Origin of the sequence: Ereboglobus luteus, from assembly GCF_003096195.1 — a bacterium.
Classification (GTDB): domain Bacteria; phylum Verrucomicrobiota; class Verrucomicrobiia; order Opitutales; family Opitutaceae; genus Ereboglobus; species Ereboglobus luteus.
In genome coordinates, this window is record NZ_CP023004.1 from 3,486,380 (window position 1) to 3,544,050 (window position 57,671).

Below are 57,671 nucleotides of genomic sequence, written 5' to 3' on the forward strand. Positions count from 1 at the left end.
AGTTTGCTGACAAACTCCGCCCGGTTCAGGATGCGGGGATCGGGCGAATCCTTGCCGACGAGGCCGGCGTTTTTCATCACGCCTTCGATCTGCTTGTCCAGTTCGTCGCGGTCGGTGACGACGAGGATGCGGGCTTGCGGATCGTTTTCCAGCAGCCACTTGGCGAGCAAGACCATCAGGATGCTTTTGCCGCTGCCCTGCGTGTGCCAGATCACGCCGCCTTCGCGGTGGCGGATGCGTTCCTGCGCCGCCTTCACCGCCGCGAACTGATGCGGACGGGGCACTTTCTTCACGCCGCTGTCGAAGATGATGAAGTCGCGGATGAGGTCGAGCAGCCGGGATTTTTCGCACATTTCGGCGAGCGGACGGTCCAGCAGTGCTCCGCTTGTCAAGGGGGCGGTGTTGACCGACTTCCATTCCACGAAAAACTCCTCCCTGGTCGTCACCGTGCCATAGCGCAGTCCCTGGGAATCGTTGCCCGCGAAAACAAACTGCACGGTGGGGAAGAAACCTTTGTTGAAAATCTCCTCCTGATTGGTGATGAGCTGGCGCACGCCGTCGGCGATTTCCACCGAGCCGCGCTTGAGCTCGATCACGCCGATGGCGATGCCATTCAGATACAGCACGATGTCGGGACGCCGTTCGTGGCCGCCGCGCAAAGTCACTTCCTCGGCAAGGGCGAAGTCGTTGTTTTCCGGATTCTCCCAATCCACCAGATGCACCTGATCGCTCGGCTTTCCAACGGCAATCTGCACGGACGCGCCATAGCGCAGCAGTTGGTAGGTGCGCAGGTTTGCCTGATACAGCGTGATGCCGGTCGCGTCCGCGGCGGCCATCAATTTTTGCAAGGCGGCGGCAATGTGCGCCTCGGAATATCCGCGCTTCGTCAAATTGGCGCGGAGCAAGTCCGCCTCGATGCAACGGTTATTCTCGCGTTTGTGCCAGTCGCCGAGGTAGCGGTAGCCGAGGCAGTCGGGGCGGGCGGGGTCGGTGAAGAGGGCGATGACGCGGTTTTGCGTCTTACGTTCGGAGCGGGGTTGTTCAGGCATGAGTGTCCTCCGTAAGAATTTCGTTTTTCACATAGCGGCGGAAATCTTCGGCGCTGGTGAAACAGCGATAGCCTGACTGGCTGGCGATCCCTATCGTTTCAGGGCTTTCGCCCAACAGCACGGCCACCGGCTGGCTGAGTTCTTCCTGGATGCCATTGGGCCAGGCGATGTCAAAGACGGCTTTCTGTTCGCCTGTGGCGGCATCGGCAAAGTCGAATGCTACCGTCCCGAGCGGGAGGTCTTGCTGCTGCATCCAGTGATTGAGTTCGTTGATTTGCGCTTCTTCCTCGTTGTTGGCGATGCTACCGGGAGCCAAAGCGATGGGCGGCACCGTGGCGGTGGGGCCAGATAGCCACTTGGTGTCACCGTGCAGCAGTTCTTCCATGCGTTTGTTGAGTTCCGCCGCGAGCAGGATTTTTCGGGCTTCGAGGAATGCCGGGTAGTTTTCAATCTTCCATAGTGCAGGGTCGGCGGGAATCCACTGCGATGCCAAGGCTCCCGGATGCGCTTTTTCTATTTCGGGAAAATAGTTTTCGGGCAATCGGTCGCTGATATCGAGGTTGGTGTCTTTGGTGAGGAAGCAGAAGTTCGCCAGGGCATTCACGTCCGCACGCTTGAATTTGTGTTTATAGAGCTGCGCTTTGGGAAAGATGTGGTGCACTTCCAGCCGGCTCATCTTGCCGAGCAGGTTTGCCTTCAGCGGAAGTCCGGTGCCCCAGTCTTTCGACGCACCCATGCGGGTCAGCAAATAGAGCACAGGATAAAAACGGGCGCCGAGGCTCCAGCCGGTGAAATGTCCCGGTTCGGCGCGCAGCCCTCCATGCCAGAGGCGCAATTGCTCCAGTAATTTGTCCAGCCCGCCGTCCGCCCCTTCGAGTGCAGCCAGATCCTGATCGATGAATGATTCTGTTGAGCCTGAGAAGCGTCCCCACATGCCTGCCTGCACGAACCAAAAGAGCAGTTTGTCCCGGTCTTTCTCGTTCAGCGGTTTGGTCTGTTGATCGAGATAGCGCACCATGACCGGCACGCCAAAGCGTCCGAAGAAAACCTGATCATGATCCAAGCCCAGCCGCCCGCTGATCAGATTGAGGCTGGTGTCCACGTGCTTCGTTGCCCGCTTGAGGCCGTCCTGGATTTCCTCGGCATTCCGGTTGTGCAAAAACTGAAACTTCGCTTCTCCGGTCAGCGCGGTGTTGACCGAGCGGAGCAGCCAATCGAGGTTGAAATGGTAATCGGCTTTGGCCCATTCCTTGAGCTTCGACTTCATCGTGTCGCGGGCTTCCGGCCAATCGGCGCAAATCTTGGCAAGCGCCAGATCGCCTTTGGAGAGTTTTGTGCCGCCGCTGTTCACGCGGTTGAAAATATCCACCACAATATCCAGCGTCTTGTCATTGCCGGTGACTTCCTCGATATGGAGATCTATGTCCGCAATGCCGAGAATGCGCGAAATGCGTGCGGAATACTTGACCGCGCGTGTGCCGATGGAGGGATGCTCGGCGAGCGATTCCACCAGTGTCTCATGCCCGGCTTGCCCTTGTTGCATCAGCGCCGAGACATCAATCCAAAGGGGATCGTCCCGCATTTTGACAGGCTGGAAAAAAGAAAAGGTTTCTGTGTCGAGATGAAAGCGGAGTCCTGAAAAAGCAGCGGGATTTCCGTCGAAAAATTTCGGCGCCTTGCCGCGTGCGACACCGTAGAGCGAAGTCATGCGCTGCTGTCCGTCCAGTAGAAGCTTGACGACACCGGGAGCCAGCGGCCCCTCGCCGCGATGCGCGGCGGTTTTTGCTTCCGTTGCCCACACCAGCAACCCGCCAACCGGGTGCCGCCGGTAGAGCGAATCAAATAATCCTTTTACCTGGTCGCGATTCCAGACGTAACCGCGTTGGAATTCGGGCAATGCCATGTGTCCGTTGTCAATATGGTCGAGGATGGTGGAGATTTTCATAGTAAGCGGATTCTTCCGGTTAAAAGTTCCTGCATCATGGCTTGCTTGAGGGCGCGGGTCTTTTCCCGCCGTTGTTCCAACGCTGCCAGTTCCGCGTCCATGTCCGTCAGCACGGTGGCGATGGCGGTTTGTTCAGGGAGGGAGGAGGGAGCGAGAAATGAAAAACTCACGAAGTCTTTTTGGTAGAGATGGGAAATTGTTGAACCGGCTTGGAGCTTGGTGAGGAACTCTTCAAAGATGCGAGACGTGAGAACATAGTAGAAAAAACGCGGGTTGTAGGCCTCGTCTTTGGGGCGAATTACAAACACACCGCTGTTGAGCGTCGCGGGTTTGGAAAGTGACTCAACGAACGCAACTTTTCCGATTGTCCCATCCTTCGTGAGCAAAATGTCATTCGGGCGCAGTTGGATGTTTCGGTCCTGCGTATAACGTTCGGCAGTGACATGACAGCAGCTCGACCAAGCAATGTGCCCATCAGAAAAGTCAGTTCCCGTGACGAGGAAGTAGTCACCTGTTTTCAGATACTCCGCTGTTGTGAGTCCTTGCCAGCCGATGCGAGCCTTCAACGTCGAGTCGTCCGCCATGTTCAAACGATTCCACTCACCGTGGAAGCCGGGGAGGCGGGTTTGACCGGTGAGGAGTTGCTGCATAGCGGCCTGTTTGAAGTCGCGCTTCTTGGCGATGAGTTGGTTCAGCCCGTGCAGCAGTCCATCCACATCGCTCAGCGCCTCCGCAATGGCGCGTTGTTCGGGGAGAGCGGGAACGGGAATGAGAATCTTGGTCTTTAGATTATCATTGTATAGTCGCGCTACTGTGCCTCCGTGAGAAAATGACCACTTAGTAACTTGATAACGATGCCAAAGGTAAGCATTAGTTGCCTTCGACTCGTCGTTATCAATCCAAACAATGTTACTGTCCTGAAAGTAGGCGGGGGAGCCGTCATAGATCACAGTTCTTCCGATTGTTCCTGCAGCTGAAATCAATATGTCGCCTTTTTTCGGAAACGAATACTTCCGCTTAAACTCATCAAACAGGGATTGAGAGATGAAAGCATCTGCATCACCGCCGAAAGTGCCGATTTTGAAGAATGGAACGTCTCCGTATTCTCGGGTTTGGTGCTTAAGCACACGTTTACACATACGGACGCCACCGATCTCTCCAAGCGGCTTCACCTCCCAATCCTCCGGGATGACACCCACCTCGGTCTGTTTGTAGTCCGGTTTCACTTCCATATGGCCCCCATTTTTTTGAGGTGTTCGTCCACTTTGGCGGCGAGCGTTGCCACGTCGTCGGTGAGTTGCGGCAGCGGGGTGGCGTAGCGTTCGGCGAGCTGGCGGATGCGGAGGGTGAGGGTTTGCGAGACGCGGTCGATTTCGCCCTGCACGGCGGCGGCAATCGTCGCCAGCCATTTGTCGTCAACGACGAGGGTCTTGATCTCGTCCTCGGTGAGCACGGGATATTTGGCGTCGATTTTGTTTTCGAGGTTTTCCTGCGCGGCTTTGAGCCGGGTCTTGGCGGTAGCTTGCTGGTCGAGCAGCGCGGCGTAGTCTTCGAGGGCTTGGCGTTCTTCGGCGTCGTCCGGGTCATGCCCGATTTCCTTGAGGCGGGCTTTCACGGCCTTGGCGGTGATTTTCTGTTTCTCGCCTTCGCCTTCGATGACTTCCGCAAGCAGACCTTCCTCGCCGCTTTGTTCTTCGCGTTTTTCGTCGAGCTGCTGCTCGATGTTGGCGAGTTCGGCCTCGAGGGCGGCGGTAGCATCGCGCTCGGCGGTGAAGTAGCGGGCGATGAGGAGGGCGGCGGGGATGAGGTCGGACTTGAAGCGGCGTTTGCCTTTCTTGAAGTCCTCCTTCTCGGGCCAGACGAGTTTGCCCTCCTTGTTTTTGATCTGCTTGATTTCGCGGGGCAAGACGCCGTCCCGCCAGCCGACATCGGCAATAAGGTAGCAATCATCCTTCATAGTGGCGTCCCAGTAGTCCATGAGGTGCTGGTAAACGTCGTAGGCGTCGAGCAGCGGCGCGGTTTTGAAGGTGGCGAGCAGGTTTTCGACGATGGTTTCGATGAGCGGCTTGGGATGGCTGTCCCGGTCGAAGCCTTTGAGCAGCGGAAGGGTGTCCGTTTGCCATTGCGCGAGGATATTGCCGGCTTTGGCGGTAAAGGCGGTGAACTCGCCGTGGCCTAAAATGGCTGGCTTCACCTCGGCGACGGGGTGCTTGAGCGTGACGTAGCCGGGGCGATTGAATTGCGCAAAGAGGGCGGCGCGCAGGCCGGGCATGATTTTCCAATAATGGTCGAGCGCAACGATGTCGCGCTCCGGGATGCCGCCGCGTAGATGGCCGTCGATGTCCTGCAAGTCCTCCGGCTCGGTGCTGTCGATGTAGCGCGGGAGGTTGAGGTTGTAGTCGTTTTTAGGGTCGGCGATTTCGTCAACGGGCACCATGCGGGCGTAGCGCCGGTCGCTTTCGTCCTGCCGGGTGAAGGTGTCCACGATTTTGTGGATGTCCTGCTCGCGGAGGCGGTTTTTCGGGCCGTCTTTTCTGAAGCCCTTGGAGGCGTCGATCATGAAGACGCCCTTGCGTGCGGCGGCGTTTTCCTTGTCGAGCACGATGATGCAGGCGGGGATGCCCGTGCCGTAAAAGAGATTGGCGGGCAGGCCGATGATGGCCTTGAGGTAGCCGGAGCGGACAAGTTGCCGCCGAATGGCGGCTTCGGCATTGCCACGGAAGAGGACGCCGTGCGGGAGAATGCACGCGCCTTTGCCTGTGCTTTTCAGGGAGCGGATGATGTGGAGCAGGTAGGCGTAGTCGCCCTGTTTTTGGGGCGGCACACCCCAGGCGAAGCGCTGGAAGCAGTCGCCGCCGCCGCTCTCTCCCAGCGTGAGGCCGGTGGACCAAGCTTTGTCGGAGAAGGGTGGATTGGCGACCACGTAGTCGTAGGCGCGGAGCTGCTCGCCGTCCTTGAACTTGGGGTCGCAGAGGGTGTTGCCCGATAGAATGGTGGCGGTCGGGAAGTCATGCAGAATCATGTTCATGCGGGCGAGGCCCGCGGTGGTCACGTCCTTCTCCTGTCCTTCGAGGGTGATGCGCTTGCCCGCCTCGGCGGCGACTTTCAGCAGCAGCGAGCCGGAGCCGCAGGTGGGGTCGTAGGCTGTGGTGCCGGCCTTGGAGTTGGCGGGGGAGATGCCGATGAGTTTCGCCATAATGCGGCTGACTTCGGACGGGGTGTAGAATTGTCCCTTACTCTTGCCACTCTCGCTGGCGAAGTGCCGCATGAGGTATTCGTAGGCATCGCCGAGGATGTCGTCGTTTTCGGCGCGGTTTTTTGAGAAATCGAGCGCGGGGTTTTCAAAAATGGCAATGAGGTTGCCCAGCTTCTCGACCTTTTGCGCGCCGGCGCCGAGTTTGTTGGAGTCGTTGAAATCGGGGAAATCGCTGCGGGCGAGGCGCGAGTTGGCGTCGATGAGCGGCTGGATGACCTGCGTGTTGATAAGATTGCCGATGTCGGGGTTGCCCTTGAGCGCGACCATGTCCTCGAAGCCCGCACCCTTCGGAATGACGACCGGCGGTTCGAATCCGTCGTAGTCGCCGTATTTGTCGGAGACATATTTGATGAAGAGCATGAACAGGACGTAGTCCTTGTATTGGCTGGCATCCATCCCCCCGCGCAGTTCATCGCAGGAGGCCCAGAGAGAGGAATAGAGGTCGGATTTTTTGATAGCCATAAATCAGTTTAAAAGAAGGTTAAGAAAAACTACCAGCGGGTTGTTTGTCGAAATTGATGCAACGAATGGCCGCTTCTTAACCGACGGCTTTGTAAACGTCGCAGTCTAGGGAGTCTTCGCTTTTCGAGTCGCGGAAAGAGTTGTCGAGCTCGTCGAGGAATTGCTGTTCTTCGTTGGTGGTGTGTTTGCTCACAGGAAAAAATGATGCGGGGATTAAGCCTCGGGTATTTCGCCAAGGCAAAATGCTTTGCACCTTTTTAGCAAAAGATTTTTAGGCGAAAATAGGCTTCGCTCCTGCACTCACTCAACCCGCAAATCCGCCGGGTGTTGGTTTGGTCGCGCTGGCGTCAGCCGTCTTTGCGCAAGGCGCGCGGGGGCAGCCAGGCGCCGGCGTTTTCGCAGACGCGGGCGGCGAAGTCGCTGCCGCATTGGGCCGCCTCGCGGCTCGAGAGGCCGCGCAGGCAGCCGTCGATGAAACCCGCCGAGAAGGCGTCGCCCGCGCCGACGGTGTCGATGATTCTTTCGGCGGGCGAGGCGGGGACGCGGACCGGTTCGACTCCTTTGTCGAATACATCGGCGCCGGCGGGGCCTTTTGTGAGCAGCAGAGTGCGCACCGGGTGGCGCGCGAAGACGGCGTCGGCGAAGGCGCGCTCCTCCGTTGGCAGGCCGAGCCATGAGGCGAGCAGCGGCAGTTCCTCGTGGTTGAGTTTGAGGATGTCCGCGTGCGCAAGCGAGTCGCGCAGCACGTCCGCGCTCGGCCAGGGTTCGCGCAGGTTTGCATCGAAGAAACGCATGCAATTCGCGGGGATGGTTTGCAGGAGTTTTTTCAGCGTCGCGCGGGATTCCCCTGAGCGTTGCGCGAGCGAGCCGAAATAAAATGCAGCCGCGCACGACGCCGTTTTGGCGAGCTCCGATGTGAGCGCGATGTGGTCCCATGCGGTGTTTTCGCGAATCCGATACGCGGGGATGCCCGTGCCGGTGATTGTGACATCGACCGCGCCCGTGGGCGCGCCGGCGATCACTTGCACGTGCGTGGTCGGGAAATCGCGCTCGCACAGGAGCTCGAGCATATCGTGTCCGGGCTCGTCGTCGCCCACGGCGCTCGCGAGGAGACAGTGCGCGCCGATCGCGTGCGCGAGCACGGCGACGTTTGCGGGCGCGCCGCCGGGGCGGGCGCCCGCGGGCAGCATGTCCCACAGGATTTCGCCAAAGACGAGCAGCGGCGGTTTGCAGGGGATTTTGTCGTTTGTGTTCATTCGTGTTTGCTTTCCCGGGAGCTATTTCGAATTAAAATTTCCGGATTTTTTAACCGCAGATGGACACAAATAACCGCAGATGCGAAAAACAATGTGTGTCGCGGTTCGATGGTTTGGATATCTGTGTCCATCTGCGTTTATCTGCGGTTAAGGATGAAAACCCGGGCGTCGCAAGCGACGTCCCTAAGGGATTTATTTTTTCCGGACAGGCGTTTTTGAATTTCCTCAAGGGGCACGCCCTTGGTCTCGGGATACCAGCGCAGCACGACGGTGACTTGCAGCACCATCATGGCCGCGAAGAAATAAAACGGAATGCCCGCGCCGGGTTCGCCGGCGTTTTTGGCGAACACGGGGAACAGCCACGAGATCGCCGCCGCCATGATCCAGTGTGTCGAGCTGCCGAGCACCTGACCTTTTGAGCGCACCTGGTTCGGAAAAACCTCGCTGATGAACACCCAGATGACCGCGCCCTGTCCGAAGGCGTGGCAGGCGATGTATCCGACGAGCAGCCAGACAAGCGCGCCTTGGTATTGGTTGATTGTGAAAATCCACGCCACGCCGAGCAGGCACAATCCGGTGCCGATCGCGCCGCCGAGGAGCAGCGTCTTGCGGCCCACGCGGTCGATGATCGCCATGCCGAGCATGGTGAAGACGAGATTGGTCGCGCCGATGAACACGGATTGCAGGTCGCCGGAAACCTTGTCGAAACCGGCCATGCCGAAAATGGGGCTTAGGTAGTAGAGCAGGGCGTTGATGCCGTCGAGCTGGTTGAACATCGCGACCGAGACGGCGAGAAAAACGGGCAGCGCGTGGATGCGCCGGAAGAGCGGCTCGGAGATTTTTTTCGCGCCGGTTTCCTCATCGAGCGAGGCTTGAATGGTCGCGACTTGCGCGGCGGGATTTTCGACGCCGGTTTCGGCGAACACGTGCGAGGCCTCGTCGGCGCGTCCGCGCATGATGAGCCAGCGCGGGCTTTCGGGAATGTTGCGCAGGAGCAGCCAGAACAGGAGCGCGGGTAACGCCTCGACGCCGAGTTTCCAGCGCCACTCGGCCGCGCCGAAATCAACGAGCCCGAGCAGATAGTTCGACAGATACGCGACGAGGATGCCGAGCACGATGTTGAACTGGAAAAACGCGCCCAACCGCCCGCGCCAGCGCGCCGGCGAGATCTCCGCGAGATACAGAGGGCAGATCACCGTCGAGCCGCCGATGCCCAGGCCGCCGATGACGCGAAACACGATCAGCGACCAAAAATCCCATGCGAACGCGCAGCCGGCCGCCGACACAAAAAACAACACGCCGGCCCATTGCAGGCAACGCTTGCGACCCAGCGCGTCGCTCGGGCGCGCGGCGAGAAGCGCGCCGATCACGGTGCCGATGAGCGCGGAAGCGGTCATGAAGCCCTGCGTGAATCCGCTGAGTTGGAACAGTTCCTTGAGCTGGTTTTGCGCGCCGGAAATGACGACGGTGTCGAAACCGAACAGGAGCCCGCCGAGCGCGGCCACGAGCGAGCAGCGAAGCAGGAACGAATTGGGCGAGGCAGTTTTGTCTTGGGTTGATGAGGCGGTCATGGGTTTCGAGGGGATGTTAAAGCATTTTGGGAAAATAGTGCGGTGCCTTTGGTAGGGCGGTCTCGCCGAGGCCGCCGCGTTTGTCATCCGAAAATTCTCGGCGCGCTCGGCGAGCGTGCCCTACCCAATGCGGATGGAGTTCCATTGATTATTGAATCGGGTGCATGTCCCAGACTTGGAGTTTTTCGACGGTGACCGGCGACTCCTCGGCGATGAGCGCGATGTCCTTCGCGTCGGGCCGCGTCGGGTAAACGCGCTGCGTGAGACACTGGCGCTCGTTCACATAAACCTCGATGACGCTCTTGTCCACGAACACGCGCAGGTCGGCGGCCTCGCCGGGCGCGAGCGTGAACGGGGCGGTTTGCTCGGTGACGTGGTGCTGGTCGCGCGGGAGGTTTTTTAGGAACGCGGCGCGGCCCTTTGTCCAGCGCGCGGCGGGATTGAGCGTGGATTTGGAGATGTCGGCGGTGAGCGTGTTTTTGCCGGGGTCGATCCAGATTACGGTTTGCTCGGCGCGGTCGGGCGTGGCGCGGACGATGATGCCGAAGCGCCCGGATTTCCCGGGGGTGATTTTGGCGCGAATTTCGAGCGTGTCGCCGCTGAGTCCGCCGAGGTCGCGCTCGCCGGAGACGGTGAAGCTCGAAAGCGAGCGCTCGTTGTGGCGGAGAACTTCGAGCTCGGGCGCAGGCTGAATGCGGAGCGTGTTGTCGGGGAACAGCGAGAGGATGCGCGGCAGCGTGGCGACGGAGCCCCATGTCACCGAGGCGACGGTTTGCCCCCTGACCTGCGTGGGACGGTAGGGTTCCTGCACCCAGCCCCAGAAGACGCGGCGGCCCTTGCCGTCGAGCAGCGTCTCGGGACCGGCGACGGAGCCGGCGGCCCAGCTCATGCGCCCGTGCGATTCGGGGATGAATTTTTCCGCGGCGCGATCCCAAACGCCGATGTAATAATGCACGCTGTTGAACGGCTGGTGGCAGTGCATGAGGAGCATGTGTTTGCCGTTGCCGATGGGGAAAAAGTCGGGGCAGGCGGCGTCCTCGTGCGCGGCGGTCCACTTGCGGTCGGATTTGTAGAACGGCCCGCGATACTCCCAGTTCACAAGGTCGGTGGAGCGGTAGAGGCTGTTGCTGTCGCCCTCGTAACCGGGCGTTCCGTTTTTGTTGCCGATGAGCGCGTAGTAGGTGCCGTCGGCTTCGCGCCAGGCGGTGGGATCGAAGACGCGAACTTCGGGCGGCGCGGTTTTGTCGGAGATCACCGGGTTGCGCGGGTCGGGCGTCCAGCGGACGAGCTCGGGGTCGTCGGGATCGTCGGCGGTGGCGATGCAGGTGCCCTGACCGGGGACGTGGTAAATGAGCGTGGGCACGGGCGCGTCGTTCACGGCGTCGCCGCTGTAAATGCCGCGCGGCATTGAGCCGTCGAAAACGGGTGCGACCGCGGGCGCGTGGTGCACCCAGTGCACGAGGTCGGCGCTCGACGCGTGCAGCCAAATTTCGCGCGGGTGGTCGTTGTCGCGCCCCTCGAGGACGGTCTGCGTGTCGGGTGCCTGGCGTCCGAGAAACATGACATGGTAGCGGCCCTTCCAATAAAGCGTGCCGTTGATGTCGTTCCAATAGCCGTCGGGCGGCATGAGGTGGTAGCGCGGGCGGTGCGGATCGGCGGCGAGCTTGGCGCGCAGGTCGCGCGCGGCGCGGAGCTGGTCAACCGTGCCGAGTCCGTCCCTGCCGGTCACGGCCTCAATCTTCGGGCGAAGCGCCTCCTGGTTTTTAGCAACGAGCGCGGCGCCCCCGCTCAACGCAACGATTTCGTCGTCGGAAAGCGCGCGCGCCCAGATTGCGGCGTGGTCGATGTCGCCGCGCATGGCTTTGCCGATGATCAGAGGCTCCGCGTTTTCGCGCAGCTCGCCGGACGCCGGCGCGGACGCGACGCGGCGGCCGTTGACGAACAGCGCGATCTGCCGCCCGTCGTAGCGGGCGATGACGTCGTGCCACACACCCTGTTCGATGGCGGACGCCGGCAGGCGCACATCCGCGCCAAGATTCGGCCGTCCCTTCACGCCGATCTGGAAACCGATGGCGCCGTTGTTGGCGTAAAGATTGAAGGAGGTTTTGGCATGGCCGCCGTGTTTGCAAAAGAGCTCGCTGTTCGTCAGGCTGGCAGTGGGTTTTATGCGAAGGAGAATCGTGAGACGGTCGCCCTTCGGTGTAGTAAAACGATCGGCACGGAGGAATCCGCCCGAGAAGCGCGCCGCAATCCCGTCGCCTCCGCGAGCGAGCGAGGCCGCGCGGTCGCCACCCCCAAGCGGCTGCCCGAGCGTGATCGCGCCGGAAACTGTCACAGGATCGCCGGCGGCGGATTTTGCCGCGTCCATGTTCCAGACGGTGACAGTGTCTTTGAAAACGGGACGCGCGCTTTGCGCATTCACTGCGGCAAAAAGAGGCGGCATGAGGAATGCTGGGAGACAGGTTGCGACAAACGACAGAAACCGTCGGATGCGCGAGGGGAGGGGATGTGTTTGGGGCGTGATGGGATTGCGCATGGCAGGGAATGAACTCGCTCCACAAATCCCCGTCGCGCGCAAGACTGCCAATTACATTCTTGCGCAGCCTGCCATATTCCTGACAAGACAGGTTGCATATTTGTCATGGCAGCTTTGAGGCATCAAAAACTTCCCGAAGACACCAACCCGAAATACATGCGCATCGCGGCGGTGTTGCGCGAAAAAATCCTTTCCGGCCAATATGCGCCGGGGCATCGGCTGCCGAGCGAGTCGGCGCTCGTCAAGAGTTACGGCGTGTCACGACCGACGGCGGGGCGCGCCTTGAGGGATCTCGTGGACGCGGGCTTGGTGGAACGCCGGGCGGGCGCAGGCTCCTTTGTTGCGAGCCAGCCCAAGGCGGTGACGGGCAGGCCGACGCTTGGCATTCTCATGCCCCAGTGGGAATCAACTGAGATTTTCGAGAAAATCTGCGGGCAACTCGCGAGTCTGGCGCGCGCGCATGGCATCGACATCGCATGGAGCAAAGCCTCTCCGCCGAACCTTTCACCCGGCGCGCGAATCAAGGACGAATCGGAGCAGGCCGAGCGGATGTGCTCCGACTATATCGAACGCCGGATGGCGGGCGTTTTTTTCGCGCCCCTGGAACTTTCAAAAACGCAGTCGGAGGTGAACCATCGCATTGTGTCGCGGCTGACCGAGGCGGGAATCGCAATTGTGCTGGCGGACCGTGATATTGAGAAATATCCGCAGCGGAGCGGGTTCGACCTGGCGTCCATGGACAATTTTGCGGCGGGTTATAAAATCGCCTCGCACCTGCTCCTGCTTGGCTGCCGCCGCATCGCGTTTTTCACAAAACCGTATTCCGCCTCCACGGTTGCGGCGCGCATCGCGGGCATGCGGGAGGCGATGGCGCGCGCGAATGTCGAAACCAAGGGCGAGGTGATCGAGGGCAACCCGGCGGACGCGAAGTTCGCGCGGTCGGTCTTTGCTCGAAAAAAATGGGACGCGTGCATTTGCGCCAACGATCGCACGGCGGCGCAACTGCTCCAGTCGCTGATCAAACTCGGCATCCGCGTGCCGGGAGATTTGCGCGTGGCCGGTTTTGACGACGCGAAATACGCGACGCTGGTCGCGGTGCCGCTGACGACAATCCACCAGCCCGGCGACGAGGTGGCGGCGCTGGCGTTTGAGGCGATGATGCGCCGCATCAACAACCCGCTCGCGCCGTCGTGCGCGTTCCTGGCCACACCGCGTCTCGTCGTGCGCGAATCCTGCGGCACGTATTTGCCGAGGTGATTGTATCTGCTTGCCCGGCGGTATTCGCGGGTTTGCATTGCGGGGTTTATTTTCGAGCTCATCCAAAAATGCCCTCCTTCAATCCAAACGCCACGCCGCTTTTTCCCCGCAACGCGCTGCATCCCGCCGCGCTTGCGCGGGCGGATGGGCAAGCGGACGGGGGCGCGCCCTGGTGCGTGGCGTTTTCGGGCGGGGCTGATTCGCTCGCCCTTCTCATTACGCTGCGCGAGCACTGGCCGGAGCGGAAAATTGTCGCGCTCCATTTTAACCATCACTTGCGCGGCGAGGCCAGCGACGGGGACGAGCAATTTTGCCGCGATGTTTGCGCCGGGTGCAGCGTGGAATTGCGGGTTGGTCATTGGGAGCGCGCCGACACAAACGCCAGCGAAGCCGAGGCGCGCGAACAGCGTCATGACTTTTTCGACCAACAAATGACCGCCCTCGGCGCGCGCGTGCTTTGGCTCGGCCATCAACTCGACGACATCGCCGAAACGCAGCTCATGCGGCTGGCGCGCGGCAGCAGCACCGCCGGGCTTGCCGCGCCGCGCCCGGTTCACGAGCATGCGAACGGGCGCGTTTTTATTCGTCCGCTCCTCGCGCTTTCGAAGCGCGAAATCACCGGCGCGCTTCGAGCGCGCGGGTTCGCGTGGCGCGAGGACGCGACCAATCGCGCGGGGGATTTTTTCCGCAATCGCATTCGCCGCGCCGTGTTGCCCGCGTTCATTGCCGCGTCCCAAAACAACGACGCGCTTGCCGGTGCCGCGCTCACGCGCGAGCTTCTCGATGAGGATGCCGCCGCGCTCGATGCGTGGCTCGACGAGTTGCTTCCCGCGTCCGCGCTCGCGCCCGGTTCGCTCGACTTGCGCGTGCTCGCGGGCAAACCCCGCGCCTTGCTTCGTCGCGCGCTTCGTCGCTGGCCTCCCGCCTCCGAACTCGCGCGCGCAGGCTTCGAGGCGCTTCTCGCCATTTGCGAGAATCCCGCCGGCGCTGTTGCGAAACGGACGAGCATTGGCGATGTCGTTGCGGTTTTTGAAAATGGCATCCTGAGCATCGAGCCGTCCGCGCGAGACGTCCCATCATTCTGCTTTTCCGCCACCGCGCCCTTCACACTTGTGCTGCCCGACGGAGCGACGCTCGCGGCGGAACTCGTTGCACTCACCGACGAACTTCGCGACGAAATCCTCTCCGGGCATCACGATCCGAGTGACACGGTTTTTATTTCGCCCGCGCCGACATCGCCAACCGGGCCGGGCGACTTCATTGTCCGCTCCTTGCAGCCCGGTGACCGTTATCAACCGCTTGGCGCGCCCGGTTCGGCTAAAATTTCTGATTTGCTCATAAATCGTAAAATTCCGCATGCGCGCAGGCTTGCGCTTCCTGTTGTTTGTTTTGTCCGTGACAAACAAACGGACGTCGCTGAAGTTCTCTGGCTTCCGGGCCTTCCTCCCGCCGACGCTTGGAAGATCACGCCGCAAACACAAAAGGCGCTGCATTTGACATATCGTCGCGGAACCTGCACCTTGTTTCCAAAGTCTTTACACAATTCACTGAAATAACGAAAATGCCAGAACCTAAAAACGACAAAAAACGCCGTCCCCTGAAAAGTCTTCCGCCGGAAGGCTTCCAGCCGAAGGTCTGGATCATTTGGTTCGGCCTCATTGCCGCATGCGCAGCCCTTTACATGGTTGGCGGGCGCATGGGTAACAGCGGTGAAACTGCCAAGCTCAACATTCAACAGGTCGTCAATCTTACCCAGGTAAACCAGATCAAGAGCGGTGTCATCGAGCCCAAGCTCGCCGGCGGACGCGATTGGATGACAATCAGCGGCGAGCTCATTCAGGACGCCAAACTCCCCGAGGGTCTCACGCTGAAACCCGGCGCGCCCAAGCCCACCCGCTTCGTTGCCGAAGGCCGGCTCACCGACAAAAATCTCGAAGTCCTCCAGCACTCCGGCCTCTACACCGAGAAACAAAGCACGAGCTGGTTCGAGACAATCGGCTCGCAACTGCTCATGTTCGGCGTGTTGATCGCCGTCATCTATTTCCTCTTTTTCCGCCAGCTCCGCAACGCGGGCAAAGGCGCGATGAGTTTTGGCAAAAGCCGCGCCAAGCTCCTCACGCGCGATCGCGACAAAATCACCTTTGCCGAAGTCGCCGGTTGCGACGAGGCCAAGGAGGAAGTTTCCGAGGTTGTCGATTTTCTGAAGGACCCGAAAAAGTTCACCCGCATGGGCGGCAAGATTCCGAAGGGCATCCTCATGGTCGGCCCTCCGGGCACGGGCAAAACGCTTCTCGCCAAGGCCGTCGCGGGCGAGGCCGATGTGCCGTTCTTCTCGATCAGCGGCTCGGACTTCGTCGAAATGTTTGTCGGCGTAGGCGCCAGCCGCGTGCGCGACATGTTTGAGCAAGGCCGCAAAAACGCGCCCTGCCTCATCTTCATCGACGAAATCGACGCCGTCGGACGCCAGCGCGGCGCGGGTCTTGGCGGCGGCAACGACGAGCGCGAGCAAACACTCAACTCGCTCCTCGTCGAGATGGACGGTTTCGACACCACGGAAGGCGTTATCATCATCGCCGCGACCAACCGTCCCGATGTTCTCGACCAGGCGCTCCTGCGCCCCGGACGTTTCGACCGCCAGGTGCATGTCGATTTGCCCGACCTGATTGGCCGCGAGCAAATCCTGCGCGTGCACGCCCGCAAGATTTCCCTCTCCGACGACGTCGATCTCAACGCCATCGCGCGCGGCACCTCCGGACTTTCCGGCGCCGATCTCGCCAATCTTCTTAACGAAGGCACTCTCCTTGCCGCCCGTCGCAACAAGAAACGCGTCGAGATGGTCGACATCATCGACGCGCGCGACAAGGTCATCTGGGGCCGCGAACGCCGCAAATTGATGGATGACGAGGAGAAAAAATCCACCGCCTGGCACGAGGCCGGCCACGCCGTTCTCCAAGCCATCCTCGACGACGGCACACTCCCCATCTACAAGGCCACGATTTTGCCGCGCGGGCGCGCGCTTGGTTTTGTCGCCACGCTTCCCACCAAGGACATTCGTTCCATGTCCAAAAAACGCCTGCTCGATTACATCTGCATGGCGATGGGCGGGCGTATTGCCGAAAAACTTGTGACCCATGAAATCAGCACCGGCGCCGCCGCGGACATCAAGCAGGCGACCTCCACCGCGCGCTCCATGGTTTGCGATTACGGCATGAGCGATCTCGGCCCCATCGCGCTCGGGCAGGATCAGGACACTGTTTTTCTCGGGCGCGACATCACGCGCTCGCAGCACATCAGCGAGGACACCGCCCGCAAGGTTGACGACGCCATCTCGCAAATCATCTCGATTCAATACGACCGCGCCGAAACGATCATCAACGAGCACCGCGAGGCGCTCGACAAAATCGCGCAGGCCCTCATCGAATACGAGACGCTTGAGGGCAAGCACATCATGGAAATCCTGCAGCACGGAGAAATCAAATCCCCCGTGATCAACGAATCCATGTCGAAACCCGCGGAAAAAACCGCCGAGCCAAAACCCGCGCCCACAAAGCCCGCCTCCGACGATGGCGGCCTGCCCAAAACCGCGCCCAACCCGGCGTAATGAAACAAAAAAACGCGAACTTTAGGTTCGCGTTTTTTGTTGCCCGTCGCCGTCCCGGGCGGCGCAGTTTCTTTCGCGCACATTTACCCGCATTGAAATGAAGACTCATCGCACGCTTACCATAATACTATTCACCCTGGCCTGTGCGACGCTTGCGCCCGCCAAAAATATCGAACCCCGATTCTCCCGGCGCGAAGTGCCGGTTCTCACGCTGGCGCAAAACAACACCGTGCTTGAAATCCGGCTCAACAACGAGCACCCGTGCACCGTCGAAAAAATCGCGGTCAAGCTCGACGGAACAACCGATCTCAACGACATCGCATCGGTTCGCATCCTCTATGCGGATCGCGACAAAAACATCCATCCGTTCGGCGAAGCGCTCGCGCCCGTCGCTGGAGAAATGGTGTTTGCGGGCTCGCAGGCGGTGAAAAATCCGCCGGGCATTTTCAAAATTTCAATCCGCCTCAAGCCAAGCGCCGGTTTGCTCAATCGAATCAACGCCTCATGCGCATGGATGCAAATCAACGGAAAACGCATCGCCGGGGCCCCCATGCCCGCGCCGGGATTGCGCGTGGGTGTTGCGGTTCGTCAAGCAGGGGACGACGGCGTCGAACGCTATCGGATTCCCGGCATCGTCACGACGCCCACGGGCACGCTGCTCGCCATATACGACGTGCGCAGGGAGAAATCGCGAGACCTTCAGGGGACATTGACATCGGCCTGAGCCGCAGCACCGATGGCGGGCAAAATTGGGAACCCATGCGCATCGTGCTCGACATGGGCGAATGGGGCGGCCTCCCGCAAAGATACAACGGCGTGAGCGACGCATGCATCCTTGTGGATGATCGCACCGGTGCCGTTTATGTCGCGGGCTTGTGGATGCACGGGCTGCTCGACGCGGAGGGCCGCTGGATTGAGGGGCTGAACGAAAACTCCACCGAGTGGACACATCAATGGCGCGCGAAAAGCTCGCAGCCGGGTTTTGGCGTGAAACAAACCTCCCAATTTCTTCTAGCCAAAAGCACCGATGACGGACGCACCTGGTCGCAGCCGGAAAACCTGACCCGTGCATTAAAAAAGGAGGAGTGGTGGCTGTTCGCACCCGCGCCTGGACGCGGCATCATGTTGAAGAATGGAACCCTTGTGATGCCCACCCAGGGGCGGGACGATAAAGGGCGCGCTTTTTCGAACATCGTCTTGAGCCGTGATGGCGGAAAAACGTGGGCCTCCAGCGTCCCCGCATATTCCGGTTCCAACGAAAATCAAATCGTCCAGCTCGACGATGGTTCCATCATGCTCAATGCCCGCAGGAGTCGCGACCATGGCAGCCGCGCGGTCACGGTCACGCATGATCTTGGGAAAACGTGGAGGGCGCATCCCTCGTCCGGCACGCTGGTCGAGCCCGGCTGCATGGGCTCGTTTCATCGTCACGAATACACCGCCCCCGACGGCTTAAGAAAAAGCATCCTGCTGTTTGCCAATCCGAATTCCAAGAAGGCGCGTGAAAAAATGACGATCAAGGTCAGTTTCGACAATGGCGCCACATGGCCGGCGCGTCACTGGATTTTGCTCAACGAGGAAAAACGCAGCGCCTACTCGTGCCTCACCTCGGTTGACGAACAAACAATCGGTATCCTCTACGAAGCCGGCGCCGCAAACATGGTTTTCCAAAAAATCCCGCTCGCCGAAATCCTCAATCGCTGAGGCTCAACGCGCGGGGACGTTTTCAGAATTGCGCGCAAAATCCACGATCAGAACGCAAAATCGTCGGTCGTCGTGGGGGCGACCTGCTCCTGCACAAGTTTTTCGGCGGTTTCGTGTTTTTCGATTCCGCTTATGACAATCGCCTTCGGCGTCACCGGACAGGCGTATTGGCACGCGCCGCATCCGATGCAGTAGTGCGGATCAACCAGGGGCACGGCCTCGGCGTGGCCGGGTGGCTTTTTCATTTGCAACGCCCCGGTGGGGCAGTGCTCGGCGCAGGCGCCGCAGGCGGTGCCGTCCTTGAGAATGATGCAGCGCGGGTGCGCAGTGTAGGCGAGGCCGATGCGCGTGGTGTGCTTGGCGTCCCTGGCAAGGGGCAGGATCGTTCCATCGGGGCAGACGTCGGAGCAGACGGTGCAGTCGAAATTGCAGAAGCTCTTGTCAAAATTGAGGCGCGGCTTCATGAGCCCGGCGAGGTTTCCGTATTCGAGAAACGCGGGTTCGAGCACATGGCTCGGGCACGCGCTCACGCAGAGCTGGCACGCGGTGCATTGCGAGAGGATGCGCGCGACGCTTTGAGCGCCGGGCGGAGCGACCACTCCGGGGTTGTCGAGTTTTGAAAAATCGCGCTTTCGTCCGCGTCCCTGTCCGTGCTGTCCTGGGCCTTTCGGCCCCGTTCCTTGCTGCGCGCCGTTTTGCGCAAGGTCGCGCGAGGCGGACAGCGCCGTCGCCCCGATGGCTGTGAGCGCGCCGAAGGTGGCCGTGGAAATGAATGCGCGGCGGTTGGCATCAGGCGGCGGGCGGGCGATGGAATTGGGAATGCGGGATGCGGTTTTTGGCGCACCCTTCGGCTCCCGTCGCGCGGACACGCCGTGCCAGCGGTATTTCACGCCGCCCTCGTCGCACACGGAAATGCAATCGTAGCAGGCGACGCAGCGCGAGAAATCGATCTCGCCGGCGCGCAGGTCGATGCACTGCGCCTTGCAGGCGCGCAGGCAGTCGCCGCATTTCACGCAGGCCGTCTTGTCGATGCTGATGCGCCAGAGCGCGCGGCGCGAGACGAGGCCGAGTAGCGTGCCGACGGGGCAAACGGTGTTGCACCAGAGGCGTCCGCGCACGGAGGCCATGATCGCGACGGCGATGAAAATGAGGAGTGGGGGCAGGAGCGCGCCCGCGGCGGCGAAGCTGACGTTGACTTGCGGAATGGCGGCGGGGTGGCCGAGCGCGGTGGCGATAGTGGCGGCGATGTTGTTGGCTACAACCGCGAGTGGCCGGAAGAGCGTCGATGCGAAGCGTCCGAAATTGCTGTAGGGGTCGAGCCACGCGAGCGCGACACCGCCCCAGCCGGCGACAATGGCGAGGAGCGTGACGGCGAGGATTGCGTGGCGAAGCGTGTTGTGCGCTTTTTTTGCAGGGAGCTTGTAGGGCGGCTTGCGACGGATTTTTGCGGAGATGCGCGAAATGACATCCTGCAAAATTCCGAGCGGGCAAATCACCGAGCAATAGACGCGTCCGAACGCAAACGTGAGCGCGAGGATGAGCAGGCACGCGAGCGCGGTGGCGTGGAAGGCGGTCACGAACGTGATCGCCGAGGGCACGAACTGGATCGACGTGAAGACGTGCTTGAGGTGGTTGGGGACGATGTCGCGGAAATCGATGAGCGCGGCGAGCGCGATCAGGAGGCACGCGGACGCCGCGACGACGCGCAGACGTCGGAGCGTGGAACTGCCTTTGGCGGGGGAGGGGGATTTTGCGTTTTTTCGGGGAGGCACGGAGTTCGGCTGCTTGCTGTCGTTTATAAATTACGGGGTTGTTTTACGCGGTCATTCGCACGCGTTCGATTTTCAGTTCGCCGAGATTGTTGCGGCCGTGTCCGGCCTCGGCGGCGATGCGCACGTGCTCAATGTCGCGCTTGTGTCCCATGATGCGCGAGGCGGCGGCGTCGATTGCCACGATATCGCGCGAGATGAGAAGTTGTTTCACGCTCGTGTCGAGGTCGGCGACGGTGACGCCCTTGGGGCCGTTGCGCATCATCGGGCTGAATGCGTCGAGGATGTTGAGGTCGGGTTTTTTAAAACGGAGGATGTCGGCGATGCACTGGTGCAGGCCGTTGCGGTGATACGAGCTCTGGTCGGCCTTCGAGACGATGCCCATGAGGTTTTTCATGCAAGCGGTCATGGTGGCGCCGCCGTGGTGCTTGAGCACGGGGACGTTGATGAAGACATCGCTGTCGAGAACGGCGGTGTGGACTTTCACCTTTTTGATCGAAACGCCGCCGGGGATTTCGACATCGCGGTAATACGAGTCGGCATTGGCGGGGAGCACGCGCGCGCCGGCGGCCCGGGCGGCGTCGGCGATGCCGCTGGTTTTGTAGGATTTGTCCCACTTGTCGCAGGTGTTGTCGAAAACGGAAACCTCGCTCGCGCCGGCCCCGAGGCAGAGCGTGACGAGCCGCGCGACGATGTCGGGGTGGGTGTTGGCGCAGAGTTCGGGCGGTTTGTCCCAGGCGATGTTGGGCTTGATGACGACTTTCTGGCCCTTCTTGACGAAGGCGCCGATGCCGCCGAACGCCTCAAGCGCGCGGTCGAGCATGGCAACGCGATCCTCGCCCTTGACGGTGATGAGGTCGGGGGCGCCTCCGGAGGCCGGTGCGCCGGCGGCGACGAGGCTGCCGAGGGAGGGAAGGGTGGCGGCGGTTGCGCCGGCCACGAGGCCTTTTTTAATAAAATCGCGACGTGTATCCATGATGGTGTTAATGGGCTGGCTAAGGGTTCGTTTTTTGAAAGATTTTTATTTGCAACTTTGGCGGAGCGCAATGGCGATTTGCGCCAAAACGCGGGAATCCCGTGTATGACGTTTCAATTGGGCAATGGTTGCACAAAAAGGGCGGCGCGCGCGCCACCCATGACCGCTCTCTCCATCATTTCCCCGGCGGCTTTAACCGAGGGAAATCGTCGCTTAGAACTTAAGTTTTGGAAGCTTGGCGGCGATGGTGGCGGTTTGCAGGAAATTTTTAAGCGCGGCGGCGACGGCGTTTTTGTCGGCGGCGGCGGGCAGCGGGGACGATGCCATCAACTCTTTTGCCAAGCGGGCGGCGTCACCGGCACCGGCGTATTCGATTCCCTTGGTCGAGGGCAACGCGGCTATGGATATGAGGGTTGCCGCCATTTCGCGCACGAGACCCCCAGCTCCGCTTCCGATGACTTTGTTGTATATGGGTGCGGCGGGATTGCGGGCCACGAGCGCGCCGGCCGCCTTTGCCTTGGCCGCGTGTTTTTTCATGTCCTCCAGCGGCGCTGCGGCGTGCTTATACATTTCATTGTTGACGGTTTTTTCCTTGTTGCGAATCGCCGTTTCTATGACCTCGGGGCGCAATTCCTTGAGGAGGGCGTCGGCGGCCTGCGCCATTTTGCGAAGCAGCGCGGCGCTTTTGGGCGCGAGCGGATCCTTTTTATCGACGCTTTTTTCAGCGAGCACGGCAGCGTTGCGCACTTCGCCGATTGCCTCGCGCAGATTGATGACTCCCCCCACAATGACTTCACGCACCAAGTCGTCGCATGTTTTGCTCCAGCGCTTGTAATGATACTGGGCCCATGCGGGGCTTTGCTTGAAGAAGGGCGCGAGCGCGTCGAAACCGGCCTTGTTGAAGGCTTTATTGAGCTCGGCGAGCGCCTTTTCGCATTTGGATTTATCCTTCAGCGAGGAGGAAATGTCCTTGGCTCCCTGCCAGTGTTTGAGCGTCAGGATTTGCGGTATTTCGGGGGCGGTAAAGGTGGCCATGATGAGGATTTCTACATTGGTTTTGTTACAGTGGTATTGAGGGGCACGCGCGGACGTTCCGGGTTGAGTCCCAGTGAGCGTTTGTAGCGGGTGGGGGTAATTTTTTCCTTTGGCGCGGCCCCGTCCTTCGTGGCAGGGGCGGTTTTGCTGAATCGGCCTTGCTCGGCGGCGATGAGGAACGACTCGATTATCGCCTTGGCTTTTTCCCAGCGTTGCCGGACTTCTTGGGCTTTGCTGGCCGAAACTAGTTCAATGCTGCCGTTGGATTCGGAAAATTCGCCGAGCACATGGCCAAGCTCAATTATGATCCGGCTGATTCGATATAAAAAATCCTCAGTTGTGATCTCCTCGGTGGGTCGCTTGACAAATGTGCCCTCAAAGCGCGAGCAGAGCCATTCGAGGGGCGCCATGTCGCCCGCCAGTCGCGTGAGCACCTCGATGCGGTCGAGCGGATTGCTCGTTCCGCTGCCGACGATGGGAGCCTCGGCCCATTTATACACGAGCGAAAGAGATACCCCGAGTTCCTGCGCAACGTGCTTTGCAGGAACTCGTTTGAGCAATTCTTTGACGATGTCGTGGGATTCCATCTACGGGCTGTGTGTTATGCTTTGGCGCGTGCGTCAAAGGCTTTCAGTAGTTTTTTTGCAATTGACTCGTATTTGGCGACACCTGCATCCACCGCCTTGCTTATTTTTTCAATGGATTGGATTTGAGCGGTCAATTTGACGCATTGAGCGGCCAATTCCCGATTTCCCTGAGCCTTGGCGGTGGTGCCCATGCGGGCGATTTCCTTGGCATCGGTGAGTTTCCCCCGGCTTTGTCGCACTTGGCTTGGGTGGCGGCCATGGTTGCCTGCAATTTGCCCGCGCGCACCTGGCCGACAGCGGCCGTGAGTTTTGGCGACGCCATGCCCTTGCCGACGATGGTGTCGAGTTGCGCAATATCCTTGAGGGATTTGTCAACCGTTTGGGCGAGCAGTGTGTAGTCCTTGAGGCACGCCGCCGCCAGCGCTGCGTTTTGCTGCAGGGTTTTCGACGCGGTCGCGGCTTCGGCAGCCTCCTCCACGCTTTCCTCAATCAGAAGATCCTGCACCTTGACCGCGCCCTTCTGCCATTTTTTCAGGAGGATGTAGAACGGTTCTATGAATTCGAGCACCTCTTCCGGTATCTTGGAGTCGCCGAGCATTTTTTTAATGCGCTTTATCAAATAGGCGACATGTTCGCGGAATTCCTCGAAGAGCTCGGCGGTGGGCGGCTTGGTTTTCTTGAGCTTGATGAGCGTGAGGTTGAGGAACTTCAGCGTCTTGGTGAACTTGGGGTCTTTTGTGTATTCAAGGTCGAGCCACTCGGCGTAGGTGTAGGGAGATTTGAGCTTGGGGGGAAGTTTTAGTTTCATGATTTTTTTAAGTATATAATATATTTTTCTGATACCGGGTTATCATTCTTTCAGTCGCAACTGGTTCGTTTTAAGGCCAGCGACCTTCATTGTGCGCTTGGCAAAACGACCGGAACTGGCATCCTTGGGCTTGGCGGACACTTTGACTGTGGTCTGAAGGATACCCAATGGGTTTTCTGCGTAGAGGCCAAGTAATTTAAATTTGTGAATGCGGAGTTCTTTTTTCTCCGTATCAAAAATCGCCGTGGCATTTTTGATTATAACGGAACCTCCTTGTTCCACGGTAACATCGACCAAATCCTGAATGTTTTCGACATTTTCAACTTCGTCATCGAGTTCCATTTCGTCCGCCTCTGAGGCCCACGCCCGCATAGTTTTCAAATAATTCCCATAGCGAGCGAATGCTTTTTGCAGTGCCGGCCCCTCAGTGTTTTGAAATTTCCTAGTCATCTCACGCTGGCCGGGCGATGCGAGATCGGACAAAAGACCGATGGAAATGCTGGCTTTGATCTCGGGGATCGATTTTTGCGGATTTGACGCAAATGCTTCTTGTTGCACGAAATTGCCGATGCGTGTTTTTTGTTTTTCCAAAAGAGTCTTCAAGTCATTGAGGGTATTTTCATAATTGGCAATTTTGGCCTTATATTTTTTCGATGAAAACCATTTGGATTTCTTTTTGGCGATAAGTCCCTCTATGCGTGCTATTTCAGCAAGTGTGGCGCCTGCGAGCTTGCCGAGCTGTTGGCATTTGGCCTTTGAGGCTTCGAATTCCTTGCGGAGCCGGATGGCATTTGCACGAAGAGGGTTTATTTCCTTCGCCAGATTATGCGCCTCCCTGTCATAATACTCGCGAAGTATTTTTTTATGCAATTCGGATATAGATAATTTTTCTTTCACGGCCTTTTGCTTTAGATAATCATAAAGCAACTCGATGCCGCCATAAACGGGTTCCATGCCCGCCTTCACATTATGAATGCGATCTTCGACCTCATCAATCAGGTCCGAGCCGACCTTTGCAAAGGATTCTATTGCCTTGGTTAAATTTTGTAGTGCTGTTTTTACCTGTCCCATGATATTTATTGGAGTTGAATGGTTATAAGTGTATTGCGATTACGATGCTTTCTTGTCCTGTCTGGCTTGTTGAGCAGGAGGGGCCCACATGGGCGTGTTATATATTGTGCAAGACGCGTGGTGCAAAGACCGCCGCTTTTTTGAGCATTTCAGTGAATTCTTTCAGTTTACCCAGCACTTGGGCCGCCGTGGCATTGTCTGTGAGCTTATGGGTGGCCGGCTCATTCCATGGTTTTGTAAAATTATAGAATGCATCCACGGGATCTGCGATTTGGGATGGGGCGTTGACCTTTTTGCAGTATTTTTGAAGGCCCACAGTGAGAACATTAATATCCCGTCCGGCGTTTTGCACTATTTGGCTATTGTAGGCAGTGACGACCGCGGCGATATCTTTCGGTGTCTTGGCCGCCATGGCGGCGGCCTTGAGTTTAGCCGCGACCGCTGCGCCTTTTGCTATGTTTGCCGTCATTTGCTTTTCGAACAGGACGGCGCTTCTTTGCAGCGCATCGATTTGTTCGCCGAGATGCGCGAATGAATAGGCGGCGCTTGCATAATTCGCATCCGCGACTTGCAGGAGAGCGTCGATTTCTTTTTTCAAAAATTTGAGACCTTTTTCATATACGCTTTTTCCGGAGGCATCTGTTTTGGACACGCGGAGGAGCTCGGACATGATATCGTCTTCCAGTCCCTCGACATGGGCCTTGGCCATTTTTTTCAGGGAGGCGTTTCGCTTGGCCAGTTTATTCAGGTCCTCGGCGAGTTTCTTTCTGCTCACTTTGCCGTTTGAGAAGTCGGTGAGGTCTCGTTCCATACTGACTCTGGCTGTGTCGAATTCTGCAAGTGTCACCGTGAGCGTCTTGTTCGAGCGAAGCCAGCATTTCTTGACTGATTCCACAGGCTTTTTCTGGAGTGTCATTGACTCGAATTCCTTGCAGCTGTCCAGCCAGTGATCCTTGAGCGATGGTATATTTGCCATGATATTTTATCTTTTTGTTGATATTGTTTTGATGCGAGCGGGATGTGGTTACGGGGCTTATATTTTCAGGTGGCTCGCCTTTTAAAATAATATTGTGATTATAATGTCCGGGTTTGTTTGTAATGAATGATTACAATTTTTGACGGTTTTTGTAATGATGTGGCGGCGGCGGGGGCGGGGCGGTCAGGAGAGGCCGACTTGTTTTTTCATCTCGTTGAGGGTTTTTACGGCGGCGTCCTGCTGGGATTGGGCGAATTTGTTGATTTTGGCGCCCTGCTCGACGAGGCTGGCGTGGGCGCCGTTGAGCTGGCTCATGGTCGCGGCGATGGCGGCGGCGGGGACGCCGGCCACGTTGCCGAGGGTTTGGTCGTAAACTTTTTGCCCGTTTTCGACCGCCTGCTTGCCGGCGGTCACAAACGGGTTTTCGACGAGGAGCGGCTTGGCGTGATCCAGGAGGGCTTTGCGCGCGGCGGCGGGATCGAGCTCCTTCATTTCCTTTAGCTTATCCAGCAGATCCTTGGGTAGCAGGCTGCCGCCTCCGCTTCCGCTTCCGCCGCCACCGCCTCCCGCGCCCATGACCGAGGCCATCGCAGAGTTGAGGGCTCCGGTGGCCGCGTCGAGCTGGCCTCGCACGGCTTGGGTTGCGGAGGCTATTTGGGCGTTAGCGGCGGCGACGCCTTCGCTGATTTTGTTTTGGACGGTGGCCATTGCCGCCGAGGCGGCGGCCGTGACTGAGTTTGCCTTGTCGGCGAGCGAGGCGGAGGCGTCGGCAAGGGTTTTGTTCATCTCGGCAAATTTGTCGCTTGCCGCCGATTGGGCTTTGCTTGCGGCGTCGCCAGCCTTGCTGGCCGCGGCTGATGCCGCGTCTTTTGCGTCCGACGCGGCATCGGCGGCTTTGTCTGCGGCTTTTGCGGCGGCATCGGATGCGCTTGCGGCCGCGGCTGCCGCGGGGGGGGCGCCATCGGCGAGGCCGCGCTGTCGGCGGCGGCCGATTCGTCGTTGCGCTCATCGACCTTCTTGGGTGCGGTGGGCGCTTCAAGTTCGTCGAGCTCTATGGCTGTGCCGGTTGCTTTGGTCATGGCGGGAATCTAGTTGTGAGTAGCGAGTGGCGGGTGGCGAGTCGTTGGCGGGGGGCGCGTCAGTTGATGTTCACCATGGAGCCTTGGATGGTGAGGATGGCGTCGGATTTGACCTCGGCCATGGCTCCGTGCATCGCGGCTTTTGCGGTGCCTTCGAGGGTGAGGTTTATGCCGGCTGTGATGTCGGTGTTCATGTCGGATTCGACGGCCGCGCCTGCCGTGCCCTTGGCGCTGAAGTTGCCCGTGGCCTCGATGGTGGTGTCACCTGTGGAGGTGACTCCAAATTTGCCGCCGGCCTCGCTGGTGATGTCGCCTCCGCTGGTGTTGGCGATGCTGCCGTCGCCGTTGATGGCGATGTCGGCGGTGGTGCTGATTTTGATGCCGTCGGAGGTAATCGCTATAAAATGGTCGCCGACGTGGAGCGTGAGGTTTTCCTCGGCTTCGAGCACGATTTCCTTGGCCTTGAGGTAGCGTTGCTCGGTGACGGCGGTGGCATGGTTTTTCTCGAATGTCTCGGCGACGTCCTCGGCGACTTTGAGCGAGGATTTACCGCCGATTTCGATGACGCGGGGGCCTTTGATCATGATGTGCTGGCCGCCGCCTTCCTCGACTTCGCCTTTTGTCTGGCCGTCGGCTCCCTCGACGCCCTCGGCGCCGGCACCGATGCTGAGTTTGTGCATGCCGCCGATGGCTTCGTGATGGTCCTTGTGGATGAGTTCGAGACGGTCGTTGATGACAGTGAGGTGGGTGTCGTTGCCGACGTGCTCGACGCGGTCGTTGGCGGTGGTGATTTCGTGATCCTTGCCGGCGTGGATGAGGAGTTGTTCCTCGTCTTTTTTGTCCTCGAAGCGGACTTCGTTGTAAACCTCGCCCTCGGGGGTGGAGTGGGTTTTGATTGTGGAGCGGGTCTTGTGGTCGGGGAGGGCGTAAGGGGGAAGGTTTTCGGCGTTGTAGAGGCAGCCGGTGATGACGGGGCGGTCGGGGTGGCCGTCGAGGAATTCAACTATGACTTCCTGGCCGACGCGGGGGATAAAGAGGGTGCCGAAGTTTTTGCCGGTCCACATTTGCGCGGTGCGGAGGTATACGGTGCTGTCCTCTCCTTTTTTCTCGTCGTCGCGATCCCAGTGGAAGCGGACTTTGACGCAGCCGTATTCGTCGGTGTGGATTTCGTCGTCGTCGGCCCCGGTGACGATGGCGGAGTGCGGGCCGCGTAGGTCGGGGACCGGGGTGCGTTGAGGGGCGCGGTATTGTTGGTCGGCAAGGATGGCGGTGAGGCGGGACTGGAAGCTCGCCTCGGAAGGGGGCTCGCCGTCGGTGAACGGGGGATTTTCGGCGAAAATTTCGTTTTCGATGACGAGGTATTTTTTGTTGAAGGCGGTGTTTGGGTGGTTTTCGAGGGAGAAAGTGGTGCCGGTGGAGAGTGTGACTGCGGTGGTGGTGCCGGTATAGGTGTTGTGGTTGGCCTGGTGCGCGCCGAGGCGGATTTTGGCGAGTTTGTCGCCGTCGGTGCTTTCGGCGAAAATACCGGGGTAGTCGAACATTTCCGCGTCGTCGCCTGTGTAGCCGCGGCTTTCGGTGGCGTTGGAGCGGAGGACGGTGGAGGGGCTTTTGTAGTTGTAGTCGGCGAGGACGTAGTTGCCGGGAACAGCATCGTTGCGCGCTCCCCAAGTCTGGATGCCTTGTTCGCTGCGTATGAGGCGCTTGTTGTGAAAGGAGATGGTGGCAGCGGCGGTTGCGTCGGAGTGCGAGCCGGGGGAGTCGCAGAGCACGAGCGTGTGTTTTCCGTCGGCGTGTTCAAAGTGGTAATAGATGCCCTCCTCCTCCATAAGGCGGGAGGCGAAGGCGAAGTCGGTTTCGCGGTATTGGACGCAATAGGGGCGCTCGGTGGTGCCGGAGTCGGAGGCGCTGTCCTTGTAGTCGCTTATGCCGGCGTCGGTTTTGATGATGTCGGAGAGGATGGATTTGGCGTCCTTTTTTTGAAAGATGCGGCAGTCGGTGGTGAGCGAGGTGAGCCAAAGTTTGGGGACGATGACGGCCACGTAACAAGCGAGGGTGCCGGTGGAGCCGGTGCGTCCGAAGGTGCGCACGATGCCGTTGATGTAGCGGGTGCCGCCGTCCTTGATGGCGCTTTCGATTTCGACGGTCACGTCCTTGCCAAGGATATCCTTGTAGTCGATGTCGTTGTCCTCGCTCAGGAGAAAGGCCTCGTATTCAAAGAGCGTGCTGAGGCGTTCGATGCCGCGGATACTTTTGATGAGGAGCTTGTCCTTGCCGATCGGCGTGGTGATGCGCAGGAGGCGGTTGTCTTGTGTGTATTCGGACATGGCGGAGAAAAGTTCTGAAAACCTGAAGTTCTGAATGTCGGGGTGGTGTCCTCACACCGCCTTTACCCCGCGGATTTTGTATTGTTCATTTTTCCAAGCGTTGACTGCGTTTTCCCAATGTTGCCCTGTCCGTAACAAGGTGGTGATTTCGCCAACAGCCCCGTCAAAATGTGCGAGTTTCAATTTCTTGGAGTCATACATGCTTTTCAGGTTTTTTAAAGCAGGCCCGGATATGTTTATCTCCAAAGCAAAATTTTTGTATGTGCGATAGGGATCTTCCTTATTGAAGATTGCCTTTAGGAAATCAGTATTTTCCTCAATATGCGCCGTCTTTGCATATTTCGAGAATATTTCATACGTGGGGCCGCCCCTGATCGCCTGCTCAATTGAGAGCTTCGTCATTTTTTCCGCGACACTGTCTATGCTGGCCTTGATCGGCTTAAGGCGTTCATAAGCACCCAGTAATGAGTTGAAGTAAGGTCCGTCGGGCTCAAATTCTTTAGCGCAGTCTTCCATCCGAGCGGCAAAATTTCTACCCCCGCCCGGCATGCCCCTGGCCTTTCGTATTGTTTTGCACGCGTCACCGACGGCCTTCAGGAATGGATTTATATATTTTGCATGAGTTTTATAAAAAACCTGCAAGCCGACATCACTTTTTTTATAATAACTCAAGGCGTTTTTAAATTCCGCCCACTTTATTTTTTTATATAACGATTCTATCTTATCCAGGGCGTTCCCCGTTCCTGTGTTCGGATACTTGGACGTTTTATCCCCAGCCTTGAGTGTTTTCCAGGCTTTGTGGGTGTGTGGCCATACAGGGCGGTCGGCAGGCATGATGAGTGGTCTCCTTTGTGTTTGGGTTTGTTAAATACGGCGCGGCTCAGGAGAGCCATATCCCTTATTCTTTATAGTTATAAACGAAGGCGCTGTCTTTGGTTTCGACGGTGATGGTTTTGATGTTCCGGCCTTCCATCAGGCGGGTGAGGATTTCGCGGCTGATGTCGGGGAGGAGGGTTTGGGTGAGGATGGCATCCACCATGCGGCCGCCGCTTTCGTTTTCCGTGCAACGGCTGGCGATGAGCGCGACGACATCGTCGGTGTAGGTGAGCGCGATGCCGCGGTTGGCGGCGATGCGCCTGACGATGCGGTCGAGTTGCAGGCGAATGATGGCGCGGAGCATTTCGTCGCTGAGCGGGAAGTAGGGAATCGTGACGAGGCGGCCGAGAAGCGCGGCGGGGAAGGCCTTGAGGAGCGCGGGGCGGAGCGCCTTGGCGATGCCGTCGGCGTCGGGCATGAGCTCGGGGTCCTTGCAGAGGTTGGTGATGATGTCCGTGCCGACGTTGGTGGTGAGCAGAATGATGGTGTTCTTGAAGTCGATGAGGCGGCCCTCGCCGTCCTCCATCCAGCCTTTGTCGAAGACTTGGAAGAAGATTTCGTGGACATCGGGGTGCGCTTTTTCGACTTCGTCGAGGAGCACGATCGAGTAGGGGCGTCGGCGGACGGCCTCGGTGAGAATGCCGCCTTCGCCGTAACCGACGTAGCCCGGAGGCGCGCCTTTGAGCGTGGAGACGGTGTGCGCCTCTTGAAACTCGCTCATGTTGATCGTGATGACGTTTTGCTCGCCGCCGTAGAGGACTTCGGCGAGGGCGAGGGCGGTTTCGGTTTTGCCGACGCCGCTGGTGCCGGCGAGCATGAACACGCCGATGGGTTTGCTCGGGTTGTCGAGGCTGGCGCGCGAGGTCTGGATGCGGCGCGCAATGGCTTCGAGGGCGTGGCGCTGGCCGATGATGCGTTTTTCCAAGTTGTCCGCGAGGTTGAGGACGGATTGGATTTCGTTTTTCACCATGCGGCCGACGGGGATGCCGGTCCAATCGGCGACAACGGAGGCGACCGCCTGGTCGTTGACCGAGGGGAGGATGAGCGGCGTTTCGCCTTGGAGCGCGGAGAGTTGGGATTCGAGGTCGCGGAGTTCGGCGATGAGGGGATCGGCGGGTGTGGCGATTTTTGTGGATTCTGATTTCGCGGATTTTTTTGCGGACTTTTTCTTTTTGGATTTTTTGCCGGTGGGAGGTTTGGGCTTGGGCTCGTCGCCCATGTCACCCGATCCCACGGGCGAGTCGCCCGTGCCACTCGACCCTTCGGCTTCGGTGACTTGGCGGCGGAGGGCGATGATTTTTTCGACGAGTTCTTTTTCCCTGGTCCAGTCGGCCTCAAGTTTTTCGAGGTGGGTTTTGTCGGCTTCGAGGTTTTTGCGGAGCTTGGTTTCGCGTTCGGCGTGGTCGGCGCCGAGCTTGGTTTCGCGGGTGAGGATTTCGAGCTCGGCCTCCGCGATTATGATGCGCTGGCGGGTGTCGTCGATTTCGGCGGGCGTGGCGTGTTGCGAAACGGCGACGCGGGCGCAAGCAGTGTCGATGAGGCTGACGGCCTTGTCGGGGAGCTGGCGCGAGGGGATGTAGCGGTGCGAGAGTTTGACGGCGGCCTCGACGGCGCTGTCGAGGACTTGCACGCGGTGGTGTTTTTCAAGGACGGGGGCGAGGCCGCGAATCATGGCGATGGCGGCGGCTTCATCGGGTTCGTCGACTTTGACAACTTGGAAGCGGCGCGTGAGGGCGGGATCTTTTTCGATGTGCTTTTTGTATTCGGCCCAAGTGGTGGCGGCGATGGTGCGGAGCGTGCCGCGCGCGAGGGCGGGTTTGAGGAGATTGGCCGCGTCGCCCGTGCCGGCCGCGCCTCCGGCGCCGATGAGAGTGTGGGCTTCGTCGATGAAGAGGATGATGGGGGTGGGGGAGGCTTGCACTTCGTCGATGACTTGGCGAAGGCGTTGCTCAAACTCGCCTTTCATGCTGGCTCCGGCTTGGAGGAGGCCGATGTCGAGGGAGCGGAGTGTGACGTCGCGGAGCGAGGGCGGCACGTCGCCTTTGACGATGCGTTGTGCGAAACCTTCGATGACGGCGGTTTTGCCGACGCCCGCCTCGCCCGTGAGGATGGGGTTGTTTTGGCGGCGGCGCATGAGGATGTCCACGATCTGGCGGATTTCGTCCTCGCGGCAAAGGATGGGATCCATTTTGCCTTCGCGGGCCTGCGCGGTGAGGTCGGTGGTGTAACGGTTGAGGGCTTCCTGTTTGCCAAGTTGGGCGGGCGACATGGCGCCGCTGGCCTCGCCGGGAGCGGCTCCGCCTGTGGCATCGGATGCGGGGGCTGACATGCGCGCCTCGGGCGAGCCGGAGGTGATGTCGGCGAAGTTGTCCGTGAGCGCCTGCTCCTTGACTTTGCCGAACTCGGGGAGAACTGGAGCAGCAGCGAACGGAGGCTGGGCGTGCTGATGAGCGCGAGGAGGAGGTGGCCGGTGCGGATGGAGTTTTCGCCGAAGAGGAGCGAGGTGTAGGTCCACGCCTGCTGGGTGGCGTTTTCGATGTGCGGCGAGAAGTCGTTGATAGCGGTGGCGCCGCGCGGGAGGCGGTCGAGCGCGGCGGTGAGGTCGGCGGCGAGGCGCGAGGCGTCGAGCGAGAAGTGGCGCGCGACGTGGTGCAGGTCGGTGTCCTGCGTCTGGAAAATTTGGTTTATCCAGTGCAGGAGTTCGACGTAGGGGTTGCCGCGCATTTTGCAGAAGACGGTGGCGCCTTCGAGTGCCTTATACGCGAGCGGGTTGAGTTTGCCGAAGAGGGTGGAGCGTTGGATGGATGGCATGGTGATGGAAAGTGCTGAAAGACTGAATGGCTGAAGGTGGCGGATGGTTTGGAGTTTATTTCGCTTTCTTGGCGTCTCTTATTATTTTTCCAAGATTACCTTTTATCTTTTCTATGGTCGGTTTGATATCGTCTTTTAGAAGACGCCTGTGAAAAGAAGTGATCGCCGCCCTGAAATTATTAAAATCCGATTTGTAGTTTATTGGATTTTTCAATTCCCATTTTTCGATTTGATCGATGATGCGGCGCACTGAAGCCAAAACGTTTCCGGCCGGGCTGCCATTGCCAATTACAGATTCATGCACATCCCATTTTTCGAGCAAATGTTTCGCCGAAAGATACATGGGCCTTAACCCGCGAACGCGAATGTGCTTGTTATACGCCTCGACCAGCGGGGCAAAGTTATTTGTGTCCGTGGATTTTTCATATACATCCGCATGCAACTGTTCCAGTAGTCTTACGCAGGCCGCTTCAGCATACGCCATCGTGGTTTTGCAAGCCGTGCAAAAATCCCTCGACTCCCTTGCGAAGGCAATTGAATCGAATTTGCTGTTAATTTCATCCTGCCTGGCCCCCTTCCGCTTCATCTTGGCCCTTCGTTTGTTTTCCTTCATTTCACGCAGCATGCTCTCGGCTTCGGAAAGCCTGCCCTCGGCATCGATCACGATTGCCTTTAGCCTGGCGTCCAAAAAGCTCACCGCGGCTCCGGTATGCGTGTCCAGCCCATAGGCTTTTTCATAAGCGCCTTCTATATCCTTAAAATACAGTTTGGCCATTTTTGCAATGGACGCGCACCGTTTCTTCAACAACGCGGTGTCTTCCTCGCGTTTTTTTATTTTTGCGTCTTCGATGGAATCAACACCGTATTTAAAACAATTAATATAAGCCTGGTCGAATTCCTGCAATGTAACCGAGAGGGTTTTGTTGGAGCGGAACCAGCATTTTTTGACAGCCTCGACGGGCTTCACGTCCGGCCGGGTCGTCATCTTTTCAAACCGTGCGGATGTTTTTTTCCATTCTTCAATTAACGATTTGCTCATGGGTATGCGTCGGATGACTGTTTTATGGTTTTACTCGCGGCAAAGCGGGGCGCCGTGTTTCGCGCGTTTAGGATTGGTTGAGAGCGGTTTCGGATTTGCTGATTTGCTGGGCAAAATCGTTGAGCGCCGTGCCGAGCGCGGCCGCGATTTTGGCAACCTTGCCGTTGTTGTGCGCATTCTTTGCGGGGGCGTCGTCCCTGTAGATTTCCGCGCAGCGTCCCGCCCAGTAACGAAGTTGAGCTTGGAGGCCGTCGTTCATGATGAGGATGGAATCGCTTATCGCAAATATGGCTTCCTGCACCGCGTCTCTTGCGGCGTCCCTTTTCATTTTCTTCGCCTGCAATTTGCCGAGCGCGGCGATGCCTGCCTTGAGATCGTTCAGCTTGGCTGCCGCGGTCCTTTGGATTTTGGCGAGCTCGGCGTCTACCCGCGGCTTTTGGCCTGAGAGCGCGCACTGGGTGAATTCCTTGGCGGTGCAGAAGGATAGCAGGGATTTGTTTTTTGCCAGGGTGCTTTCGCTCAGCGCGAATACCGCGGGCTTGAAATATTCCCCGACGACGAGCTCGTCCCTTGCCTTGTAATTTTTAACATAGGCAAGTTTGGCCTCGGTGGCTTTTTGTATTACCGGTTTCTTTTTTCGAACTTCTTCGACGCGGGCGGCAATCTTTTTATATTCATCCTCAAGCCGATCCAGATGCTCCTTATACATGCCCGGGGGGACTCCCTTTTTAGGGAGTTTTTTAACGCGAGCGGCGGATGTCGGTTGCCATTTGAAGGCTCTCAAGCAGGTTTTGCGTCTTGCCCTCCAACTCGGCGCGCAATTGCTCGATTTGTTTTAAATGGGCCCTTCTTTTGTTTTCTAATTCGGCGGGCACCGCGTTCTCAAACTCATCCGTGAGCGTTTTGCCGTCAATCCACTTGTTCATGACGCTCTCATGATAAGTTTTTCCGTAAATGACCGTTGATGCGTTAAACGCCTTGATTATGCCAGTCGTCGCGGCTTTGAGCATGGCAATGGTTTTCTCCAGGCTCTCATTATAGAAGTCGTTACGCTCCTCCATGCGGGCTTCGGCGCCTTCAATGATGATTTCGAGTTTATCAAGAAGGGGGGCGATGCTTTTTATAATGACGTCCGCCTGCTTGGCCATGGAGTCCATGCGCGTCCAGTTGGAATCCTGGCGGTCGAGCGACATGGCAATGGATATCTCGGCTTCATCCGTGATATTATATTTTTTCAGCGGCGTGCTGTCGTTGCGGTGCTCTTTATTTTGCGCGTCGGTGAAGTTTTTTGCGGCGGCTTCGAGATTTTTATATATGACAACCAAGTTGGCGTGTCGCTGGCGGATGGTTTTCATCATTTTCTCAACCAGCGCATAGGAATCGGGGCGTGTTTTTTGAATGCCTTGAGGTCGGTGTTGATTGCCTCAAGTTGTGCGACGAAGTTTTTCTTGTCCGCCTCGGCGTTTCTCTTGTGTTTTTCCGCGGCCGCAACCGCGCCTCTTCGATAGGCGATGTATTGTTGAATCCTTCGCTGCCCGGCTGATTGCGCCTTGCCGAGGCTGGTTTTTTCCTGGTCAACGAGGCTCTCAAGGTCGGCCAGCTCGTCAATGGCATCCCGCGTGGCATCCTTGATGTTTTGGGGGATTCCGCCGCGAATGTTGTTCAAAAGTTTTTTTGCGGCCGCCGCGGCCTGACGTATCTCGACTTCCAGTTTGTCGAGAATTTTTTCGTCTGATTTTTTATTATAATCGGAAATATATTGGCTGATGTTTTTGAGATGTTTTTCGAAATTAAAATCCTTGGTGCAGCCTTTGGCTCCGCGTTTCCAGACTGTGGCGGTGTTTGTGAGGGGACGAGTGACATGGTGTCTTATATATGTGTTTATTGATTGTTGTTGGGTGGAGCGGATTTGCTCTGTTCGCGATGAAGAGTGTTGTTCGTGGGGCGGGGGATCGGAAATGATTTTGTGATTACAATGGAAAGGTTTGTTTGTAATCAGCGGGCGAGGCGCGACGGGCTCTCAGTTTTTTGGCGTGACGAGGAGATCGCCGTGGTTGCGGGTGGGCGGGTTGGAGTGGAGCCAGGTGGTCCAGCCGAGTTGCTGGCCGCCTTGGTCGCCGAGGCGGAGCATGGGGATTTCATCGGCGCGAATGACGAGGCGGGCGTCCCAATAGAGTTCGGCTCCGGCGTAGTTTAATATCCAGTCGCGGAGGCGGCGGAAGGATTCGCCGCGGGGGAGGAGGCGCTTGTAGTCGGCGTAACGCATAGGGCCGAGGTTCACTCGAAAGCTGAGCTGGGTGTCCCAGACGCGTGTGCCGATGATGGCGTTCTGGCCGAGGGTGGAGTCGGTGGCGCGTCCGCCGAGGCCGCAGTAGCAGTCCTTGGGCAATGGAATCCAGCGGCCTACATGGGTGTCGATGGTTGCGGGGACGCTGAAGAATTCAGAGATGATTGACTCAAGGCTTTCGATGTTGCGCGTGGGGCAGGAGAGGCGTCCGGCGTAGTAGAGTTTGGCGTTGAGGGGGATGCTGTCGTTTTCGGTGGGCGCGGGGGCATCGTCCGCCGCGCCGAACATGGCGCCGATGTAGTGAGAGAATGCTTGTTCGTCGGGGCGGTCGAGGTCGGCGGAGAGCTGGTTCACCATCCATGCGCGATAAAAGAGCGCGATCATGCGGTGGTGGAAGATGTCGGCAAAGGCGGCGAAGGTGCGGTCGCCGTGGTGGCGGTCACGGCTGCGGGCGTGCTCGGTGAGGTGGAGGGGCAGGGGGCCGTTGGGGCCGAAGAGGCCGAGGAAGTTTACGTAGAGGCGCGGTGGGGAGGTTTCGGTCGCGGGGGAAAATGACTCGATAGGGGTGCGGGCAAAGACGAGTTCGGGTTTCTGTCCAAAGCGGATGCTTTCTTGCGCGGGCGTGTAGGCTTCGCCGGTGCGCGGAAGGTCGGGGTGCGCGGCGTCAAGCATGCGGACCGCGCGGTAGAAGTCCATGGAGGTGATGCTTTGCTCTGGCGCGGAAGAGGATGTTTGTGGCTGCTCTGACATCGGTGACGGGTGAGGCGGGCGTGTGGTAATTTTCGATTTTGGATTCTCGATTTTCGATTGCGCGCTACCGCGCGGTTGCGAATGCGAAAGTGGAGCGGTAGCTCCCAATCGTTTCGAGGCCGTAGGCCGACAGTCTGCCAAATCGAGAATCGAGAATCGAAAATTTGAATGTGTTGGCGTGTTCGTGCATGGGGGGCTAGAGCACGGCGCGTTTGCCGGCGGTGGGTTTCCAGCGGGCGATTTCGCCGCGTTGCTCGGTGCGGATCACTGTTTCGGTGAAGGAGTTTATGGTGGCGTATTTGGTGAGGAATTGCTCGAGGACGCTCGCGAGGAGAAACACGCCGGTGCCCTCGAAGGCGGGTTCGTCGAAGGTGAGCGTGACTTCGAGGCCTCGTCCGAAGGTGATCGGGCCGGGCGTGGGGGAGCGGCGGATCACGGGGCGGGCTTGCACCGCGGTGAGACCCTCGATTTGGCGGGCGAGCTCGCGGTTGTCGTCCTCGATGTAGAGTTTGAGGATGTCGCGGAGGGCGGTGGAGTTGCGTCCGTCGGCGGAGTTTACGAGCGAGGTGTAGTTGAGCGAGAGGTGGCTGATGAGGCGCCAGGTGAAGCGGCCCTCGGCCATGGAGGGGTGCGGCTCGGTGGGGCCGGCGATGCAGCGGATGCCGGTGATGGGCGCGCTGGTTTCCATGGTGAAGTCGGCGGTGGTGACGCCGATGGCCATTTGGATGGGGAGGTGGCGGTTGGTGCAGAGGGCCTGGATGGCGAGCTGGCGAAGGTCGGCGCGGTAGGGGGCGGCGTTGGCATCGACGAGCGAGATGAAGACTTCGGTGCCGGTGTAGTCGCTCTTTTTGCCGAATTGTTTTTCGCGGGCGGTGAGGATGCGGGGCTGGCGGATGCTTGTGTAGTAGGCGGCGGAGGAGAGGTCTGTGTCCTTCGCCATGTAGAAGGGGTTGAAGGTTTGCTGTTCGTCGGCGGTTTCGCCGAGGCCGCGCACGGAGTCGATTTGGAAGATTTCAAAATCGAGCGGGCGGTTGCGGTCGGGGACAACGTGGAACTCGGATAGCCATTCGGAGAGCTGGATGCGGTCGAGCGACTTGGGGAAGAGGTTGATGACGGGGGCGCAGTGGAGGGCGAAGTTGGAGGCGTCGATGCGGTTTTCGAGGCGGGGTTCCTGTTGCGCGAGGGGAATGACGATGTCGAGCTGCGTGTCGATGGCGCACTCGGCGGCGAGGTTTTCGGCGAGGTTGCCGATTTTGAAAAAGAGGAAGCGCTGGGGGAACGCGAAGTATTCGCGGAGGAGCCGGTAACCCTCGAAGGAGCGCGGGCTGGGGGGCAGGAGCGCCTCGTTTTCCTCAAGGCCGACGCGAGTGACGTGCTCGGGCCGGAGATGGAGACGATTTTGCCGCGTCGTGCGGGGGACTGAACAACAACACCGAGTTGGTGGGCGATGATTTGCTCGAAGATGGAGGCGGGGAGGTCGCTTGCGCCGGTGAGGTGGAGGACGAGTTCGTCGAGCGCGATTTTGTTAAAGGTGAGCCCGGCGGTGGCGCGGAGGCGGATGCGGATGGCGGCCTTGGCGCCGAGGTTGCGGGGGAGGTTGAGGGCGGCGACGTCGCGGGTGTAGTAACGGACTTCCTCAATGCGGACGGGAAGGAGGTTGACGTCGTGCGCGGTGCGGAATGTGCAGGGAGTGCGGTCGCCTTTGCCGAGGATGCTTTTCAGGATGGAGCCTCGCGGGATAACCGCGCCCTTGGCGAGGTTGGCCTCCTTTTCGTCGGCGGCGAAGCGGACGATGGCCATCGAGGGGATGGGGGTGAGGAAGTGCGGGTAGATTGTTTCGAGGAGCGACTGGGTGAAGCGGGGGAACTCGGCGTCGAGCTTGAGGTGGACGCGGGCGGCGAGGTAGGCGAAGCCTTCAAGGAGGCGTTCGACGTAGGGGTCGGGGCAGGTGTCGGTGCCGGCGGTGTCGAGCGCGAGGCGTCCGGCGATCTTGGGAAACTCCTGCGCAAACTCGGCCGCCGACACGCGGAGGTGGCGGAGTTCGTTGTTGTAATAATCGAGGAAGCGTTTGTCCATATTTCGACCTTTGGTCTAATTTATAATTTAAAATGTATAATGTATAATGTATAATGGGGCGCTACCGCGCCGTTGGGAGCTTGGGTTTTAAGATTAAGGGAAGGCTGGCGGAGGGTTTTTCATTATGCATTATTCATTATGCATTTTTAATTAGGCCGAAGGCCGTCAGTGCGCGCTAAAGCTGCTGATGGCCTGACCGGCGCCGGCTTCGATGTCGACTTGGGTTTTGATGTAGAGTTTTTCGGGGATTGGGTTGGCCCAGAGGTCGCCGCGAATTTCGAAGCTAACGAGTTGGTTCAGCATGGTGGCACGGACGGAGAGCGTGCTTTTTATGATGCGCGGCTCGAAGACGCAGATGGCGTCGTAGAGGGAATCCTCGAGCGCGCCCATGTCGGGGGCGGTCAGGCCGAAGAGGTGGCGGATGCCGAAATTGAAAACGGATCGTTCGACTTCGGGGAAGTCGCCAATGCGAAACTCGGTTCCGGAGCGCGAGCCCTCGACGGGGAGGTGCGCGCTGGTGCTGAAGAGCCAGGTGAGGTCGCGCAGGACGCCCTCGCGATAGGCTTGCGAAGAGATAACGCGCGCGTTGCGTCCCTCGACCTTGCTTGCCGGATTGTCATCAAGCAGGCGGTCAAGGAGACACGGATGGATGCGTTTGAATTGCGAGTCGTCGGGCATGTGGGGTCGCGGTGAGTTTATCTTTTACGATGGCATCAAACCAATTCATCGATGACGATGCTGCCAATCTCGGCGATAAGCCCCTGGGTTGCGTCGCCCACGGTCGCCACCACTTCCGCAAGGCCGTTGCCGAGACCTCCTCCGAATCCCATGGCAAGGCCGGTGCCTAGGCTGACCACAGTCGCTGTGTATTTGAGGGCGTCTGGAACACCTTTTTTCAGATACCCGATCGACGTCCTGAATTTAACATTCAGTTTCTTGGATTCATCGACTTTCTGGTTGGCAGTTATTATCCGCTCGATGAGGTTGCCCAACTTGGTTTCGAGGCCGGTTATTTTTTTCTCGTAGTTGGCGCGGGCTCGGTCGAGTTGCTTCAGGGCCTTTTCTTGGGCGGCCAGAAGCTTCTTTGTGTCGTGTTTGTTCTGTTCCATGATTTCTGAGAATTTCGAGATCAACGCCTTTCTGGCTTTTGCAAAGGCATCCTTTGAATCGGTGATGGTCTGCTTTTGCTTATCCATTGCTCCGTAGAGTGACACAGACAGCCTGTGCGAGAGGCCACTCACCTTGCCGATATTAACCTCGTGCAGGTCTATGTGGGAGTCGCAGTTGGCAAGGCTTGGCGTTTCCAGGCCTAAGACGCCGCTAAGCGACGACAGACCAAGTTCCGTTGCGCTTTTACGCCCGTCCTTGAAAACTTTCCTGAAAAGCCCCTTGGGCGCGCCTACTTCTTTTTCGAGGGAGTCCTGCTTTTTTTTCAGTTCGATGATTTTTTTCTCAAGGACAGTCCTTTCCTTGGAATTTTTCTCGGCTTCCTTCATGGCCTCGGCGAGTTTCTTTTTGTTTTTTTCGTCCTGCTCCTTTGTTTTGCCCTTCTTGCCTATGCGTTGCTGCACTTCCATGATGCGATCCTTCAACGCGTTGCTTTTGGCTTGTGCCTCATCCAGTTCGCACTCGCATTTGAGAAATTTTTCCCGTGCCTCGAAGAGCTTGTAGTTGCTGTCCTGCATGAATGCCGAGAGGATTTTCAATTCGCCTTGCACGTATTTGGCCGTTGTATCCACCGTCGAGGCCAGTTTTGCGATTTCCTGAACTACGCCTGCGGCGGTGCGGCACATGGCGATGATGAACAATGGCGCGGCGGTGCCGCCAGTGAGCACCGTCAGAACAATGGAGCCGGCCGTGCTGACGCCGGTCACGGCGAGTTTCCCGGCCGCCTTGATCCTATACTCGGTTAGTTTGTCCTGTTCTTTTTGATACTCCGAGATGATGCGCGTGCATTCCTTCTGGGCGGCGATGGTGAACTGCTTGATCATGCTGTCGATTTCCTTGTTAAGATAGCGGAAATAACTTTCTTCTTTTTGATCGGCGGGCAGTTTTGTCACCGCCTTTTTCGCGGCTTCGTTGCATAGTTTTAGCCATTTTTTAATGCCTACGCTGATAGTTTGCTGGGCGCGTTGCATCCACGACGGGTCTTTGGTGAAGGCGTTGAAGACGTCATCTTGCAACTGGACCGATATGTTTATGGGGAATGTTTTCTTTTTGTCATAGGGGAAGTCCTTGTAATAGGAGTCTAGTATAATCGACAGTGCATTGGGGAATTCCACCATTGTGTATGTTTTCATGACTATGTGCGCCTTGATCTTGTGGTTTTTGTTGATGGTTGTCGGTCCCAGTTATTTGTTTTCTGACAGATCCAGAACTCTTACCTCGAGGAGCGAAATGTCGTCCGTGTCGGTGGCGAACATGCGCTGACCGGAGCCGACAGTGAAGTTGCCGGGGAGATCGGTCCATTGCGTGAGTCGGGAGAGGGCGCACTTGGGATCGGGCGCGGTGTTGGGTTCCCCGACGGGTGCGTAGCGCACGGGGATGAAGCCCGCGCCTTCGCCGCCGTTGCTCCAGACAAATTGCGCGGGGGCAAAGACGAGGTCGATGAGGTTTCCCGGGGCTTCGAGCGCGATGCGTTTGATGCGGCTCATGGGCACCCAATAATATTTGCCCTCCATGTGCAGCTCGATGACGGGCCCTAGGCGGGTGTCGGCGTCGGCGATCCACTCGAAGGGTTTGCCGTCGATTTTGCCCGAGGTGGCGGGGGCGTCGTTGAATGCTTGGTCGCGAAGCGCGGCGGCGGCCTCGGCGTTGCCTTGGGCAAGGAGTTGGTTGGCCTGCATGAGGGGCGCGAGCCACTGGTCGGGTTCGCCTAGGATGAGCGGGGTGCGTTTGCCGGCGAAAACCTCCGCGCGGAAAACCTCGCATTGGATCGCCATTTGGTGGAGGCGCGTGGTGACGCGCGCGTCGGGATCGTCGGGGATGAGGCCGGCGTAGATGGCGAGCTGGTCGAGCGCCTTTTCCCAGCGGCCGAGCACGCAGTTGAGCTGGTAGAGGAATGCGCGTGCCTTCGGATCGGCGGGGTTGGCGCGGACGGCGGCGTTGGCGGCCGCGAGCGTGGCGTCGAGATCGGCTTGCTTGAGGTGGTCGGCGGGATCGGACATGGAGGAAAAGCGGAGGGTGGTGGTTGGGCTGGCAACAAATGAACACACATTAAAACCCATGCTGCGGGGCGGGTGGCGCAGCATGGATTTTTGTGTGGGACAGGGCGGTTGCTATCAGCTCTTGGTGCCCGTGTTCGCGCCACGATCCCAAGAGAATATGGCCAATTGGTTGTTGGACTTGCCGGTCTTGGCATCGGTCTTGTAATACTTGTATTCGACGCTGCCGTAGTTGAACTTGAGGGTTTCGGTCGGCATTTCGTCGCCGCTGCCGCTGACGCTGACTTCCGTGATGACGACGCTTTGGTATTTTATTTCCATGTAGAGCGTGGGCTTGCTTGAGTCGTCGTCGGCAACCGCGCGATATACTTTAACAACGGCAAAGGGAATGTGTTTGCCGGAGAGGCAGAAGAAGAGGAGGGCGCTCGTCGAGATGTCGAGGTTCTTGGCGGTTTCAAAATCCTCGAAGTTGGCGCGTCCGACTGTCACCGCGCCGGTGGCGGAGCGGTTTTCAACCAGGGGCATTTCGATGCCGAGCCCGTAGTTTTGAATTTCGATGGGGCCGGCGCTGCTGGTTTCGGCGGGAACTTCGTTTTTGGCGACGGCACTGGTTGAGTCGCCGCGAACTCCGTCAATATAAAGATATGCTTCAAAGGCCATGATGTTTTATAATTGGATTTATTGTTGTCTGATGAGTGTTGGTGGGGACGATTACGATTTCGTGCCGGTGTTCTTAATGGTGTTCCATTTGACCGTGGTGAGGCCTCCCGCGCCCGGGGTTATCGCGCCGGTGTCCTCGTTAACCTTGAAGGGCTTGTATTCATATTCAATGGCCCCGTAGGCGATGGATAATTCCTCGGTGGGGAGCTCGTCGCCGCCGCCGCCGGAGAATTTGCAGGAGTTGATCACCGCGCCCTGCATGACGATGGAGAGGAACTGATAGGGTTTGTGCGACGAGCCGCCCTCGGTGAGCGACGCGAAGAGGTTGACGACGATCTTCTCGAAAACGGTGCCCGCCGACGCATGAAACGCGAGGTGCATGCTGGTGGCGTCCACGAATTTCTTAAAGGTGAACGGTTCGAGTTTTCCCTTGCCGGTGGTGGCCGCGCCGGTGCCGCTGGAGCGGGCGGGGCTGACCGCCATGGTGGCCGAGAAGCTGTATTCCTCGAGGTCAATCCAGCCTGACTTGTTCGTTTCCTTGGCAGGCGTGTAGCCGTCGCCGAGCGTGATTTCGCCAACGACGTAGGGCGTCACGAATTTTAGATATGCATCGAATGCCATGATGTTTTATATATTAGTTGGGTTGTGAGTGCTTTGCCCGTGCCGCGCGCGGGGCAGTTTGGTTGTTTGCTACACTGGCGGCGCGACGCCAGAAAGTTTCGTGTGGTTTTATGTTTTTGTGAGCGGGGTGAGTTCGTCGGGGGTATCCGTGTCCTCGGCGACATAATCCCACCCGACGTTGTTCAATGCCGCCTGCTTGGGGCGCCTGACACAGGAGGTTACTCTTTCAAATGTCAGAGTGATGCTTTCCTCCATGTAGTCGCTTTCGTTGGCGGTGATGGAGATACCGGTCATCAGGCATTTTCTTAATATGTATCCCATGTAGACTTCACGGACCGCCGAGCCTCCATCCGCCCCCGGAATTTGGCGGCAAATATGAACCTCCACCTTGCCCTCAATATATTTGTCCGAGGCAAAATTGCGGCATTCCATGCAAATTTGATGGAGTTTGGGGCTTGTGGCGTCGAGTTGCTTGGAGATGGTTATTTCCCCGGAGGCATCCGCGGCGCGCTGCCCAATTTCCGAGCCTCTTCCTCTGCGCTTGCGGTTTATGGTGTGTTTTATGACTTTCGCCGCCATGTCCAATTTACCTTCGAAAGACATTGAGCGCTCTTTGTTGGAGGAGTTACCCCATTGAGAGTCAGAGAGAGCACCGGGCGTCGCTGCGCCGTGGGCCGAATGGGATCCGGCTGAGGTTTGCGCTGCCGAGGAGGAATCCGAACCATCCTGATCATGGGTGATACTGTCGTCGCCGTGGGCGGTGATTGAAAAATCAATCGACTGAATGGGGATCCATTCCTTCCCATACTCATCGTCCGTGGATTCGGAGTTTTGGATTCCAGGAATTTTTATATAGGCGTAAATTGGCATGTTGAAGAAGGGGGGAGCTCGAGACGACTATCAATAAGAAGTTTATTATTATTTAGAGGCGTTTTTATCTTTTTTTCCGAAGTCATATTCGAACACAGAGGATTCCTCGGGGTGATAATGCTTCATGCTCATTTTTTTGAATGTAATGGTAATTTTTTCCCCGGGTATGTCGCTGGCAGCAAGGTCAATGTCGGTGCTGTAGCTTGTGATGGAGCAATCGCTGAAGGTGTATTCGAGAAAGGTTTGGAATGTGTCGATAATACCGTCTTTGTTCTCGTCAACCCAGCGGCACACATGCAGTTTCATTTCCTGCATTTTATGGGTTTTTGTGTTGTTGCCCTCCTTGCGTTTTTTCGAATGTTTTTTCAGACAGCGGACAAAAAGCTCATTGGAGGCGGCATCGACTGGTTTTGTTATGCTGATGCTGGGGTGCGAATCGTTCAGCGAATAGGAAAATGTATAAATTTCCGACCAGCCTGTGTGCTCCTCCTTCGCTTTTGCCATGCTGCTGCCTATGATATCGCTCAGTTTGTCGGATTGATCGCGGGTCGTATCGAGATTGTAGCTGCCTTCGATATCGTCGCATTTTATATAAGCATCAATGAGAGGCATGGTTCGGATGGTGGAGTTTAGGTTTTAATATGAGGGGTGAAGATGGGAACCAACGCGGGGGAATAAATGATTTTGTGATTACAATGGGCGGGTTTGTTTGTAATCGCCGGTGGCGACTACGAGTGAGGATCTGTCGCTATGCTCGGATCGGATTTCAAAAGAAGGAAATGGCGCGCGGCGGTCATACGCCGCGCGCCGAATCCGGTTGATGGTTATTTCTTGGCGGAGGGGAGCTTGGAGACGAGGCGGAGGGAGACCGTCAGGCCTTCAAGTTGATAGTGCGGGCGCAGGTAGAACTTCGCCGAGTAGTAGCCGGGGTTGCCGGCGACGTCGTCCACCACGACTTCCGCGGCGGCCAGCGGGAAGCGCGCTTTCGCATCCTCGGAGGCGGTCGGGTCGGTGGTGACATACTGGTTGATCCACTTGCCGAGCCAGTTCTTCATGTCCTCCTTTTCCTTGAAGGAGCCGATCTTGTCGCGAACGATGCACTTGAGGTAGTGCGCGAAGCGGCAGGTGGCGAAGAGGTAGGGGAAGCGCGCGGCGAGGTTGGCGTTCGCGGTGGCGTCGGGATCCTCGTATTGCTGCGGTTTGTTGAGCGATTGCGCGCCCACGAACACGGCGTAGTCGGTGTTCTTCCAGTGCGAGAGCGGGAGGAAACCGTTGGCGCCGAGCTCGGCTTCGCGGCGGTCGGTGATGGCTATTTCCGTGGGGCATTTCATGTCCACGCCACCGTCATCCGTCGGGAAGCTGTGCACGGGGAGGCCTTCGACCATGCCGCCGGATTCCGCGCCGCGGATGCGCGAGCACCAGCCGTAGGTCTTGAACGAACGGGTGATGTTCGTGCCCATGGCGTAGGCGGAGTTGGCCCAGACGTATTTGTTGTGGTCGTTGCCGGTGATGTCCTCCTCGAAGGCGAATTCCTCGACGGGGTTGGTCTTCGCGCCGTAGGGGATGCGGGCGAGGAAGCGCGGGAGGGTGAGGCCGAGATACATGGCGTCGTCGGATTCGCGGAGCGAGCGCCACGAGGCGTATTCCGGTGTCTGGAATATCTTCGTGAGGTCGCGCGGATCGCTAAGTTCGCGCCAGGACTCCATGTTCAGGAGCGTGGGTGCGGCGGCGGCAAAGAAGGGCGCGTGCGCGGCGGCGGCGATCTGCGCCATGCCTTGGAGCATTTCGATGTCCGGGGGCGAGTGGTCGAAGTAGTAGTCGCCGATGAGCGCGCCGTAGGGCTGGCCGCCGGGCATGCCGAATTCCTCCTCGTAGATTTTCTTGAAGAGGGGGCTTTGGTCCCAGGCGGTGCCCTTGAACTTCTTGAGCGTCTTGGCGACGTCCTTTTTCGAGATGTTGAGGACGCGGATTTTCAGATACTCGTCGGTCTCGGTGTTGTTGACGAGGTGCGAGAGGCCGCGCCAGGCGCCTTCGAGTTTGGTGAAGTCCTCATGGTGGATGATGAGGTTGATTTGCTCGGTGAGCTTTTTGTCGATCTCGGCGATGATGGCCTCGATGGTGTTGATGGCGTTGTCCGAGATGAGGGTGGTGGCGGAGAGGGCCTGCTGCGCGAGGGTTTGCACGGCGGCCTCGACCGCGGTTTTCGCCTCGTCGGTCTTGGGTTTGAACTGCTTGTTGAGCAGGGATTGGAATTCGCTGTATTCGGCGGTCGCTCCGCCGCCAGCGGCTTGTTGTTGGGCTTCGTCGGCCATGGTTTTGTTTAGTTTAGAGTTTAGGGTTTATGTTTGGAGTTATTTGGCTTCGTCGGCGGGTTTGGCGGCGGCGGAGACGGATTGGAGGAGGGCGGGGTCGTTGAGGAGCTTCGTGATGAGGTCCTCGGCGCCGGTCTTGCCGTCCATGTAGGTGAGGAGGTTCGAGAGTTGCTCGCGGGTGGTGAGGAGCTTGTTGAGGGCGTCCACTTTGCGGGCGACGGCGGCGGGCGAGAAATCGTCCATCGACTCGAAGTTGAGCTCGACGTTGAGGTTGCCTTCGCCGGTGAGGGTGTTGGGCACCTGGAGCGTGACGCGGGGTTTGGCCGCTTTCATGCGCTCGTCGAAATTATCGACATCGATTTCGAGGAACTTGCGGTCCGCTACGGGATCGAGGGGCTCGGCGGGATTGCCCGAGAGGTCGGCCATGACGCCCATGACGAACGGGAGCTGGACTTTTTTCTCGGAGCCATAGAGTTCCACATCATATTCGATCTGGACTCGGGGGGCGCGATTGCGCGCGATGAACTTCTGACTGCTTGCTTTTGCCATGTTGTTTTAGGGGGGTTGGTTGTTGTTGTGGTTGGTTAGTTGTTTGTTGGTTTTCTAACGAGTTGTTTTAAGGCGGTGATTGTGCCCGCCATAAAAGGGATTCGGACTTAGTATTCTTCCTCGGGTGGTTTGGCTCCTGTGATGAGGGTTACGCGGTCCATGGCGTCGGGGGTCATGTCCTTGATAATTTCCATAAAGCTCATGGGGACAAGCCGTTTTACGCGTTCGAGCATGAGGGGGATGGGGCTCGCGGGTTCGTTTTGCGCGTAGTAGCGGATGATGAGGTCGAGGGTGCGGACAACGTCCTCGCGCGAGGAAATGCCGCCGGGCGCCGAGGCGCGGGCGGGGGCGCCGCCGGCGGAAACGGGCGCGGCGGAGTCGTTCGATTCGGCGGGCGCGCCGGCGCCGCCTTGGTGCGCTTCGATGGTGTTTTTGATGCGCTGGAGGTCGGCGATGAGGATTTCGTAGTTGGGCCAGGCGGAGGCGGAGAGGGTGTCGGTGAAGTAGCTGTTGATCGCTTGGGCGCAATCGAGCGCGGTGGCGACGTTTTCGAGGGTCGCCGAGACAAAATCGCCCGGGCTTTCGCTGAACGCGCCGTCGATGATGGCGGTGGAGGGCGCGGGGTTGCCGTCGAGCATGGGGACGTTGTCGCGCGCGGCGAGGATGGCGTCGAGGCCCCAGTTGCCGGCTTGCACGGACTTGGTGAGGGGGGTGGTGCGGAGGACGGCGATCGTTTTGTAGGGGTCGCCCGCGGTGCCGACGGGAGCGCCGAGGATGTTGAGGGCGTTGACGCGTTCCTGCGGGTCGTTGTTGTCGTCGGGATCAAGGCGCGGATAGATGCCGTCCCATGTGTTTTCGAGGTAGTTGCGGATGATCTGGAGGCCGGCGGCAAAACCTTCCCAACCTTTGAGGCGGAGGAGGACGTTGGCGTAGGCAGCGGCGACGCGGAGGTCCTTGGCCTGGGTGAGGAGCTCCTCGCATTTTTCGCGGACAGCGCGCCAGTCGGCCTCCTCGGCGGGGGCAAACTGGGTTTCGGGTTTGCCGGCGATGAGGCGGTCGAGCTCGTAAATGGCGCCGCTGGCGGAGAGATCGGCGCCGGCGGGATCGTCGCCGGGGATGGGGGACAGGTATTTGTCGATGTTCATGTGTGTGAAGTTTAGCGTTTAGGGTTTAGAGTTTGGCGTTGGATTAAAAGTTGGCGGTGATCTTGGGGGCTTCGGTTGACGGTGTGCTGGCGAGGATGGTGTCAGGTTCAATGAGGCCGCGGAGGGTGGCGCCGGGGATCGCAGGAGTGCGGAGGGGGCGGAGGAGGACGGACTTGGCGACGGCGACTTCGGTGCGGGTGAGGCCGATGCGTTCGATCGCGGCGAAGAGCGTGCGGAGGCTGCGGACGAATTTTTGAGAGACGGCGGCGTCGGCGTTTGTGGCGGCGTTGTCGTCGATGTAGAGATCGAAGCCGACGGGGCCGGGCGTGGCGGTGGTGACGCGGTAGGCGTTGTAGGTGGCGGTGAGCGCGGCGAGGATTTCGGAGGTGCGGGAAACGGGGCGTCCGTCATCGCCGATGGTCATGAAGGTTTCCTGATAGAGGGCGACGGTTTCGCGGGCGCTGGTTTCGGAGATGCGGCCGTCGACGACCTTGCGATGCTCGGGCGAGGGGATTTCGCTGGGGATGATTTGCTGGAAGAGGCCGCGGTAGTGGTGTTGCGAGAGGCGCTCTGAGTCGGTGGCGCCGCGGGCGAAGATGCCGACGTTGTAGAGGTGCTCCTTGGTGGCGCCGGTGATGCGGTTTGCGGCGTCGTTGCTGGCGAGGTAGCCGGCGGTGGCCTTGCGCATGTTTTCCTCGACGGCGGAGAGTTCGAGGGATTTGTCGAATGTGTTGGCGGCGATGTTGACCTGAACGCGCTCGGTGTAGAGATACATCCAGCTGCGGAAATCGCTTGCGTAGAGTTCGCTGAAGATGCTGCCGGCGGGAACAGGGGTGGCGGTGTTGAAGAAGTCGGAGGTAACGCGGTGGGTGGCCGCGTCGTAAAGGGAGGGGAGGTAGGCGTAGGAGTTGATTCCCACCAAGGGCGGATAGAGGGCGCGGCTCTTAATGGCGACGATGTTGACGGAGGGTTCGACGAGGGTGAAGAAGGCTGAGCTGATGGGGGCTCCGTCCATGCCGAGAATGCTGATGCCGCCGCTTTGGTAGAGGGTGCCATTGAGGGTGATGGCGAGCGCGATGAGGTCGACTTGGTGCGAGGCGGAAATGTCGGGGACGGTGGCGAGGCCGTTCCATGCGCGGATGTAAATGTCGCCCGCGGTGGGGGAGGCGGCGCCGTTGTCGGGGTCGTATGAGAGGAGGGTGTTGTATTTGGAGATGGTGATGTCGCCGTTGAGGGTCTCGATGTGGATGCCGTTGCCGCCGACGGCGAAGATGGTGGCCCAGTCGGCGTGATCGGTGCGGGTGTTTTCGATGGTGATGGAGCTGCCGTTGCCGGTGGCGAGGAGCGTGCCGGAGAGGCGCATGGCGGCGCCGTCGTCGAAGTGGTAATACTGGTTGCCCGTGGTGGTGACGCCGGAGAGGTGGATGTCGCCTGCGTTGAGGATGTTGATTTGCGGGAGCGCGAGGTCGATGCCGAGGGAGGCGGCGCGTCCCTGTCCGTCGATGTAAAGGCTGCCGCCGCCGGCGTCGAAGGTGGTGTCTGCTGCGAGGGTGAGCCCGCCGGTGGAGGTGACGGTGGCGTTGTTGGTTTGGATGCCGCCGGTGTGGACGGTGGTCATGCCGGTGGTGCCGCTGGGGTTGTGGGTGTCGAAGCTGATGGTCGCTCCGTTGTCGGTGGCGCGAAGGAGGGAGGTGATGTTGATGTCACCGCCGTCGGTGTTGTAGGTTTGCACGCCGGTGGTTTCGATGCCGCCGTTGATGTCAATGGCTCCGGCTCCGGCGATGTTGATTGTGGCGAGGGGATTGCCCGCGCCGCCGAGGGCCGCGTTGAGGGTGACGCCTGCGCCCGCGCCTTGAATGTCGATGCCGACGGGTGCGGAGATGCGTCCGGTTTCGTCGAGGAGCATGCCGCCTTGAACGAGGAGCGTGGTGCCGGGGACGACGAGGGCCGCGCCCGCATCGACGACGGTGGTGCCGGTGGCCGTGGCGGAGGTGGTGGAGAAGCGCATCGCGGCCCCGGAGCCGATGGCGAGGGTGCCGGTGACGTTGATGTTGCCGCTTTCGGTGACGTGGGTTTGGTCGCCGCCGCTGGTGGCGTTGTGGAGTGTGATCGCGCCGGTGCCCGTGGTGGTGAGCGCGATTTCGCCCGAGGGCGTGGTGATGAGATTGGTGAGGATGATGCTGCCGCCGTCGGTGGTGTTAATTAAAACGTTGCCGGTGGCGGAGGCGAGGTTGCCCGCGAGGGCGATGTCGTTTGCGGCGGTGAGGTTGATGTGTTTCGCGGCGGTGAGCGTGTTGGCCGCGCTGTCCGTGGTGATGGATCCGGCGGTGGCGGTGATGACGTTTGCGGCCTCGAGCGCGCCCTGGCCGGTGAGGAGCACGGCGTCGGTGACGTTGATGAGGATGTCTCCGGTGGAGGCGTTGGTGGTCTTGATGAGGCCGGTGCCGGTGAGGGTGGTGGCGGTGTAGGTTTGGGCGGAGGTCGTGGTGACGTTATCGATGGTGATGCCGTCGGCGGTTGCCGCGAGGCCGGCGTTGGCGGAGGTGATTTGCGCGGTGGAGAGAATGTCGCCACCGGCGCTGGCGAGGGTGATGGCGTTGCCGGCGTTGACTGCCCCGTGCAGTTCCATCCCGGCGTCGGCGACGATGGAGAGCGTGCTGGCGGCGGTGAGGGTGTTGCTGACGGTGGTGGCGAGGAGACTGCCTTTCGCGGTGGCGTCTAAAGTGTCGGCGGAGATGATCGAGCCGGCGTCGGTGAAGGTGATGTCCGCGCCGGTGGCGGTGAGGGCGATGGAGCCCCTGGCGGGGTTGGTGGTGCGAAGGGTGCCGGTGATTAGGAGGCTGGAGCCGGTGAGGGCGAGGGTGCCGCCGGTGATGACGGAGTGGAGAGTGAGGAGGCCGCCGGCGTCGGCAAGGAGGGAGCCGGAGCCGGTGTTGATGAGGTCGGTGAGGGTGATGTCGAGGGCGGCGGCGTAGGATTGGTCGCCGTTGGAGGTGGCGGTGATGTGCAGGAGGGAAATGTTGCCGGCGGTGGAGGTCATCGTGATCGCGCCGTGGCCGGCGTTGGCGGCGGTGATGTCTCCTTGGATTGTGATGTCGTTGTTGGTGGCGATGGTGATGTCGCGTCCGGCGGCGAGGGTGTTGGTCGCGCCGTCGGTGGTGAATGTGTCGGCGGCGATATTGATGTCGCGGGCGGAGTCGATGGCTCCGGCGTCGGTGATGAGGATTGCGTCGCCCGCGCTCATGATAATGTCGCCGGTGGCGGCGTCGGTGGTCTTGAGGAGGCCGGTGCCGGTGATTGTTGTCGCGGCGGTGTGGCGCTGGGTGCCCGTGGTGGTGAGATCCCCAACGGTAATCGCGCCGGCGGCGGCGGTGATGACCGCGGAGGTGCCGCTGGCGGACGAATCGAGCGTGATGTCGCCCGCCGTGGAGACGAGTGTGAGGACGCCGGTAGTCGAGGCGAGGGTGCCGCCGAGGACGATGTCGTTGGTTGTCCCGATGTTGATGTCGCCGGCGGCGGTGATTGTGTTGTCGGCGGTGGCGGTTGTGAAGGAGTCGGCGGTGGCTGTGAGTTTGCCGGCGGAGTCGATGAGGCCGTTGGTGGTGGCGGTGTGGATGAGGGCGACGGTTTGGGTGGCGTTCAGGAGGATGTCGCCGTTGGTGGTGCGGAGCGTGCCTCCGACAACGATGCCCGCCTGCGATTGCGATGTGTATTTCTGCGAGCCGGTGGAGGTGAAGAGTCCATCGAGCCGGGTTTCCTCGGTGGTGGCGTAGATGTGGGTGATGTCGATGGCGCCGGAGGCGTTGACGCGCGTGCCGGCGTCGGCGGTGAAACCGCCCGCGCCGACGTTGAAATCACCGGCGGAGTCAACGGCGGACTGGCCGAGCATGCGGGCGAATCCGGAGTTGTTGGAAAGCATGATCGCGCTTCCGTTGGCGAGCGTCTTGAGCGTGCCCGTGATATTGGTGTGGTAACCGGTGTGGGTTTGGGCGCCGCCTGTGACGACTTCGCCGGCGATGGTGATCATGCTGGCGGGGTTGGTGGCGTTGGCATTGACAACAAGGCCGTCGGTTCCGGCGGTGTTGGAGGCGACGAGGGCGTTGAGTGTGATGCTGCCGTTTTGGGAGGCGAGGCGGACGCCGCCCGCGGAGGAGTCGAGCGCGCCGTTGAGCGTGAGGTTGTTTGTGGCGCGAATATCGACGGCTCCGGCGGCGGTGATGGTGTTGGCCGTGCCCACGGTGGTGAAGGAGTCGGCGGTGGCGGTGAACTTGGCGGCGGAGTCAACGCGGCCTTCGTCGCCGGTGAGGAGGAGCGCGCCGGTGGTGCTGATGACGATGTCGCTGCCGGCGTTTGTGGATTGGAGGAGGCCGGTGCCGGTGAAGTTGCTGCTGGTGTAAGATTGCGCGCCGCCGGTGGTGACGTTGCGCAGGGTCATATCGCGGGCGGCGGTGGCGGAGAACGATCCGGCGGCGGTGATGGCGGCGGTGGATGCGATGCTGTCGCTGGAGACGAGGGTGATGTTGCCGGTCGTGGATGCGAGGTCGCCGTTGAGCACGATGCCCTCGGTCGCCACGGTGGTGATGTTGATGTCGCCCTTCGCCGTGATGGTGTTGGTGGATGAGGTGGTGCGAAGACTGCGGGTGTTGTTGATCGTGAGCGCGCCGTCGGAGTTGATTTTTCCAGTCCCGCTGATAGATGCGCCGTTGGTTGCCTGAATCGTGATGTCGCCGTCATCAAGTGTGGTGAGGAGGGCGTTGAGGAGGAACTGGCTGCCGGCTTGCAATGCGATGGAGCCGTTGGCGGAGGTAACGGCTCCGCCGAGGCTGATGTGGGAGCTTGTGGCGGTGATTGAAATGTCGCCTTGCGCCGCGATGTCCCGGCTGCTCGTAAAATAGCTCGCGGTTGCCGTGAACAGGCCGGCGACTGAAATGGAGCCGGGATTGATCAATCGAATATGCCCGGTCGCGTTCATGGTGATGTCGCCGTTGCCGGTGGTGATGTCAACGGGGGCGACGATGCTGCTGCTGGAGATCAGCGTGATATTGCCGCCGGTGGATGCGAGGTCGCCGGCGAACTTGATGCCGCCGGTCGCGCCCGTGGCGGTGATGTTTATGCCACCGCCGGCGTCGATGGTGTTGGCGGTGTTTTCGGAGAGGAAGGCGGCGGAGGTGGCGGTGAACGCGCCGGCGGAGTCAACGCGGCCTTCGTCGCCGGTGAGGAGGATCGCGCCGGTGGTGCTGATGACGATGTCGCTTTGGCTGGCGAAGGTGCTGCGCAGAAGGCCGGTGCCGGTGAAACTGCCGCCGGCGTAGGATTGCGTGCCGCCGGTCAGGACGTCGCCGACGGTGATCGCACCCGAGCCGGTGTTGATTGTGACGACGGAGGTGGCGGCGGTGAGTTGCGCGTTGGCCGTGAGGTTGCCGCCGCCGGTGTTGAGGCTGATGTTGTCGGCGAGGGCGGTGAGCGCGCCGTTGAGGGTGATGGCGTCGCCGGTGGCGGCGGTGGCGCTGACGGAGATGGAGTCGCCGGCGGTGATGGTGTTGGCCGTGCCCGCGGTGGTGAAGGAGTCGGCGGTGGCGGTGAACGCGGCGGCGGAGTCAACGCGGCCTTCGTCGCCGGTGAGGAGGAGCGCGCCGGTGGTGCTGATGACGATGTCGCTGCCGGCGTTTGTGGATTGGAGGAGGCCGGTGCCGGTGAAGTTGCTGCTGGTGTATGATTGCGCGCCGCCGGTGGTGACGTTGCGCAGGGTCATATCGCGGGCGGCGGTGGCGGAGAACGATCCGGCGGCGGTGATGGCGGCGGTGGATGCGATGCTGTCGCTGGAGACGAGGGTGATGTTGCCGGTCGTGGATGCGAGGTCGCCGTTGAGCACGATGCCCTCGGTCGCCACGGTGTTGATGTTGATGTCGCCCTTCGCCGTGATGGTGTTGGTGGATGAGGTGGTGCGAAGACTGCGGGTGTTGTTGATCGTGAGCGCGCCGCCGGAGTTGATTTTCCCGGTCCCGCTGATGGATGCGCCGTTGGTTGCCTGAATCGTGATGTCGCCGTCATCAAGCGTGGTGAGGAGGGCGTTGAGGAGGAACTGGCTGCCGGCTTGCAATGCGATGGAGCCGTTGGCGGAGGTAACGGCTCCGCCGAGGCTGATGTGGGAGCTTGTGGCGGTGATTGAAATGTCGCCTTGCGCCGCGATGTCCCGGCTGCTCGTAAAATAGCTCGCGGTTGCCGTGAACAGGCCGGCGACTGAAATGGAGCCGGGATTGATCAATCGAATATGCCCGGTCGCGTTCATGGTGATGTCGCCGTTGCCGGTGGTGATGTCAACGGGGGCGACGATGCTGCTGCTGGAGATCAGCGTGATATTGCCGCCGGTGGATGCGAGGTCGCCGGCGAACTTGATGCCGCCGGTCGCGCCCGTGGCGGTGATGTTTATGCCACCGCCGGCGTCGATGGTGTTGGCGGTGTTTTCGGAGAGGAAGGCGGCGGAGGTGGCGGTGAACGCGCCGGCGGCGTCGATGAGGCCGTTTGTGGTGTCAGTGTGCACCATGATGGTGCTGCCGGTGGCGACGAGGGTGATGTCGCCGGCGGTGGCGCCGGTGGTTCCGAGTGTGCCGGTGATATAGATGTTGGAGCCGGTGAAGCTGAGGGAGTTGTCGGCGATGATGGTGGAGAGCGTGAGGTCTTCGCCGGTGTTTGCGGAGATGGCGCCGGTGCCGGCGTTGAGGATGTCGGTGAGGAGGATGCTGCCTGCGGCGGTGTAGGTTTGGTTGCCGTTGGAGGTGGCGGTGACGTTGAGGAGCGAGATGCCGCCGAGGGTCGATGTGAGGGTGATCGCGCCGCTTGCGCCGGGAGCGTTGGCGGCGGTGAGGTCGCCGCGCAGGAAAATGTCGCCGTTGTTTGTGGCGAGGGTGATGTCGCGGGCGCCGGCGATGGTGTTGGAGGAGGAGGAGGTGGTGATGCCGTTTTGGGCGCTGGCGGTGATGGAGCCGGCGGAGTCGATGGCGCCGTTGTCGCCGGTGAGGGTGATGTCGCCGTCGGTGTTGAGGGTGATGTTGCCGGTGTCGGTTGTTTTGAGGCGGCCGGTGCCGGTGATGCCATACCATGCGTAGTGGCTTTGCTCGCCGCCGGTGGTGATGTCGCCGACGAGTATGGCGCCGTCGCCGGCGGTGATGGTGATGCCGTGGGTGCCGGAGGTGGCGGAGGTGATGGGGGCGTTGGCGGTGATGCCGCCCACGGATTCGAGGGTGATGCCGCCGGTGGTGGAAGAAACGGCTCCATTGAGCGTGATGCCGGAGCCGAAGCCGCCGGCGGTGACGGCTATGGGGCCGGCCGTGGTGATGGTGTTGGCCGTGCCCGCGGTGGCGAAGTTGCCCGCGGTGACGTTGACGGTGAACGCGGCGGCGGAGTCGATGGCACCGGCGGCGCCGGTGATGAGGGTCGCGCCGGTGGTGTTGATATGGATGTTGCCTTCGTTGGAGTCGGTTGTTTTGAGGATGCCGGTGCCGGTGAAAGCGCCTGCGGTGTAGGCTTGGGTTCCGCCGGTCAGGACATCGCCGACGGTGATCGCGCCCGCGCCGGCGTCGAGTTCGATGGCGGAGGAGGCAGCGGCGAGACCGGCGTTGGCGGTGATGTTACCGCCGGCGGTGACGAGGTTGATGTTGTCGTTGATGGCGGTGAGCGCGCCGTTGAGGGTGATGGCGTTGCCGGCGGCTGCGGTGGCGGTGATGTTTATGCCACCGTCGGCGGTGATGGTGTTGGCGGTTCCGGCGGTGGCGAGGGTGAGGGTGTCAATGTAAACAGCTCCGTCGGCGTTGATGAGGGCGTCACCGTTGATGAGGGCGTCGTTGAGGGAGAGGAGGCGGATGTCGCCGTCGCCGCCGGTCGCGGTGGTGAGGGTGCCGGTGATTGTGATGCCGCCGGCGCCGTGCATGGTTTCGTAAACCTGACTGCCGGAGGTGGTGACGCTGGCGTTGACGGTGGTGTTGCCGTAGGAGTCGAGGAGGAGGGAGCCGGCGGTGGAGCGGATGTCGCCTGCGAGGGTGATGCCGCCGGCGGTGGTGGCGGTGATGGCGATATCGCCGGCGGAGGTGATGGTGTTGGCGCTATCCTCGGAGAGGAATGCGGCGGAGGTGGCGGAGAACGCCCCGGCGATGTCGATGAGGCCGTTTGTGGTGTCAGTGTGCACCATGATGGTGCTACCAGTGCCGACGAGGGTGATGTCGCCATCGGCTGCGTTGGTGGTGGCGAGGGTGTTGGTGACGTAGATGTTGGAGCCGGAGAAGGCGAGGGACTTGCCGGCGGTGATGACCTTGATGGTGAGATTGCCGGTTGCGTTGGCTGAGACGCCGCCCGTGCCGGTGTTGATGACGGAGGGCAGGATGATATTACCGCCGGCGGAGTAAGTTTGGTCGCCATTGGAGGTGGCGGTGGTGTTGTCGCGGAAGGTGATGTTGCCGGTGGAGGAGGTCAGGGTGATGCCGCCGTTGACGGATGTGATGTCGCGGGAGAGGATAATGTTGTCGAGGGCGCCAATGGTGATGTCGCCGCCGGCGATTGTGGCATTCCAGAGGGAGATGGAGCCGTTGGTGCTGGTGACCGTCAGAGAGCCGGCCGCGTCGATGGCGCAGGGGGAGGCGGTGAGCTGCACCTTGTCCCGGCTGTTGATGGTGATGTCGCCTCCGGTCGGGTCGGTGGTTTTGAGGAGGCCGTTGCTAGTGAAGGTGCCTCCGGTGTAGTAGGTTTGCGCGCCGACGCTTGTCACGTTGCCAGTCGAGAGGTTGCCGTTGGAGGAGGTGAGGGTGATGGCGCCGGCGGTGGATACAATGCCGTCCCTGATATAGAGGTTGCTGCCGGAGGTGACGCTGATATCGCCGGTGGCGGTGAGAATGTCGTCGACTGTGTTAACTTGAAAGAAGGTAGTGTCGCCGCTGGCGTTGAAAGACATGTCACCACCGGAGAAGCTGGTTCCGAAGAATAGGATGTCACCGGCAGTGGCCGTGATCGCGATGTTGTCGGCTGCGGTAATGTCTACATACGAGCTCCCATTATTATAACCGAAGTTGGCGGCGGTGGCGGAGAATGAGCCGTCGGAATCGACGCCGCCGTATCCAGACATATAATAGGTGAGATAGATCGCGTCCCTGGCGATAACCACGACATCCCCGCCGGAAGTGGTCCGGAAGATGCCGCTGATCTTAACATCGCCGGCTGTGGCAGTGTGGGTTTGCGTGCCGGCGGTGGTGACGTCGCCAA

At 59.6% G+C, this 57,671-nt stretch carries 37 protein-coding genes and 3 pseudogenes (2 of these 40 running past the window's edge); 4 read left to right on the top strand and 36 right to left on the bottom strand.

Going from position 1 to position 57,671, the window contains the following annotated elements:
- The 7 genes from CKA38_RS12745 to CKA38_RS12775 form a co-directional block, all read right to left on the bottom strand.
- Positions 1–1,049, bottom strand: partial view of a type I restriction endonuclease subunit R gene (locus CKA38_RS12745; protein WP_108825819.1) — the 5' end (the start) only. The gene continues 2,047 nt to the left of window position 1, outside the view; only the first 1,049 of its 3,096 coding nucleotides appear in the window; its start codon is at positions 1,047–1,049; its stop codon lies off the left edge, out of view.
- Positions 1,042–2,994 carry a GmrSD restriction endonuclease domain-containing protein gene (locus tag CKA38_RS12750; RefSeq protein ID WP_108825820.1) on the bottom strand — a complete coding sequence of 651 codons (1,953 nt, stop codon included), beginning with the start codon at positions 2,992–2,994 and terminating at the stop codon, positions 1,042–1,044. The genes CKA38_RS12745 and CKA38_RS12750 overlap by 8 nt, the downstream gene beginning before the upstream one ends.
- On the bottom strand, positions 2,991–4,226 hold the full coding sequence (locus CKA38_RS12755) for a restriction endonuclease subunit S (RefSeq protein ID WP_108825821.1): 1,236 nt from the start codon (positions 4,224–4,226) through the stop codon (positions 2,991–2,993). Before CKA38_RS12755 ends, CKA38_RS12750 begins: the two co-directional genes overlap by 4 nt.
- A complete protein-coding gene (locus CKA38_RS12760; RefSeq protein ID WP_108825822.1) occupies positions 4,217–6,712 on the bottom strand; it encodes a type I restriction-modification system subunit M in 2,496 nt (831 codons plus the stop codon). The genes CKA38_RS12755 and CKA38_RS12760 overlap by 10 nt, the downstream gene beginning before the upstream one ends.
- Before the next feature lie 347 nt (positions 6,713–7,059).
- Complete coding sequence (locus tag CKA38_RS12765; RefSeq protein ID WP_108825823.1) at positions 7,060–7,968, bottom strand: carbohydrate kinase family protein; 909 nt, start codon at positions 7,966–7,968, stop codon at positions 7,060–7,062.
- Between the two features lie 137 nt (positions 7,969–8,105).
- Positions 8,106–9,539, bottom strand: a complete 1,434-nt coding sequence (locus tag CKA38_RS12770; protein ID WP_108826583.1) for a sugar porter family MFS transporter — start codon at positions 9,537–9,539, stop codon at positions 8,106–8,108.
- 148 nt (positions 9,540–9,687) lie between these two features.
- Positions 9,688–11,982: a GH32 C-terminal domain-containing protein gene (locus CKA38_RS12775; RefSeq protein WP_161554901.1), complete on the bottom strand. Its 2,295-nt coding sequence runs from the start codon at positions 11,980–11,982 to the stop codon at positions 9,688–9,690.
- Between the two features lie 198 nt (positions 11,983–12,180).
- Here CKA38_RS12775 and CKA38_RS12780 point away from each other — a divergent pair, with 198 nt between their 5' ends.
- The 4 genes and pseudogenes from CKA38_RS12780 to CKA38_RS16995 all read left to right on the top strand — a co-directional run bounded on the left by CKA38_RS12780 (position 12,181) and on the right by CKA38_RS16995 (position 18,637).
- Positions 12,181–13,332, top strand: coding sequence for a GntR family transcriptional regulator (locus CKA38_RS12780; protein WP_108825825.1), 1,152 nt, complete (start codon positions 12,181–12,183; stop codon positions 13,330–13,332).
- Positions 13,333–13,400: 68 nt separating this feature from the next.
- A complete protein-coding gene (gene tilS / locus CKA38_RS12785) occupies positions 13,401–14,888 on the top strand; it encodes a tRNA lysidine(34) synthetase TilS (protein ID WP_108825826.1) in 1,488 nt (495 codons plus the stop codon).
- 5 nt (positions 14,889–14,893) lie between these two features.
- Positions 14,894–16,933 carry an ATP-dependent zinc metalloprotease FtsH gene (gene ftsH / locus CKA38_RS12790; RefSeq protein WP_108825827.1) on the top strand — a complete coding sequence of 680 codons (2,040 nt, stop codon included), beginning with the start codon at positions 14,894–14,896 and terminating at the stop codon, positions 16,931–16,933.
- A 97-nt stretch (positions 16,934–17,030) separates the two neighbouring features.
- Positions 17,031–18,637 (top strand): annotated as a pseudogene (locus tag CKA38_RS16995) (exo-alpha-sialidase).
- A 47-nt stretch (positions 18,638–18,684) separates the two neighbouring features.
- On the opposite strand, the gene CKA38_RS12800 reads toward CKA38_RS16995, so the two are convergent.
- From CKA38_RS12800 to CKA38_RS12940, 29 genes and pseudogenes are all read right to left on the bottom strand, one after another.
- Complete coding sequence (locus tag CKA38_RS12800) at positions 18,685–20,409, bottom strand: 4Fe-4S dicluster domain-containing protein (RefSeq protein WP_108825828.1); 1,725 nt, start codon at positions 20,407–20,409, stop codon at positions 18,685–18,687.
- Between the two features lie 43 nt (positions 20,410–20,452).
- Positions 20,453–21,382, bottom strand: coding sequence for a DUF362 domain-containing protein (locus CKA38_RS12805; RefSeq protein WP_108825829.1), 930 nt, complete (start codon positions 21,380–21,382; stop codon positions 20,453–20,455).
- Positions 21,383–21,595: 213 nt separating this feature from the next.
- Positions 21,596–22,417, bottom strand: a complete 822-nt coding sequence (locus CKA38_RS12810) for a hypothetical protein (RefSeq protein WP_108825830.1) — start codon at positions 22,415–22,417, stop codon at positions 21,596–21,598.
- 11 nt (positions 22,418–22,428) lie between these two features.
- The gene (locus CKA38_RS12815; RefSeq protein WP_108825831.1) at positions 22,429–23,004 is read right to left on the bottom strand and encodes a hypothetical protein; all 576 of its coding nucleotides are present in this window, start codon (positions 23,002–23,004) and stop codon (positions 22,429–22,431) included.
- Positions 23,005–23,134: 130 nt separating this feature from the next.
- The gene (locus CKA38_RS12820) at positions 23,135–23,812 is read right to left on the bottom strand and encodes a hypothetical protein (RefSeq protein ID WP_108825832.1); all 678 of its coding nucleotides are present in this window, start codon (positions 23,810–23,812) and stop codon (positions 23,135–23,137) included.
- 42 nt (positions 23,813–23,854) lie between these two features.
- Positions 23,855–24,883: a hypothetical protein gene (locus CKA38_RS12825; RefSeq protein WP_152032862.1), complete on the bottom strand. Its 1,029-nt coding sequence runs from the start codon at positions 24,881–24,883 to the stop codon at positions 23,855–23,857.
- 97 nt (positions 24,884–24,980) lie between these two features.
- Complete coding sequence (locus CKA38_RS12830) at positions 24,981–25,859, bottom strand: hypothetical protein (RefSeq protein WP_152032863.1); 879 nt, start codon at positions 25,857–25,859, stop codon at positions 24,981–24,983.
- A 183-nt stretch (positions 25,860–26,042) separates the two neighbouring features.
- Positions 26,043–26,645, bottom strand: coding sequence for a hypothetical protein (locus CKA38_RS12835; RefSeq protein WP_108825835.1), 603 nt, complete (start codon positions 26,643–26,645; stop codon positions 26,043–26,045).
- Positions 26,642–26,938 (bottom strand): hypothetical protein, encoded by a 297-nt coding sequence (locus CKA38_RS12840; protein WP_108825836.1) that lies wholly within the window; start codon positions 26,936–26,938, stop codon positions 26,642–26,644. Before CKA38_RS12840 ends, CKA38_RS12835 begins: the two co-directional genes overlap by 4 nt.
- Before the next feature lie 59 nt (positions 26,939–26,997).
- Positions 26,998–29,262: a type VI secretion system Vgr family protein gene (locus CKA38_RS12845; RefSeq protein ID WP_108825837.1), complete on the bottom strand. Its 2,265-nt coding sequence runs from the start codon at positions 29,260–29,262 to the stop codon at positions 26,998–27,000.
- 51 nt (positions 29,263–29,313) lie between these two features.
- Positions 29,314–30,096, bottom strand: a complete 783-nt coding sequence (locus CKA38_RS12850; RefSeq protein ID WP_108825838.1) for a hypothetical protein — start codon at positions 30,094–30,096, stop codon at positions 29,314–29,316.
- 64 nt (positions 30,097–30,160) lie between these two features.
- A pseudogene (gene tssH / locus CKA38_RS12855) lies at positions 30,161–32,949 on the bottom strand (type VI secretion system ATPase TssH).
- Positions 32,950–33,004: 55 nt separating this feature from the next.
- Positions 33,005–33,988, bottom strand: a complete 984-nt coding sequence (locus CKA38_RS12860) for a hypothetical protein (protein WP_152032864.1) — start codon at positions 33,986–33,988, stop codon at positions 33,005–33,007.
- 67 nt (positions 33,989–34,055) lie between these two features.
- The gene (locus tag CKA38_RS12865; RefSeq protein WP_108825840.1) at positions 34,056–34,697 is read right to left on the bottom strand and encodes a hypothetical protein; all 642 of its coding nucleotides are present in this window, start codon (positions 34,695–34,697) and stop codon (positions 34,056–34,058) included.
- Between the two features lie 31 nt (positions 34,698–34,728).
- Entirely contained in the window at positions 34,729–35,346 is a 618-nt protein-coding gene (locus CKA38_RS12870; RefSeq protein WP_108825841.1) for a hypothetical protein, read from the bottom strand.
- On the bottom strand, positions 35,343–35,654 hold the full coding sequence (locus tag CKA38_RS12875; RefSeq protein WP_108825842.1) for an SPFH domain-containing protein: 312 nt from the start codon (positions 35,652–35,654) through the stop codon (positions 35,343–35,345). Before CKA38_RS12875 ends, CKA38_RS12870 begins: the two co-directional genes overlap by 4 nt.
- 354 nt (positions 35,655–36,008) lie before the next feature.
- Positions 36,009–37,025, bottom strand: a complete 1,017-nt coding sequence (gene tssG / locus CKA38_RS12880) for a type VI secretion system baseplate subunit TssG (RefSeq protein ID WP_108825843.1) — start codon at positions 37,023–37,025, stop codon at positions 36,009–36,011.
- 196 nt (positions 37,026–37,221) lie between these two features.
- A pseudogene (tssF, locus tag CKA38_RS17000) lies at positions 37,222–39,101 on the bottom strand (type VI secretion system baseplate subunit TssF).
- Positions 39,102–39,266: 165 nt separating this feature from the next.
- Positions 39,267–39,779, bottom strand: a complete 513-nt coding sequence (locus tag CKA38_RS12890) for a type VI secretion system baseplate subunit TssE (RefSeq protein ID WP_108825844.1) — start codon at positions 39,777–39,779, stop codon at positions 39,267–39,269.
- A gap of 35 nt (positions 39,780–39,814) precedes the next feature.
- The gene (locus CKA38_RS12895; RefSeq protein WP_108825845.1) at positions 39,815–41,401 is read right to left on the bottom strand and encodes a hypothetical protein; all 1,587 of its coding nucleotides are present in this window, start codon (positions 41,399–41,401) and stop codon (positions 39,815–39,817) included.
- A gap of 51 nt (positions 41,402–41,452) precedes the next feature.
- A complete protein-coding gene (locus tag CKA38_RS12900) occupies positions 41,453–42,268 on the bottom strand; it encodes a type VI secretion system accessory protein TagJ (protein ID WP_108825846.1) in 816 nt (271 codons plus the stop codon).
- Positions 42,269–42,382: 114 nt separating this feature from the next.
- On the bottom strand, positions 42,383–42,925 hold the full coding sequence (locus tag CKA38_RS12905) for an Hcp family type VI secretion system effector (RefSeq protein ID WP_108825847.1): 543 nt from the start codon (positions 42,923–42,925) through the stop codon (positions 42,383–42,385).
- 51 nt (positions 42,926–42,976) lie between these two features.
- Positions 42,977–43,546 carry an Hcp family type VI secretion system effector gene (locus CKA38_RS12910; RefSeq protein ID WP_108825848.1) on the bottom strand — a complete coding sequence of 190 codons (570 nt, stop codon included), beginning with the start codon at positions 43,544–43,546 and terminating at the stop codon, positions 42,977–42,979.
- 108 nt (positions 43,547–43,654) lie between these two features.
- Positions 43,655–44,416 carry a type VI secretion system tube protein Hcp gene (locus CKA38_RS16840; RefSeq protein ID WP_108825849.1) on the bottom strand — a complete coding sequence of 254 codons (762 nt, stop codon included), beginning with the start codon at positions 44,414–44,416 and terminating at the stop codon, positions 43,655–43,657.
- 48 nt (positions 44,417–44,464) lie between these two features.
- The gene (locus CKA38_RS12920; RefSeq protein WP_108825850.1) at positions 44,465–45,028 is read right to left on the bottom strand and encodes a type VI secretion system tube protein Hcp; all 564 of its coding nucleotides are present in this window, start codon (positions 45,026–45,028) and stop codon (positions 44,465–44,467) included.
- Between the two features lie 212 nt (positions 45,029–45,240).
- Positions 45,241–46,728, bottom strand: coding sequence for a type VI secretion system contractile sheath large subunit (tssC, locus tag CKA38_RS12925; protein ID WP_108825851.1), 1,488 nt, complete (start codon positions 46,726–46,728; stop codon positions 45,241–45,243).
- A gap of 39 nt (positions 46,729–46,767) precedes the next feature.
- Complete coding sequence (gene tssB, locus CKA38_RS12930) at positions 46,768–47,277, bottom strand: type VI secretion system contractile sheath small subunit (RefSeq protein WP_108825852.1); 510 nt, start codon at positions 47,275–47,277, stop codon at positions 46,768–46,770.
- 107 nt (positions 47,278–47,384) lie between these two features.
- Positions 47,385–48,422 carry a type VI secretion system protein TssA gene (gene tssA, locus CKA38_RS12935; protein ID WP_108825853.1) on the bottom strand — a complete coding sequence of 346 codons (1,038 nt, stop codon included), beginning with the start codon at positions 48,420–48,422 and terminating at the stop codon, positions 47,385–47,387.
- 43 nt (positions 48,423–48,465) lie between these two features.
- Positions 48,466–57,671 carry the 3' portion of a filamentous hemagglutinin N-terminal domain-containing protein gene (locus CKA38_RS12940; RefSeq protein ID WP_108825854.1) on the bottom strand. 5,266 nt of this gene lie beyond the right edge of the window, so 9,206 of the gene's 14,472 nt are visible here — the last part of the coding sequence; its start codon lies off the right edge, out of view; it ends in the stop codon at positions 48,466–48,468.

Coding starts and splice junctions, on each gene's coding strand:
- CKA38_RS12750 (WP_108825820.1), bottom strand. CDS start 2,994: ATGAAAATCTCCACCATCCTCGACCATATTGACAACGGACACATGGCA.
- CKA38_RS12755 (WP_108825821.1), bottom strand. CDS start 4,226: ATGGAAGTGAAACCGGACTACAAACAGACCGAGGTGGGTGTCATCCCG.
- CKA38_RS12760 (WP_108825822.1), bottom strand. CDS start 6,712: ATGGCTATCAAAAAATCCGACCTCTATTCCTCTCTCTGGGCCTCCTGC.
- CKA38_RS12765 (WP_108825823.1), bottom strand. CDS start 7,968: ATGAACACAAACGACAAAATCCCCTGCAAACCGCCGCTGCTCGTCTTT.
- CKA38_RS12770 (WP_108826583.1), bottom strand. CDS start 9,539: ATGACCGCCTCATCAACCCAAGACAAAACTGCCTCGCCCAATTCGTTC.
- CKA38_RS12775 (WP_161554901.1), bottom strand. CDS start 11,982: ATGCCGCCTCTTTTTGCCGCAGTGAATGCGCAAAGCGCGCGTCCCGTT.
- CKA38_RS12780 (WP_108825825.1), top strand. CDS start 12,181: ATGGCAGCTTTGAGGCATCAAAAACTTCCCGAAGACACCAACCCGAAA.
- tilS (WP_108825826.1), top strand. CDS start 13,401: ATGCCCTCCTTCAATCCAAACGCCACGCCGCTTTTTCCCCGCAACGCG.
- ftsH (WP_108825827.1), top strand. CDS start 14,894: ATGCCAGAACCTAAAAACGACAAAAAACGCCGTCCCCTGAAAAGTCTT.
- CKA38_RS12805 (WP_108825829.1), bottom strand. CDS start 21,382: ATGGATACACGTCGCGATTTTATTAAAAAAGGCCTCGTGGCCGGCGCA.
- CKA38_RS12810 (WP_108825830.1), bottom strand. CDS start 22,417: ATGGCCACCTTTACCGCCCCCGAAATACCGCAAATCCTGACGCTCAAA.
- CKA38_RS12815 (WP_108825831.1), bottom strand. CDS start 23,004: ATGGAATCCCACGACATCGTCAAAGAATTGCTCAAACGAGTTCCTGCA.
- CKA38_RS12820 (WP_108825832.1), bottom strand. CDS start 23,812: ATGAAACTAAAACTTCCCCCCAAGCTCAAATCTCCCTACACCTACGCC.
- CKA38_RS12825 (WP_152032862.1), bottom strand. CDS start 24,883: ATGGGACAGGTAAAAACAGCACTACAAAATTTAACCAAGGCAATAGAA.
- CKA38_RS12830 (WP_152032863.1), bottom strand. CDS start 25,859: ATGGCAAATATACCATCGCTCAAGGATCACTGGCTGGACAGCTGCAAG.
- CKA38_RS12835 (WP_108825835.1), bottom strand. CDS start 26,645: ATGAACAAAACCCTTGCCGACGCCTCCGCCTCGCTCGCCGACAAGGCA.
- CKA38_RS12840 (WP_108825836.1), bottom strand. CDS start 26,938: ATGACCAAAGCAACCGGCACAGCCATAGAGCTCGACGAACTTGAAGCG.
- CKA38_RS12845 (WP_108825837.1), bottom strand. CDS start 29,262: ATGTCCGAATACACACAAGACAACCGCCTCCTGCGCATCACCACGCCG.
- CKA38_RS12850 (WP_108825838.1), bottom strand. CDS start 30,096: ATGCCTGCCGACCGCCCTGTATGGCCACACACCCACAAAGCCTGGAAA.
- CKA38_RS12860 (WP_152032864.1), bottom strand. CDS start 33,988: ATGAGCAAATCGTTAATTGAAGAATGGAAAAAAACATCCGCACGGTTT.
- CKA38_RS12865 (WP_108825840.1), bottom strand. CDS start 34,697: ATGTATAAGGAGCATCTGGATCGGCTTGAGGATGAATATAAAAAGATT.
- CKA38_RS12870 (WP_108825841.1), bottom strand. CDS start 35,346: ATGATGAAAACCATCCGCCAGCGACACGCCAACTTGGTTGTCATATAT.
- tssG (WP_108825843.1), bottom strand. CDS start 37,025: ATGTCAGAGCAGCCACAAACATCCTCTTCCGCGCCAGAGCAAAGCATC.
- CKA38_RS12890 (WP_108825844.1), bottom strand. CDS start 39,779: ATGCCCGACGACTCGCAATTCAAACGCATCCATCCGTGTCTCCTTGAC.
- CKA38_RS12895 (WP_108825845.1), bottom strand. CDS start 41,401: ATGAAAACATACACAATGGTGGAATTCCCCAATGCACTGTCGATTATA.
- CKA38_RS12900 (WP_108825846.1), bottom strand. CDS start 42,268: ATGTCCGATCCCGCCGACCACCTCAAGCAAGCCGATCTCGACGCCACG.
- CKA38_RS12905 (WP_108825847.1), bottom strand. CDS start 42,925: ATGGCCTTTGAAGCATATCTTTATATTGACGGAGTTCGCGGCGACTCA.
- CKA38_RS12910 (WP_108825848.1), bottom strand. CDS start 43,546: ATGGCATTCGATGCATATCTAAAATTCGTGACGCCCTACGTCGTTGGC.
- CKA38_RS16840 (WP_108825849.1), bottom strand. CDS start 44,416: ATGCCAATTTACGCCTATATAAAAATTCCTGGAATCCAAAACTCCGAA.
- CKA38_RS12920 (WP_108825850.1), bottom strand. CDS start 45,028: ATGCCTCTCATTGATGCTTATATAAAATGCGACGATATCGAAGGCAGC.
- tssC (WP_108825851.1), bottom strand. CDS start 46,728: ATGGCCGACGAAGCCCAACAACAAGCCGCTGGCGGCGGAGCGACCGCC.
- tssB (WP_108825852.1), bottom strand. CDS start 47,277: ATGGCAAAAGCAAGCAGTCAGAAGTTCATCGCGCGCAATCGCGCCCCC.
- tssA (WP_108825853.1), bottom strand. CDS start 48,422: ATGAACATCGACAAATACCTGTCCCCCATCCCCGGCGACGATCCCGCC.